Source organism: Bradyrhizobium sp. LB14.3, assembly GCF_040547985.1.
GTDB lineage: Bacteria > Pseudomonadota > Alphaproteobacteria > Rhizobiales > Xanthobacteraceae > Bradyrhizobium.
This window is the reverse complement of the sequence record NZ_JBEPQT010000023.1, coordinates 55,317-100,024: the sequence shown is the minus strand read 5'-3', so window position 1 is coordinate 100,024 and position 44,708 is coordinate 55,317. Positions and strand designations below refer to the sequence as shown.

The window sequence follows — 44,708 nt, the reverse complement described above, 5'->3', positions numbered from 1 at the left end:
AGCCGGGAAAGCTACCTGGCGCGACCCATCAGGCGACCTCGGATCGTCATCGGCCACGGCGCCGCCAGGGTAACATCTGCAAGTGAGGCAATACGCGGGGTCAAATTTGAACGCCGATTGACAATGCAGACTTTGGCCACGGGAGTGGGCGATCTCAAACGCATGATGACGAATGTGAGAGCCAGAGGCACTTGGGGAGAGGTGACGTTAGCGAGCATCCTTGAGCAGGCAATGGCTCCCGACCAGTATGAAAAGAACGTTGAAGTCAGGCCCGGAAGCAATCAAAGGGTTGAGTTTTCGATTAGACTTCCGGGCGGTGAGGGTGGTCCACTCTGGTTGCCAATCGACGCGAAGTTTCCGACTGAAGATTACGAACGACTAATTGACGCTTCAGAGCGAGGTGATTTGGAGGCGGTCGAATTGGCGGGCAAAGCCTTGGAGACACGTATTCGACAGGCTGCGAGTGAAATCGCGACCAAGTATGTCCATCCACCTTTCAGTACTGACTTTGGAATATTGTTTCTGCCGACCGAAGGCTTATACGCGGAGGTCATCAGAAGGCCCGGCCTCACAGACTACCTTCAGCGCGAGAATCGAATACTCGTAACGGGACCAACAACACTCCTTGCTCTTCTGAATAGCTTGCGCATGGGTTTCAGAACTCTCGCCATTCAGAAACGATCTAGCGAAGTTTGGCAGATTCTTGGTGCCGTAAAGACCGAATTCAGCAAGTATGGTTCAATTCTCGAAAAGGTACAGAAGAAGCTGCAAGAGGCTTCGGAGACTATCGACGGGGTATCGGTTCGGAAGCGCGCGATTGATCGTAAGCTACGCTCCGTAGAGATGTTGCCCGAAATTGAGGCGACAGCTCTCTTAGAGACACCGAATTCAGACGGGCCCGACCCCTCATCAATCGAAGAATTGCAATCGGTCGAAGCTGAGGCTCAGCTGCGATAACCGTGGGTAGCAGCGCGCAGCGACGGAGCAACGCCCGCAATCCGCCCTCTCCCTATCCCCGAAAATCGATGCTCCGCAGCACGATCCCCGGCGGGGTGCCCTCGAACTCCGTCGCCTGATACTTCCGTTCCGCGCAGGCTTCGATGCACTCGCGCAGGCGCACGAGCTGAGCTTCGCGCTCGGCGGGTCTGGCGCGCACGCCCGGCGCTAGCGCCCCGCGCGCGTTAACCGTCCATTAACCAACGCACCCTAGCCTAAACTCATCGTCCAGCCATCATTAGCCCGAAATGCCTTCCCGGCTCGCTCCAGGAGAAGCGCCGATGTGCGTTGCGTTGTTGACGTATGCCGATCTCAGTGCCCGCCTCAATATCTCGCGCGAGGCCGCTCGTTCGCTTGCCGGGCGACGCGGTTTGCCGCGCTCGCGTTCGGATGATGGGAAAGCCCTGGTGAGCGTTGATTTCTCCGAACTCCGGTACACGCCTCGCCCACGAATTGGCCGCCCGGCAGACCGCATCGATGTCTCCATGGCAAAGATCGAGGCCTTCAAGATCGAGGCCTTCAAGGCGGAGGTCGCGCGGCTCGAAGCAGTCGCAGCCGGCTACCGGTCAGATCTCGAGCGCGAGCGCGAGTGCGCCGATCGCCTCGCCGTCGAGCTGACGCAGGCGGCTGCCGAGACGATGGCCGCCAATGCGTGGGCGGCACGACTGGAAGACGAAGTGGCGGCTCTGCGGACCGGTCGCCGGGCTGGCGGCGCGACCGCGGGACCAGCCGCGCTTCGATTGGGACATCTGGCGGCGGCCATCGTGGACGCAGACCGCGCGGCTTGCGGGTAGCACTCGATATTCATCCCACCCGGCCTGCCGGAGCAACCGCGAGGACAGAATGACTGGCACTACAGATATTCGCGAGATGAAGGCGCGCATTGTCGTATTCGGGGTTGGCGGCGCTGGCGGCAATGCCGTCAACAACATGATCACGGCCGGGCTGCAGGGGGTCGACTTCGTCGTCGCCAATACCGACGCGCAGGCGCTTGCCATGTCGAAGGCGACGCGCCTCATCCAGCTGGGCACACAGGTGACTGCGGGCCTTGGCGCCGGCTCGCAACCCGAATTGGGACGCGCCGCAGCCGAGGAGGCAATTGATACGATCCGCGAACATCTGACCAGCGCGCACATGGTGTTCGTGACTGCCGGCATGGGCGGCGGTACCGGCACCGGGGCTGCACCCATCATCGCCAGGACCGCGCGCGAGCTCGGCATCCTCACGATCGGCGTGGTCACCAAGCCATTCTACTTCGAGGGCCAGCGCCGCATGCGCTTTGCCGAAGCCGGCATCGAGGAATTGCTGAAGACAGTCGACACCCTGCTGATCATCCCGAACCAGAACCTGTTCCGGGTGGCCAGCGCGAAGACCACATTCGCCGATGCCTTTGCCCTTGCCGATCAGGTGCTTTATTCGGGCGTGGCCTGCATCAGCGACCTCATCGTCAAGGAAGGCCTGATCAATCTCGATTTTGCCGACGTTCTCTCCGTGATGCGAGAGAAGGGCAAGGCGATGATGGGACGGGGCGAAGCTTCCGGCGAGAAACGCGTGCTCGCCGCCGCCGTGGCCGCAATTTCCAATCCGTTGATCGAGAACCCCTCGATCAAGCGCGCCAGTGGCCTCATCATCTCCATCACCGGCGGCAGGGATCTCATGCTGTTCGAAGTCGACGAAGCTGCCACCCGCATTCGCGACGAGGCCGACCCGGACGCCAACATCATCGTCGGCGCGTCGTTTGACGAAAGCCTCGAGGGCATCGTCCGCGTCTCGGTGGTGGCGACCGGAATCGACAATCTCGATCCGGCGCTGCAGACGCCGCCGGCGGAAACCTCACTCACGCAGCTCGCCGGCAAGCTGCGCAACGACAGCCGCCGCATCGCCGATCGCATCGAGCGCAGCGCACCGCTTCCGCAGGTGGAAAGCCCGCCGCTCCACCCCGCAGCCGGCCGACCCACGGGGCAACCGGCAAGGCCGGATCTGGAATATGCGCGCCAGGCAGCTCCTCAGCCGCTCGATCCCTACGGCCGCTCATCTCTACGCAACGCGACCGACGAAAGCATTCTCGATATCCCGGCCTTCCTGCGCCGCGCCGCCAACTGAGCTGGCCGCAAGAGCCGGAGTTACTTGCCTGGCGGACCAGCGAGCCCGACAACGGGTCGTCATCCCGGGGCGCGACCAACGGGTCCGCGCGAAGCGCGGCCCGGTGACAGACGCCGTCGCGAGCTACGATGCCGGGAATGGGCCGCTGCTAGGCGTCCAGGGCGCGATGAGATTGGGACGAATCGTCATCGCGCAATTTCATCGGCGAATTCCGAACGTCATGCATTCGAGCTTCTTGAGGTGCGCGGCGCGCCGATGATTCACGCTGCCGTGCTGCGCGGGCTCTCCGCTGTTTCCTTTTCCGGCTCCTTGTCGCGAGACAGCCACGCCGGGAAGCGAAGCAGGCGATCGTTGTTGTCTTTTGGCGGTTCCACGGGCGGTACGATGGCCCCCTCATTGGCCGAACTCGGGATGTCCGGTGCAGCGTGGCCTATTCGCACCGCATCCGCGCGCTGATCCAGTTCGCGCACCAAGGGATCGATGACGTTGTCGATTTCAGCCGCCACCGATACCAGGAAGCTATTGAGCTCGCGGGCCTCGGGCACAACTGCCGCAGCCTGCTCGATCGCCTTGCAGAGACCATCGACAACAGGTGCAAACGCGCTCCCGGCCTGTTTGATTCGGGTTTTGATCGCTTCGATTTCGCCCAGGACGCGATCACGCTCCCGCCTGTTCTTCTCCTCCGAAAGGCGGGTTTCGATTTCGGCGATCTGAGCCGTCAGGGTCGCAGCCTCGGATGCAAGAGCATCGCGTCGTCCGCGCGCGCGATCGAGATCGCGACCGAGATTGTCCACTAAGTCGTCCTTTCCGAACATGGCATTGCTCCGTAGGACAGCCGTTTTGGTCTGTATGAAGGCCTTGGCACGAACCGCGAGCCCGCCAAGCAGATGAAAGGCAGGATCGGCTGGCATCAACTTCGGTCGCGTCACATGGGCCGACATGGTGATCCCCCAATCCTCCACATTAGGCGACCGCATGGTTAACAGATGGTTAATATCAACAGCTGAGGCGGTAAAGGGGCCTGCGGATGCGATCGAAAATGCGCGAAGCCTGCACGCTCGCGGTGCGAACCGTCGCCTCCCCTACCCCCGAAAATCAATGCTCCGCAGCACGATCCCCGGCGGGGTCCCCTCAAACTCCGTCGCCTGATACTTCCGTTCGACGCAGGCTTCGATGCGCTCGCGCAGGCGGGTGAACTGCTCTTCGCGCTCAGAGGGCCGGGCGCGCGGGCCGCGCTCGAGGTCGTCCATCGCGGAGGTCGAGATCGCGCAGGCGATCTGCTTCGCGCCGTCCTGCATCGAGAACTGGACGATGCCCCGGTCCTGTTCGTGGCCGATGAAGCGGCTGCTGGTGAGCGTCATAGGGTACTCCTTGTGCCGATTGGTTCTGGTGCGCTCCCTCTCCCGCTTGCGGGGGAGGGTTGGGTGGGGGTGTCTCCACAAGCGAGAACCCCGACGAGGAGAGAGCCCTCACCCGCCGCGCGCGGGACGATGCTTCGCATCGCCCGGGGCGCGTCGACCTCTCCCGCAAGCGGGAGAGGTGCAGCGAGCCCGGGGCTTGCGGCTCGTCTCAACTGTCGCCGTTCAGTCTTGCGAAATCGTCGAACAGCGCGGCCACCAGCGCGCGGTGGCGGGTGTCCTCAGCGGGCAGGCTCGCGGCATAGAGGTTGAGCAGATGGCGCGCCTTCACGGCGGCCTCCGGCCAGGACGCGGCGGGCACCGACATCATGCGGTTTTCGAGATCGGCCTCGCGCTCGCGCAGCTCCCTGACCTGGGCCTCGACGTCGGCCAGCGCGCGGCGCAGATCGGTCGCCTTCTGGGCGGCCATGCCGCGGTGGCTGTCGAGATCGACCGGGATGTCAGTCATTGGCGGCACTCGCGTCGATGCGTTGGGCATCCGCCAGGTCGACCGAGCCGATCGACAGCATCTCCGTCGCACCGCGCACGCCTTCGGACGGCACCGTGATCATGGTGGCGACGCGGCGATAGGACGCGAACGACAGGCCCTCGATCATCTCCTCGTCGGTGACGACCTCATAGGCGCCGGCCGGCAACTCGCGCTCGACGCCGCGGATGTGGAATGGATGCTTGAAGGTGACGGTTTCTCGCCGCGAGCGGATGGTCATGCACACCTGCCTTTCACAAGAAGGGGCCCCAACCGACGCCAGCTGCCGCAAACATGCGCTCCTAGCGCGGCAATAGCCAGCATTATGTCAGCACGGGCCGGTACTTAAGGCCGCTCGCGGCGCTCGTGCGCGGCGTTTTAGTCCTCGCCATCGGCATGGCGCAGGCGTACGCTCGTAAGCGTCAGCGCAACTCACGCAATTGCCGTGAGATCGAGATTGCGCTGCATGTTCCGCGTTTCGTGTGCGCGGCACCGCGTGTCTTTTCTCGTCGCCGCGTGCCTAACGCATACGGCAGCGCCAATCTCGCAGTCGAACGAACCCAGCGAATTCGAGCCCCCACAGGAGACGGACGTCATGGCCAAGGGACAGCAACGCAGCAATCGCGAGACCAAGAAGCCGAAGAAGGACAAAGTCAAAGCAACCGCCGCGGCACCGAGCCGCAAGGACGCCGCCTGGCAGCCGGAGATCGGTCAGGGGAAGAAGAAGTAGGGGGCGATAGAGGCCGGGCGCCTCGTCCTTCGAGACGACCGCTACGCGGTCTCCTCAGGATGAGGCTTGGCTGCATCCGTCTGCGTTGAAATGCTGCCGCACACTCATCCCTCATCCTGAGGGCCCGCCGCAGGCGGGCGTCTCGAAGGATGGCCGCAGTCGAGCTTCCTGCCATATGTTTCTTCATATGCGATAGCCCTGCCCACAATGGGAGAGGGAGAAGCGACCGCTATCATCTCTTCTCCCCTACCCTTTTCCGCTATACTCGCCCGGGTAGCATCACCGGGAGGGCCGTACCGTGGAGCACGACCGCACGACCGACCATCAATCCGGGCCGAAAAACCTCGTCATCTGCTGTGACGGCACCGGCAACGAGATCTCGGAGAACATCTCCAACGTCCTGAAGCTCTATCGCTGCCTGCGCAAGACCGACAAGACGTCGCCGCGGCAGATGGTGTTCTACGATCCAGGCGTCGGCACCGTGACGGAGCCGTCGACGTGGCACCGGCTCAAGGCCAACGTCAATCTGGTGCTGGGGCTCGCCACCGGCTACGGGCTCGATGACAATGTGCTGTCGGCCTATTGCTTCCTGGTCGAGCACTACGCGCCGGGCGACAAGATCTATCTGTTCGGCTTCTCGCGCGGCGCCTATACCGTGCGGGTGCTGGCGGGGCTGATCCACAAGATCGGCCTGATCTCGCCGGAGCAGACGAACCTCGCAGGCTCCGGCCTCGTCGCCTACAAGCAATATTCCGGCACCGGGCGCGGCAACGACATCGAGGACCTCAAGGGTATCGATGTCGATGATCAGGGGCCGTTGCCGAAAGACGAATTCGACCTCGCCGCGCAATTCGCGCGCATCACCTCCACGCGCTGGCCGACCATCCATTTCATCGGCGTCTGGGACACGGTGGCGAGCGTGATCGTGCCGCGGCGCGACGTCTTCTTCCTCGTGTTCAGCCTGGAGGAGCTCGCCTTCACACTGCGCAATCCGAGCGTCAACATCTTCCGGCAGGCGATCGCGATCGACGAGCGGCGCTGCATGTTCCGCCTCAAGAAGCATGACGAGCCGCAGGAGTACTGGAGCCACCGTTACGTGCCCGACGAGAAGAAGGAGCCACAGGACATTTTGCAGGTGTGGTTCGCCGGCGTGCACTGCGATGTCGGCGGCGGTTATCCGGAGGCAGAGAGCGGCGAGTCCAAATATCCGCTGATCTGGATGATCGAAGAGGCGGCGAAGGCCGGGCTGAACTTCAATCCGCGCACCGTGAACCAGCTTGCCTGGGGCATCCAGCGCAAGAACTCACCGTTCCAGTATGTCGAGCCCGCCTACACCGGCAAGATCGGCGAGCTGCACAATTCAATGACGGCGCTCTGGCGCGTGCTGGAGTATCTGCCGAAGAGCGCGACATACAAGGAATGGCCGGAGCGGAAAGTCTTTCTCGGCTTCTACATCCCCGATTGCGAACCGCGCCCCATCCCCGACGGCGCGCATGTGCATGAGAGCGTGCTGAAGCGGATGGCGGTGGAGCCGGGATACCGGCCGGTGAACTTGCCGAAGGATTATGTGACCGTGCCGATGCCGGTGCCGCCGGGTGTGGGGGGGGCGGCGGAGACGGAGGAGATCGTGGCGGAGTGAGGTGGGGCCTCGTCATACCCCACTACCGCCGCTTTCTCCATTCGCCGACACTTTTCATTAAAATTCTCGCCCCCGCCTTAGCTGGATCGCATCAACTCCTCGCCATCATCTCCCAGACCACCCGCGCTATTCGCGGAAATTGGAGGAGAGTGCCAATGCATCCGCGCCGACATGCCCGCGTCAAACCCGCCGGCCTGGTGTCCCGCCAGGCCAAGATCATCACCGACCCGCGCGCGCCGGTCATCGTCTGCACGCTGATCGACTATTCGCCCGGCGGCGCCTGCGTCGATCTCGGCGGGCAGGTGAAGATTCCTGACAGGTTCGAGCTGCTGCACGTGAACACCAAGAAGCGCTGCCGCGTGGCGTGGAAGCGCGGGACGAAGGTGGGCGTGGTGTTCTGAGGCGAGTCGTCGCCCCACCTACTTCCGCATCCGCGCCTTCGCCCCCGCGACGATCTGCATCGCGACGCCTGCGATCCAGCCCAACAGGGCGAACCAGCTCCACGCGATGTGCGGATCGAGGCGGAGCACGATGATGGCGACCGAGGCGAATGCGGTCAGCGTGGCGCAGAGCGTGCCGGCGCCGCTCAACAGTTCCGCGGCGTCGATGTCGCCGTGGGCCTCGTCGAAGGGCAGCTGCGGCGTGTCGATGCCGAGATAGAAGCCGACGAAGCCCAGCACCATCATCAGCAGCAGGAATCCCTCCGTGGTGAGCGCGGGTATCACAGATCCCACATAGGCGCCGACGAACAGCCCGCACGCCGCCCCTGCCATCGCAAGACCCACGCGCTCGATGACGTGGGCAGCCTTCCGGACACGAAACCGCATGGCGGGCCTCCGTGACGAATTGGAGTGCGCGCGAGGTTAGGCCAGTTTTGCCCGACGTGGAAGGTGAGAGGGGTTACGGATGCGTGAGGTTAATTCCCTCTCCTGCAAGCGGCAGGGCTATCGCATAAGACGTCCTGGCGCAGGCTGAGCGAGCGCCTCGTCCTTCGAGACGACCGCTTTGCGGTCTCCTCAGGATGAGGCTGAGCGGCATCCTTGCCTGCCGAAAGTGCTACCGCGCACTCCGTCCTCATCCTGAGGGCCCGCCAAAGGCGGGCGTCTCGAAGGATGGGCGGCAGAAAGATGGGCGGCAGGTGAAGACATCACCTCGCTCCGAACGTGGTCTTGCCGAACAGCGCCTTCTGTGTCGACGGCTGCGAGCGCCAGTATTGCGGGGGTGCCTCGACTTCGCCGCCGACGTCCGCTGCGGCGTGCCAGGCCCAGCGGGGGTCGTAGAGCATACCGCGGGCGAGCGCGACCATGTCGGCCTTGCCGGATGCGACGATCTCTTCGGCCTGCTTTCCATCGGTGATCAGGCCGACGGCGATGGTGGGCAACCCGGTCTCGCGTTTGATGGCCTCTGCGAACTGCACCTGGTAACCGGGGCCGAGCGGGATCTTCTGCAGCGGCGAGACGCCGCCGGAGGAGGCATCGATCCAGTCGACGCCGCGCGCCTTCAGCGCGTTGGCGAATGCGATGGTCTGCGCCAGATCCCAGCCGCCCTCGACCCAGTCGGTCGAGGACACCCGCATGCCGACCGGCTTGTCGTGCGGAAACACCGCGCGCACCGCGTCGTAAACCTCCAGCGGGAAGCGCATGCGGTTTTGCAAGCTACCGCCGTATTCGTCGGTGCGCCTGTTCGAGATCGGCGACAGAAACTGATGCAGGAGATAGCCGTGCGCGCCATGCAGCTCGATCGCGTCGATGCCGATGCGAGCCGCGCGTCTCGCGGACTCGACGAAAGCGTCGCGGATGCGCTTGAGGCCTGCGGTGTCGAGCGCGAGCGGCGCGGCCTCGCCTTCCTTGTGCGGCAGTGCTGACGGCGCCACGGTCTGCCAGCCGCCTTCGCTCAGCGGAATCAGCTGGCCGCCGTCCCAGGGCCGCGCGCTCGAGGCTTTCCGGCCCGCATGCGCGAGCTGCATCGCGACCGCCGTGGAGGAATGTTTGCGCACCGAGCTGAGGACCTGTTTCAGCGCGGCCTCGGCTGCGTCGCTGTAGAGCCCGAGGCAGCCCGGCGTGATGCGGCCGATCGCCTCGACATGGGTCGCCTCGATGCAGAACATCGCCGCGCCCGACAGGCTGAGATTGTTGATGTGGGTGAAGTGCCAGTCATTGGCGACGCCGTCGTCGGCCGAATACTGGCACATCGGCGACACCACGATGCGATTCTTCAGCGTCAGGCCGCGCAGCTTGATCGGGGAAAACAGGGCGCTCATGCGGGGGGAGTTCCGGAGGATGGAGGGCGACAGTGGGGGGCGACAGAGGGAGTGTAGTGATGGAAACGCGGATTGCCAGCCGCGCGGGGGGAATGGCGGCCCGCAACGTCATGCATTGCGGGAGCGCGCCGGGCCGCCCTACTCCACCAGCGCGAACTGCAACAGCAGCGTGCGCTGGAGCAGCGAGAAATTGTCGTCCGACACCAACGTCAGCACGGTCTCGCCGTCGGCGGTGACGTGGGCGTCGATGCCTTCCATGTTGTCGATCTCGTGGCCGAGATCGGCCTTGAACAGCACGGGGCCGTCGACCACGGCGCCCGGCGCGATCGACTTCAGGGGGATCGCGCGGATACGGATATCGATGCCGGTGAACCAGGAGAATTTGCGCTCGAGGATCAGGAGATCGCCCGAGGGCAGCAGCACGGCGTCGCTGATGAACTGCTGGTCGGTGCGGCGAATGCTGAACTGGCCCGGCGTGGGGCCGCCGATCAAAAATCCGATCAGATTGCCGTCGGCATCGAAGCCGCCCTCCGACAGCGCGATCAAGCTGCCCGCGAGCGGCTGGCCTGTGGGGACAAACACCAGCGCCTCGAGCCCCTTGTTGTAGGGCAGTTTCCGCACCGCCGGCGGCGTCTGCAGCACCTCGCCGCGGGCGCGGATGCCGCCCTTCGAAAAATCGAAACGCATGATCTGGTTGACGCGCTCGAGCCCGACATAGACCAACGAGCCGTCACGCGCGAGCGACTCAGTATCGTACCACAGGCGCTTCTCGGTGATCGGCCGTCCCTCCGCATTGAGCACCGGCGCGGCCTCGACGTCGTCGAGACCCGTCATGCTCCGTCCGGAATAGCGGATCGCGCCGGTGAACCAGGTGCCCTGGTCGGAGATCGCGAGAAAGCGCTCACCCTTGGTATCGAGGAAGCGAAAGCCGGACAGACCGCCGAAGCCGCGATGCGCTGAGGTCAGCACAAGGCCGCTGCGATACTCAAGCGAACCGAAGCGCGCGCGTGAACCGTCGCGCGGCGCAAAATGCGGAATCGGCCGCGCGTTCACCTCGATGCGGACGGGCGCGGCGACGGCGTGTTCGATCAGCGAAGTGCGCGGCGGCGGCTCGGTCGCAGGCTGCGCCTGCGCCAGGCGAGAAAGTGCGAGAGTGGAAAATCCCGCCGCCGCGTGGCCGATAAAGCTGCGGCGGGATCGATGGTTGCTCACGAATGCAATTTGCGTCGCGGGCGGTTGGCCGGTTGCGTGGGTGCGGTGTTGGTCTCGCTGAAGAGTTCGGCGAGTTTTTCCGTGATGGCACCGCCGAGCTCTTCGGCATCCACGATTGTCACCGCGCGGCGATAATAGCGCGTGACGTCATGGCCGATGCCGATCGCGATCAGCTCGACCGGCGAGCGGGTCTCGATCTCCTCGATGATGTGGCGCAGATGCCGCTCGAGGTAGTTGCCGGGATTGACCGACAGCGTGGAATCGTCGACCGGCGCGCCGTCCGAGATCATCATCAGGATCTTGCGCTGCTCGGGCCGGCCGAGCAGGCGCTTGTGCGCCCAGTCCAGCGCCTCGCCGTCGATGTTCTCCTTCAGCAGCCCCTCGCGCATCATCAGGCCGAGATTCTTCCGCGCACGGCGCCACGGCGCGTCGGCCGATTTGTAGATGATGTGACGGAGATCGTTGAGACGGCCGGGATTGGCCGGCTTGCCGGCGGCAAGCCACGCCTCGCGCGATTGCCCGCCCTTCCAGGCGCGCGTGGTGAAGCCCAGAATCTCGACCTTGACGCCGCAACGCTCCAGCGTGCGGGCGAGGATGTCGGCGCAGGTCGCCGCGACCGTGATCGGGCGGCCGCGCATCGAGCCGGAGTTGTCGAGCAGCAGCGTCACCACGGTGTCGCGGAAGGTCGCCTCCTTCTCGTGCATGAAGGACAGCGGGTGATAGGGATCGGTCACCACGCGCGACAGGCGCGCGGGATCCAGAATGCCCTCTTCGAGATCGAACTCCCAGGCGCGGTTCTGCTGCGCCATCAGCCGGCGCTGAAGGCGGTTGGCGAGTCGGGCGACGATGCCCTGCAGATGCGCGAGCTGCTTGTCGAGATAGGCGCGCAGGCGCTCCAGCTCGTCATGGTCGCAGAGGTCTTCAGCGGCGATGATCTCGTCGAATTTCGGCGCGAAGGCGTGATATTCCGGCCCGCGCGGCTCGTTCTTGCCGTGCGAGTTCGGACGCGTCGCCTCGCCCGGCGTCTCGTCGTCGCCGAGCTCACCGTCGTCGAAGGTGTCGGAGGTCGAGGCCTGCGCGCTTTCCATCGCGCTCTCGCTCATATCTTCCGAGCTGGCCTGCGCCTGGTCGGCGCTCATCTCCTGCGCGGCGTCGGAATCGGGCGAGCCTTCGGCGCCGGACTGGTCGTTGTCGCCGTCCTGATTGTCCTCGTTGTCGTCGTTGTCTTCACTGTCGGCGTTGCGCTCGTCACCGATCTCGAGCGCGGTCAACAGATCATGCACGGCATCGCCGAACCTGGTCTGGTCCTCGACCAGGATATCGAGCCGGTCGAGCCGCTTGCCGATCTTGTCTTCGAGAATGGGACGCCAGAGGTCGACGACCTTCTTGGCAGCCGTCGGCGGCGCCATGCCGGTCAGGCGCTCGCGCACCAGCATCGCCAGCGCGTCCGCAAGCGGTGCGTCGGCGCGGTCCGTGATCTCGTCGAACTTGCCGCGATGGAAATGGTCGTCGAGCATCGCGGTGAGGTTTTTGGCAACGCCCGCCATGCGGCGCGCGCCGATCGCCTCGACGCGGGCCTGCTCAACCGCCTCGAACACGCCGCGCGCCTGCGGATTGCCCGGCATCAGCTTGCGATGCAGTTTTGGATCGTGACAGGCGAGCTTGAGCGCGATGGAATCGGCGTGGCCGCGCACGATGGCGGCATCACGCTTGGTCATTTTTCGCGCGGGCTCAGGCAGCCGCGCCTTGCCCGGCGCGAGCCCGGGACGCTCCGCGGCGAAGCTGACATCGAGCTCGGGCGCTTTCGCGATCGCCTTCAGGCAGGACGCCACCGAGCGTTTGAACGGCTCGGTCGGGGCTTCCTTGGTATTGCGGAATTTGGAGTTGGACGTCGTCATCTCACCCTATCCGTCGTCCCGGCGAAAGCCGGACCCATAACCACCGGCCGTTGTCGGGCAGGGAAAACTATCGGCGTCGCTTCAATCGAGAGACCTCGCGGTATGGGTCCCGGCTCCATGTGCGCGATTGCGCACCAGGCCGGGACGACATCTCGAGATATCAGCTGAGCGCCACGTTGACCGCCGATTCCGGCAGCTCCGCGTTGAAGCAGCGCTGGTAGAACTCGGCGACCAGCGGACGCTCGAGTTCGTCGCACTTGTTGAGAAAGGTGACCCGGAATGCAAATCCGATATCGCCAAAAATGTCGGCGTTCTCCGCCCAGGTGATCACCGTGCGCGGGCTCATCACCGTCGACAGATCGCCATTGGCGAAGGCGTTACGGGAGAGATCGGCAAGGCGCACCATCTTGTTGACGATGTCGCGGCCCTCCGGGGTGCGATAATGCTTGGCCTTCGCCAGCACGATCTCCACTTCCTCGTCATGGCTGAGATAGTTCAGCGTGGTGACGATCGACCAGCGGTCCATCTGGCCCTGGTTGATCTGCTGGGTGCCGTGATAGAGGCCCGAGGTATCGCCGAGACCGACGGTGTTAGCGGTCGAGAACATGCGGAACGCCGGATGCGGCTTGATCACCTTGTTCTGGTCGAGCAGCGTCAGGCGGCCGGAGACTTCCAGCACGCGCTGGATCACGAACATCACGTCGGGGCGTCCGGCGTCATATTCGTCGAACACCAGCGCGATGTTGTGCTGGAGCGCCCAGGGCAGGATGCCGTCGCGGAATTCGGTGACCTGCTTGCCGTCGCGGACCACGATCGAGTCCTTGCCGACGAGATCGATACGGCTGATATGGCTGTCGAGGTTGACGCGCACGCAGGGCCAGTTCAGCCGCGCAGCGACCTGCTCGATATGGGTGGATTTGCCGGTGCCGTGATAGCCGGTGACCATGACCCGGCGATTCCGGGAAAAGCCGGCGAGAATGGCGAGCGTGGTGGCGCGGTCGAACCGGTAGTCGGAATCAACTTCGGGTACGTGAGGATCGACTTCGGAATAGGCCGGCACTTCGAGATCGGTGTCGATCCCAAAGACCTGGCGCACCGACACCTTCATGTCGGGCAGACCGGAAACTTCCTCAACTTTGGACAGGGCGGCGGTCGTCATCAATCCTCCGAGGCCCCGGGCGGTCCCGAGACCAGTTATTTGCACGTTGGCTGCGGCTGGGTGCGGTGGCGAACCTATCAGAGACAACGTGCGGGCAGAAGCCCGCCCCCCAATCAAAGTTCCGTTGTCTTTTCATTTAGATAGGCAAGAAACGCAGATTTTGGAGGGCTGCCTTGCGAATCATGCTCGAATTTCGTGCTGGATGCGCGGCCCTGCGTACGTGGGTGGCACTTTTGCCGCCGCTTGTTACTTATGTAGGGTCTGAACCCCGCAGCCCAATCCCACCACAGAGACGATGTGACGTCCTTTCTCGATCCCCTCATTTCATTCGTCTCGGCCCATGCGTGGCTGGCCTATCTGACCCTGTTCCTGGCGGCCCTGCTTGAGGCGGTTCCGGTGGTCGGCTCGGTGATTCCCGGCTCGACCATCATCCTGGCGCTGAGTGCGCTGGTTCCGGGCGGCGAGTTGAAGCTGCAATGGGTGTTGCTGGCGGCGGCAATTGGCGCTGTGCTCGGCGACGGGTCGGCCTACTGGATCGGGCACCGGCAGCAGCGCGAGATTCTCAACACCTGGCCGCTGACCAACTATCCAAGCGTGGTCGAGCAGAGCGAAAACTTCTTCCGCCGCTTCGGCGCCTGGGCCGTGTTCTTGGCCCGCTTCGTGCCGCCGATCCGGGCCTTTGTGCCGGTCACCGCCGGCGCGCTGGGCATGCCCCCGGCCCGCTTCTACGCCATCAACATCCCGGCGATCCTGGTCTGGGCGCCCGCGCATGTGCTGCCGGGTGTTTTGGCGGTGTCGGCTCTGCACGAATATGCCGGGCTGCCGCATCATGATCATCTCGGCAAACACATCTGGATTCTCAGTGTGGTCGGCGGAGCGATCATTCTGGGACTGACGATCTGGTTTTACCGTCGCCGCCACGGAGCCGTCGTCGCGGAAGCAAAGCCGCGGGCTTAGACCTCAGCGTGCCAGTTGGGGAAACGCCTACAACGGCGACCATCGTCGCTGTTTGCCGAACATCACTCGACCCGTTATGTCAGCGTCATCGCCCGGCCTCGAGCGGAGATCGAACGAACATCACCGTTGGATAGAGCCCGAAAATCAATCTCATAAGCACCCCGCGACTGCTCGCGTTGCCGCAAATGCTGACCTGACCCTTTCGAGATCGGCGCTAGCGTAAGAGGATTGCTTCGGGCGGCACCGCGACCGAGCCAAGCGGCACATCCAATGAATAGATGAACCCACCGGGTTCGTAGGCAAGTTGCACCCGACCGGTCAGCTGTTGGCCGAGAGACTCCATCATTCGGGTGCCGAAGCTTCGCCGGGTTGGAGGCTCCACGGCCGGACCGCCTCTTTCCATCCAGACCAGGCGGAGTCTCTGCTTCAGCTCGTCTATCGTCCACGTAATTTCGACGCGGCCCGCAGGAACCGACAACGCCCCGAACTTGGTGGTGTTGGTGCACAGCTCGTTGACGGTCATCGCGAGCGCGATGACCGCTGCGGATGTAATCCTGATGTCCGGTCCGTTGAAATGAAAGCGTCGATCGCCCTGGCCATCATAGGGCTCCGTCGCGCTGCTCAGCGTGTGAGTAAGGCTGGCATCCGCCCAACTGACCTGCATCAGCAGATCGTGCGCTCGTCCCAATGCCGTCAGCCTTCCCTCCATTGCCTTCTGTCCGTGCTCTATGCTGGGGGCTGCGCGGAAGCTCTGGGACGCGATAGCGCTGACCATCGCCAGCGTATTCTTGACCCGATGATGAAGCTCCCCGAGGATCAGCTTCTGCAATTTGTCAGCGGCTTGCCGCTGCTCGGCGTCGATCCCGGCCTGGATAAGGAGGGCCTGCGCGTCAATCCCGGCCTGTTCAAGCAGCAGGCGAAGGCTGTCGTTCTCCGCGGAAAGGACGGCATCCTGCGCGTGGTGGGGCGCGGAATCAGCCGCCGCCGGGGCGCGAAGCGCCTGATCCGCCGGCCAGTCGGTTGGTCCCGGAACAATCCTGAGCGCCCCCGCACCCACCATTTTCTGCAACTCGACAATCATCTGCTCAACGCCAAGCGGTTTGCCGAAGAAGCGGCTATTCTCCGGCCTTTCCGCGTCAGATGGCTTCACTTGACCTGAAACCAGTATGATCTTGATCGAGGGCCAGCGCTCGTGCACCGCATGCGCGAGTTTCAAGCCGTCGATGCTTCCGGGCATCTGGATGTCCGTAAATAGCAGCGAGATGTCCGAGCGGGACTCGAGAATCGATATCGCCTCGTCGGCGTTGACGGCCTCGACAGGATGAAAGCCGGCATCCTCCACGATGTCGACGGCGCGCATGCGCAGGACCATTTCGTCCTCGACGACAAGCACATTCGGCACCGAACCTGGATCTGCTGACATGGATGGCCTCACACTTTCGAAGGAGCGGATGGATCGGTCCGGAGAATGTTTCGCGAATAGCGGAAGGGGCTTGCCCGGCCTCTCGGCGGCTCGACGCGGTCGTGATGACTGGGTCTTTCGCACGAGACGACAAGCATTCGCGGCTTCCGTCAGTGCGTCATCTTCGATGAACGGATGAACGGAGTCCGGCCTATCGGCGGGCGGTCACAAGACGAGCTTCCACGATTTTTCCGCCCGCGCCCCTGTCTTGCAAACAAGAGGCGGAGAAATCGGGCCAGATCTGTGTGGAGCAATTCGAAGCCGCGGCCCGGACTTCAAGCCGGTCACTCTTGGCCATCGCGATGACCTCACTCGATTGCACCTGGGGGGTGAAACCCGGTAGGGCAATAACCAAAGCTCCGAGGAGCGAGAACATCGCCGTCGCCGAAAGTAATCTAAACATTTTGGGCTGCTGACTTTTTGGATCTTCGGTCCCGCCACTTTCGGGGACACATTGGCAACAACCATAACGGAAGATGGTTCCACGAGAACAACTTGTATTTGTTCCGGCTCCCGGCCCCTCGTGTTAGCAACTCCCGACGCGAGTAAGTCTTCAGGCTATGACCGCGCCTAACGCGTCCGGTTGTTGGCAGAAATAGAGAGATCCTGAGCGCCCCAAGTGCTGGCGTGTTTCCGAGTGGCGCGAACCACGCTGAAAGAGGCGGTGGCCTATCCATTTCGTCACCGCGAAACGAATTAGATGGACTTCAGAACTCAACAGGCGCCCAGTTCCGCCATCGCCGCGCTGCCTTATGGCTCATATCGGCGACTGAGAGTCCGGTAATGCTCCCGCCCAACGCTTAAAGGAGCGGCTATGACCTGGCTTGTCAACAAATCGCCAACACTGCGTGAACGTCTTGCTGATGAACACAAGCGCATCGAAGCGGCGATGTCTCTTCTCGCACCCGGATTGAAACGCAACAAGCTTTTGGAGAAGCTTCGTCAGCTTGATATCGCCGCGCAAACCAACGAATGGCTTTCATCTCCCAACCTGCGCGCACCACTCTAAACATGAGCAAGGCCGTTGCAGTTGGCAGCCGGTTTTAGGGCCCTCACCTGAGCCCTCGTCATCCTCATCCGCGTCGTCGATAGGACATTCCAGGTTGCGCAGGCGTCTTGGCGCTGACTTGAGAAGTTGAGCCGGGCTCTCCACGATTTTATCCACAAGCGGCAACCCGCCTGATTTGCCTCAGCGAGTGAACCTTCACACTGCTCGCCCGACCTATTTACATCCGGGATTTTGTTAGTTCCTTCCGGGGAAGAGATTCAGCGCCGCCGGCGATCGTTTCAACGCCCGGCGGCACTGCATTTACCAGCACCTCCAGCTTGATCTTCAAGGCCTCTTTGCCCTCCATGCGCGCGCGGCGTTCGTCATCTTTCATGGCGTTCCTCGCATCGCTTATGACTGGCACGGCACTCCTTAGCTCTTGAACGCGGTAGCAGTCCCTCTCCGCCCCGGTGCCGGGCCCACATAGCGGGCCCGCGGGCGGATCAGCTTGCCGTGCTGCAATTGCTCGCTCGCATGCGCGATCCATCCGACGCTGCGGGCCATTGCGAACAGCGCGAGCTCGCTGCCTACAGGCAGGCGCAGTGCGTGCACGAGCACCGCGAGCGCGTAGTCGATGTTGACGAGCTCGCCGGTCGCCTCCGCGATGCGCTCCGGCACCTCCTTGGTGAATTTGCGCGGTGCGCCGGCGCGGGCCAGGGCATTCAGGAGCGACTGCGCGCGCCGATCGCCCCGCTTGTAGACGCCGTGACCGAAGCCGGCAAAGCGTTCGCCGAGCGCGACGCGTTCGCGGACCATTGGCTCGACGTCACGATCCACCAGCGCCTTGACGAGCTGCGAGGCGAGCACGCCGGCGCCGCCGTGCTTCGGCCCCTTCAGCGCGGCGAGGCCGGCGATGACGGAGTCATAAAGATTGAGGCCGGTCGAGGCCGCGCAGCGCGCGGTGAAGGTGGACGCGTTCAATTCATGCTCGGCGAGCAGAACCAGCGCGCGGCGGATGAGATCGGCCGCGTGCTTGCTGTCGGGCGCCCAGGCCCTGGCGATCTGCTGGTGCAACGGCTCGGCCGACGGCTCCGTATTGAGCATGGTCGCGACCAGGAGCCGGACAATGCGCGCACCGACCATCGCACGTCCGTCATGTGCACGGGTGAAGGCGCGGGGATCGGCGCTCGATGCGAGCGCCAACACCGCGATGGCGCGATCAATCGGCGCGGCGCGGCGCGCGGCCTGCGCGATCAGGCGCATCTCATCGGATACTGCTGGAAAGTTGTCAGGTGCAAAGGGATCGACGCCGGAGACGTCCCACAGGAGCGTCGCGGTGTGCTCCAGCGTGTCGTTCTCGGCGAGATCGACGCAATTGACGCCGCGATAGATCGCGCCGTCCTCGGTGATGGTGGATATCTCCGTATCCATGACCGGCAAATCGGCGTCGAAGCTGCGCAGGCCGCGCGGCTCCGGCGATGGCACCCGGCGCTCCTTCAGCGCCCGGACGTCCTCGGCGCGATAGCGGTTCTTGCGCGAGTCCGGCGTCGGCTCGGAGCGGACCAGGCCGCGGCTGACATAGGCGTAGAGCGTGGCCGGCGAGATCGCGAGTTCGGCGGCGGCCTCCCGGGCCGAGAGATAGAGCTCCTCAGAATTTTTCATATTGATTTATGTAATCAAGATTGATCAATCTGTCGAGAGGCCCGACCTTTCGCTGCATAGCAAAACGGAGATTGGGCCATGAACATCCACCTCACCAAGAGTCAGATCGGGCTGGACGGCGTTCCCGCGGCTGAGACCGTGCTGAGCCATGTCGACGGCGAGCGCGGCGAGCTGATCATCGCCGGCGAGCATGTCGGCCGACTGGCGAGCCAGTCGAGCTTTGAGGGCGTTACCGCCCGGCTTTGGAACGGCGCCAGCAAGACCACGCTGAGCGAAGCCAATGTGCGGGCGAACCTGGGTGCCGCACGCGAACGCGCTTTCGCGCGTTTGGCCGACCTGCTGCCGGCGACAAGCGGCATGGGCATCCTCGACGGGTTTCGCGCGGCGGTCGCGGGACTTCGCGCGGAGCACGGACTGGAGCACGAGGCGACCATCGTCGGCGCATTTCCGGTGATCGCAGGTGCGCTGGTCCGGCGCGCCAAAGGTCTCGATCCGGTCGCGCCCGATCCGAGCGTGAGCCACGCCGCCGATACGCTCCGCATGCTGCACGGGTGCGCACCGGCGACGCGCGAGGTCACGGCGTTAGACGCCTATCTCGTCACGGTCTGCGATCACGGCATGAACGCCTCGACCTTCACCGCGCGCGTGGTGGCCTCGACGCAAGCCGATCTGTTCGCCGCCGTCACCGCCGGCTATTGCGCGCTCACCGGCCCGCTGCATGGCGGCGCGCCGGAGCCGGTGCTGGAAATGCTCGACGCGATCGGTTCGCGCGAGCGCATCCAGACCTGGGTCGATGCGGCGCTGGCACGCGGCGAGCGGATGATGGGTTTTGGTCACCGCGTCTATCGCGTGCGCGATCCCCGCGCCGACGTGCTCAAGACCGCGATCGAGGCGCTCGCCTCGGACGGCGCCGGCCTGCCGTTTGCCGGCGAGGTCGAGGCCTATATCCGCAGCGCGCTGCGCAAGAAGAATCCGGACCGGCCGCTGGAAACCAATGTCGAGTTCTTCACCGCGATCCTGCTCGATGCGCTGGCGGTTCCAAGACAGGCTTTTACGCCGATCTTCGCGGTGGCCCGCGCAGCCGGCTGGACCGCCCATGCGCGTGAGCAGCAGCGGACGGGGCGGCTGATCCGGCCGAGTTCGTCGTATGTGGGGGCGATGCCGAACGAGTAGGGGATGCGTGGCCCGGAGCAGCGAGACGGGTAAGGGGTTGTCTCGACACCCTCATCTCTTGCAGTTGAATTCGCCGGGAGAAACCCCTCATCGGGCGCTTCGCGCCACCTTCTCCCGCGAGGGGAGAAGGGAAGAAAGCGAGCGCGAGGCCTACGCCTCGCGCACCACGGTCTTCAGATAATTATACGCCTTGATGATCTCGATCAGGCGATCCTCTGTGGAGCGGTCGCCGCCGTTGGCATCGGGGTGGTGCTGCTTCACCAGCGACTTGTACTTGGACTTGACGTCGGCGAGCGAAGAGTCGGGGCCGAGGCCCATCACCTGGAGCGCCTTGCGCTCGGCGTTCATGATCTTGCGCGTCTCGGCCTTGGGCGCGGCCTGCGGGCCGGCGCGCCAGCCGGAGCGGCCGTTGAGCTCCTGGAACATGCTGAACGGATCGAAGGCGCCGTCGATCTCGGCCTCCGCGCCTTTCTTGACGCCGCCATTGGCGCCCATCTTCCAGGTCGGACGGTGGCCGGTCAGCGCATCTTTCTGATAACGCGCGACCGCATCGGCATTCATGCCGGAGAAGAAATTGTAGTTCTGATTGTACTCGCGCACGTGGTTCAGGCAGAAGTGCCAGTATTCACGCTGGTTGTCGCGACCCTTGGGCGCACGATGGGCGCCCTTGTTCTGACACCCGGTCCATTCGCAGTTGGCCACGGCGTCGCGCGGCTTCACTTCCGGCTGCTTGCCTTTCGGCTTGACCCGGATGGAGTCGAAGAACTTTGATGAATCGATCGGCATGACTGACTTTGACTACGCAATGCAAAAACCTTCAAGTCTTGACATTGCAATTAGCTGAAAACACATAGCCAAAGCTCGGCTTCGGCGTTCTCAAGAACGGTCGCCAGAGGCGGCCTGCGCAAATAACGGAGAGCGATCTCGCACCTTAATGGCACATCCATGGCTATGACAGATACTATCAGCAACAAGTTGCAGGAAGCTTTCACGCCGGAAAGCCTGCAGGTCGTCGACGAGTCACATTTGCATGAGGGCCACGCCGGCCATCGGCCGAGCGGCGAGACGCACTTCCGCGTTTATATCGTGTCTCAAGCCTTCAAAGGGAAGGGCCGCGTCGATCGTCACCGCATGATAAATGCGGCGCTGGCCGCGGAACTCTCCGGCAGCGTGCACGCGCTGGCCATCCACGCGCAGGCGCCGGGGGAAGGCGGGACTTAGCTCGCCAATTCGAGCAGCAGACGGCGCCATTTCTCCTCATCCTGAGGAGCGCGCATTTGCGCGCGTCTCGAAGGATGCAGGCCCCCGCTGCGGCATCCTGGCCTGCATGGTTGGAGACGCGCCTTGCGGCGCTCCTCGCCATGAGGGGCAACAGGGTCACGCGAATCCTAAAACGACGTCCCGGCCCTTCTCGGCTTCGCCTCGTCCACCTCCGACTCGCGCGGCACCGGTGAAATACGGAGCGCGGTGATGCGGTTGCGTTCGCGGCGGAGGACGCGGAAGCGGAAGCCGTGGAAGGTGAAACTCTGGCCGCGGTCGGGGATCGAGCGCGCCTCGTGAATGACGAGGCCGGCAACCGTGGTTGCCTCTTCGTCGGGCAGATGCCAGTCCAGGGCGCGGTTGAGGTCGCGGATCGGCACCGAGCCGTCGACGACGACCGAGCCGTCCGGCTGGGCGCGCACGCCCGCAACCACGACGTCATGCTCGTCGGAGATGTCGCCGACGATCTCTTCCAGAATGTCTTCCAGCGTCACAAGACCTTCAACTTCGCCGTACTCGTCAACGACCAGCGCGAAATGGGTCTTGCGGCGGCGGAACGCCTTGAGCTGCTCGGACACCGGCCGCATCTCCGGCACGAACCAGGGCGGCAGCGCGATGGTGGAGACGTCGATGCGCGAGGTGTCGCCGTCCGAGGCGCGGATCGCGCGCAACAGATCCTTGGCGTGGAGCACGCCGATGATGTTTTCCGGCTTCTCGCGCCACAGCGGGATGCGGGTGTATTCGGTCGCCAGCACCTCGCGCACCAGCTCTTCCGGCGGCAGGTCGGCGTTGATCATCGTCATCTCGGTACGATGGATCATGACGTCGGAAACCTGAAGCTCGCGCAGATCGAGCAGGCCGCCGAGCATGTCGCGATCCTGCTTCTCGACCTTGCCCTCGTGATGCAACAGGTCGACCGCGCCGCGCAGGCGTTCGGTCGGCGACAGGATCGCCTGGTGCTCGCCGGCGAGGCCAAACATGCGCATCAACAGGCGCACGATGACTTCCACGATTCTGAGCAGCGGCCCCAGCACGTACATCGTCATCCGCATCGGGCGCGCCACCGCAAGCGCCATGCGGTCGGGCGCGTTGATGGCGATGGTCTTCGGCAGCACCTCGGCGAAGATCACCACCAGCACGGTCATCACGCCGGTCGCATAGAGCACGCCGACATCGCCGAACCAGGACGTGAAGATGCTGGTGGCAAGGGCGGATGCACTGATATTGGCGATGTTGTTGCCGAGCAGCAGCGCGCCGATCAGGCGCTCGCGCATGGCGAGCAGTCGCGAGACCACGTCGGCGTCGCGGTTGCCCTGCTTGGAGAGCCGCAACATGCTGGCGCGCGAGGCGCCGATCAGCGCGGTCTCGCTCGCGGCAAAGAAGCCCGAGACGAGCAGGCAGAGGACGACGATGGTGAATCCGAGCCAGTCCATGAACCACTCTGGTTTCTTGTTTTGACGCGTTTTCCTGACGCGAACCGGTACCCACTTCGCTCGAAAACGCTCTCACGCCGTTCAGCCGCGTATCACGCCTTGAGGGCGAGCTTGTCCTTGAGGAAATCGCGCACCGGAGCCGGCTCGACGTCCTTCGCGATGACGGCGCGCCCCACGGCCTCCAGCAGGATGAAAGTGAGCTTGCCGCGCTCGACCTTCTTGTCCTGTGACATCAGCGCCATCAGCGCATCGGCATCGGCAAGCCCTTCCTGCGCGAAGCCCGCGATGTCCTGCAAGCGCGTCGGCAGGCCGGCCTCAATCAGATGCCGCTCGACGCGCGCCGCATCGGCTTCGCCGATCATGCCGAGCCTGGCCGAGAGCTGCGTTGCCAGCGTCATGCCGATCGCAACGCCCTCGCCGTGGAACAGACGATCGGAGAACCCAGTCGCCGCTTCCAGCGCGTGACCAAACGTGTGGCCGAGATTGAGCAGCGCGCGCTCGCCGGTCTCACGCTCGTCGCGCGAGACGACGCCGGCCTTGGCGCGGCAGGACGTCGCGATCGCATGCTCGCGCGCCGCGCCGCCCCTGGAGATGTCGGAATGGTTGTTCTCAAGCCAGGTGAAGAAGGCCTCATCACCGAGCACGCCGTATTTGGCGACCTCGGCATAGCCGGCGCGGAATTGCCGCGGCGACAGCGTGTCGAGCACGGCGGTGTCGGCGACGACAAGCACCGGCTGGTGAAAGGCGCCGAGCAGATTCTTGCCCTGCGGCGAGTTGATGCCGGTCTTGCCGCCGACGGAGGAATCGACCTGTGCCAAAAGCGAAGTCGGGACCTGCACGAAATCGACGCCGCGGCGCAGGATCGCTGCCGCAAAGCCGGCGAGATCGCCGACAACGCCACCGCCGAGCGCGATGACGAGATCGTTGCGCTCGATCTTTGCGGCGATCAGGGCCTCGCTGACCTTTTCCAGGCCAGCATAGGTTTTCGAGATCTCGCCTTCCTCGACGACGATGCGCGATGTCGGAATGCCGGCCGCTGCGAGCGAAGCCTCGGCGGGTTCGAGCCAGTATTTTGCAACGGTGCGATCGGTCACGACCGCGGTGCGCACGCCGGGACGTAAACGCGCGACCCGTTCGCCCAGCGAGGCCAGCACGCCGCGGCCGATGACGATGTCATAGGCGCGATCGCCGAGCGCGACCTCGACGTTGACGGGATCGGAATGTTTCAAAGGCGCGGTCATCGTGCGGCACTCGCGACGTCGGCTGGTGGATGGGACGCCTGTTCGCCGCAGAGATGGGCGCGCAGCGTCTCGATGGTCTCCTCGACGATCTTGTCGTGCGGCACGTCGCGCGAGGCGATGGTGAGGTCGGCATGGCCGTAGACCGGCTCGCGTTCGATGAGCAGGCGCGTCACGGTTCCTTCGGGGTCGGCGGTCTGGAGCAGCGGACGGTCGGCGCGCCGGCGCACGCGGCGCATGATGACGTCGGCATCGGCCTTGAGCCAGATCGAGATCGCCTTCGCCGCGATGCGGCCCCGCGTCTCCTCGCGCATGAAGGCGCCGCCGCCGGTTGCCAGCACGATGGGGCCGCCGTCGAGCAGACGCGCGATCACGCGGGCCTCGCCATCGCGGAAATGCGGCTCGCCGTGGCGCTCGAAGATTTCCGGTATGGTCATGCCGGCCGCCGCCTCGATCTCGGTGTCGGCATCGACGAAGGGCAGCTTGAGCCGGATCGCCATGCGGCGGCCGATGGTGGATTTGCCTACCCCCATCATGCCGACGAGCACGATCGAGCGCGCGCCCAGCGCCGACAGGATGTCGGCCTCGGGCGAAGCTTGGATCGGCAACGCGGCGTCGGACATTTGTCTCGCTCGAATGGGTCTCGCTCGAACCGCCGCCAAAGGCGGCATGCTTTGGCCACCTATACGACCCCAAAGGGGGCCTCGCCAGAGGACTCTTGCCACGAAACGGCGAACATGTTGGATGATTTCATTGGTTAATTCGGCCGCCCGAGACCCTCTCCGAGACCTTGCCCGATGCCCAGCCTGTTCCGCTTCCTGACGGTCGTCGCCGTGATCGCCGGCATTGTCTATGGCGTGGTCTTCGCGCTGGCGAACTTCGTCAATCCCAAGCCGCGGGAAATGACGGTGACGATCCCGGCGGACAAATTTCTCAAGAAATAGGAGCTAGGCTGCCGGGCATGCGTGCCAGATCTTCCGCTAACAAGCCCTCAGATGCCAAGCTCACCGGCCTGTTCCTCGACATGCTCGCCGCGGAACAGGGCGCCGGCCCCAATACGCTCGATGCCTACCGCCGCGACCTCACCGATTTCTCGGAATTTCTCGGCCGCGTCGGCCATACATTTGCGGACGCCGAGACGCAGACGCTGCGCGACTATCTCGGCGACCTCGACACGCGCGGCTTCAAGTCCACCAGCGTCGCGCGGCGGCTGTCGGCGATGCGGCATCTCTACCGTTTTCTCCTCAACGAGCGCATCCGGACAGAGGATCCCGCGGCGATCCTGTCCGGCCCCAAGCGCGGCCGCGGGCTGCCAAAGGTGCTGTCGATCGCGGATGTCGACCGCATGCTCCGCCGCGCCACGGAATTGAGTACGGCGGAAGATGCCTCGCCCTCGAAACGGCTGCGCGCTTTGCGGCTCTATTGCCTGCTCGAGGTGCTCTACGCCACCGGCCTGCGCGTCTCCGAGCTGGTGGCGCTGCCGCGCACCGCCGCGAAGCGCGACGCCCGCATGATCGTGGTACGCGGCAAGGGCAACAAGGAACGGCTGGTGCCGCTCAACGAGGCCTCGCGGCAGGCGATGGCCGATTATCTCGCCGCGACGGAAGCCGCCAAGCAAAACAACAAGACGGACAAGAAGAACAGCGTGGCGGCCTCAAAATGGTTGTTCCCCTCGTTCGGCGAGAGCGGACATCTGACGCGGCAGCATTTTGCCCGCGACCTGAAGGAGCTCGCGGTCGCTTCCGGCCTGCAGGCCCGGCTGGTCTCCCCACACGTGCTGCGCCATGCGTTTGCCAGCCACTTGCTTCACAACGGTGCCGATTTGCGGATCGTCCAGACGCTGCTCGGCCACACCGACATCTCGACGACCCAGATCTACACCCACGTGGTCGAGGAGCGGCTGAAGAGCCTCGTTCGCGACCTGCATCCGCTGGCGGAGAAGTAAGGTCTCGGGAGGCGCGCTCCCTCTCCCGCTCGCGGGAGAGGGTTGGGGAGAGGGTTTCTCCGCAACGGGACACTCCCCAAGAGGAGAAAGCCCTCACCCGGCGCTTCGCGCCGACCTCTCCCGCAAGCGGGAGAGGTGAACTAAACCGCCTTGACTTCGGCCACATCTCCGCAGAAAGAGCCGGGGCCTCACGATTGATTTGGCGGGCGGCCTAAGAGTGCACAAGCCAACTCATTGAAGAAGCTACACTTCTTTCCGAGGGCTCGAATCCGCTTCGCCGCCTCGCCCCGTCCTCCCTATATTGAGTTGATGCCAGACCAGATGCGCAGCTATCTCGATTTCGAAAAGCCCGTCGCCGAGTTCGATTCCAAGCTCGACGAATTGCGGACGCTTGCGGCCTCCGGCAGCGACATCACTGATGAGATCGGGCGAATCGAGGACAAGGCGGCGCAGGCGCTGGCCGACCTCTATCTGAACCTGACGCCGTGGCAGAAGACGCTGGTCGCGCGGCATCCGCAGCGGCCGCATTTCAACGACTTCATCAAGGGCCTGATCACCGAGTTCACGCCGCTCGCCGGCGACCGCAAGTTCGGCGAGGACGAGGCGCTGGTCGCCGGCTTCGGCCGCTTCCGCGGCGAGGCCATCTGCGTGATGGGCCAGGAAAAGGGCGATTCCACCGAGAGCCGCATCAAGCATAATTTCGGCATGGCGCGGCCCGAGGGCTATCGCAAATGCGTGCGGCTGATGGAGACGGCCGAGCGCTTCGGCCTGCCGGTGCTGTCGCTCGCCGATTCCGCCGGTGCCTATCCCGGCATCGGCGCGGAAGAGCGCGGCCAGGCCGAGGCGATCGCGCGCTCGACCGATGCCTGTCTGGCGCTGACCGTGCCGAACGTCGCCATCATCACCGGCGAGGGCATGTCGGGCGGCGCCATCGCCATTACCACCGCCAACAAGGTCCTGATGCTGGAGCACGCGATCTACAGCGTGATCTCGCCCGAGGCAGCCTCCTCGATCCTCTGGCGCGACGGCTCCAAGGCGCAGGAAGCCGCCAACAACATGAAGATCACCGCCCAGGACATGCTCCGGTTCGGCGTGATCGACAGCATTCTGAAGGAGCCGGTCGGCGGCGCCCATCGCGACCCCGCCGCCATGATCGCCACCACGGGCGATGCCATCGCCAAGGCTTTTGACGAGCTCCGCGGCCTCGACGGCGACGCCGTCCGCAAGCACCGACGGCAGAAATTCCTCGATATCGGCCGGAAACTGGGCTGATTGGGGCGATTTTTCGTGTCCCGGACGCGGTGCCGCTCCGCAGAGCCGGGACCCAGAAAGTTCCGGAGATCGCCTCAAGCATGGGCCCCGGCTCTGCAACGCACCGCTGAAGGAGCGCTGCGCTGCGTCCGGGGCACGAGAGACCTGTCCCGAGCCCCCGGTAACTCCGCGTTAACCCTTTTTTTGCCCAAATCAGCGATCTCAGTACCGGTTTGGCCGCAAGGCCCAAGTTACGGCCCAGTTTAAGTCTTCGTTGACCACACCTTTGGGCCAACGGGCTCGTGATCCCCACTCGGGTTGCGACCACATGCCCCAGAGGTTAGAATTTTAATCAATGGCTTCAGGGCATAAGCGCTGGAGCGTGATTGCGAAAAAGCCCGTCGCGACGGGCCCGGATGGCCGGTCGGATCATGCTTCAAGATTGGGGTTTGCGCGATGCCCGGCACGGTGTGGGGTCCGTCTTGATTTCTCGTTCGCTTGCTCGCGCGGTTTTGGCTTCGGTTGCGCTTGCCGCCAGCATTGTGCTGGCGGGCTGCGATACCGATCAGGTCTCGCTCGCGACCAACGCCAAGGCCAACCAGCCGGTCCCGCCAAAACTTCTCGCCGCGATGGTCGAAAAGGACATGGACCTGCAATCGCCGATCCTGGTGCGCCTGTTCAAGCAGGAGGCCGAGCTCGAGATCTGGAAGCAGGCCCGCAACGGCCAGTTCGCCCTGCTCAAGACCTATCCGATCTGCCGCTGGTCGGGCGATTTGGGGCCGAAGGTCCGCGAAGGCGACCGCCAGGCGCCAGAGGGATTCTATTCGATCAATCCCGGCCAGATGAATCCGCAATCGGCCTATTACCTCTCGTTCAACACCGGCTTTCCCAACGCGTTTGATCGCGCGCTCGGCCGCACCGGCTCGCAATTGATGGTGCATGGCGATTGTTCTTCGCGCGGTTGCTACGCGATGACCGACGAGCAGATCGCCGAGATCTATTCGCTCGGGCGCGAGTCCTTCTTCGGCGGCCAGAAAGCGTTCCAGTTCCAGGCCTATCCGTTCAAGATGACGCCGGTGAACATGGCCAAGCACCGGAACAATCCGAACATGCCGTTCTGGAAGATGATCAAGGAAGGCTATGATCATTTCGAAGTGACGCGGCAGGAGCCGAAGGTCGATTTCTGCGAGAAGAAATACGTCTTCGACGCAACCAAGGCGCCCGACGCCAAGCGTGATCCCGTGTTCGACGCCTCGGCAAAATGTCCGGCCTATGTGATCCCCGAGGACATCGCCCGCGCCGTGCGCGAGAAGGATGCGCGCGACCAGGCCGAGTACAACAAGCTGGTTTCGCGCGGCACACCGGTGGCGCGCATGAACACCGGCATCGACGGCGGCATGAACAAGATCTTTGCCGCGAAGATTCCGGAAGGCTCGACCGGTCTGTCCGAGGGCGCCGAAGGCACGACCTTGCAGATGCTGGCGATGGCGAAGGCGCCGGGCACGATCCCCGGCCACGTCAATCCGCCGAAGCCGAATCTCGACGCAGCCGCGCCCTCGCCGCAGGCAGAGCCGGTCGTCGCCGTCAGCGCGCCCGCCAACGCCCGTGTCGCCAACGCCGCGCCGGCTGAGAAAGCCGGCTTCTTCTCCAACCTCGGCCGCAAGATGGGCATGGGCACCGCCGATACCACGGCGACCACGCCACCGCCGCAGGCCACCGCGTCCGTCGCCCCGGCCGCGCCGTCGACAACGCCGCCCACCGCAGCGTCGAGACTGAAAGCCGCAGTGACCCGGTTCGTGCCGGGACACGACAAATCCAAAGATACGGCCAAGGAGGCGCCGAAGCCGATCGTGGCCGCCAAACCCGCCGAGCCGGCGAAGCCCGACACCCGCCTCGCCGCGACGCGCCCGGCGCTGAAGCCGTCGGTATCGGATGGTGCAGGTGAAGCGACACAGATCATGGGAGCTGCGCCGGTGGTGTCATCGAACTCGTTCGACAGCCGCTTTGGGGCGGTGAAGTAGGACGAATCTAATCGCTTACAACGGTTTCCTGCATTTTAGGTGCCGCCGTTGCGCCAGCAGCGTGCCTGATACTATTCAAGTCCAAGAAGCTGAGACTTGGACCGGGAGCAAACCGAGGAGATCGCTGGCACACTTTGGACGGAGAGCGAGATCTCCGCAGTGGTCGATAGCTATTTTCAGATGTTGACCTCCGAGAGGGCGGGCGTTGCCTACAGCAAGGCGCAGAATTGGCGCCAGCTCATGACGACCGTGCATCGGTCTGAAGGCTTGATCGAACGCAAGCTTCAAAACATCTCCGCCGTTCTCGATATGCTCGGAACGCAGTGGATCAACGGCTACAAGCCGTTAACGCACGATCAGGATGCTTTGGTGGCTGCCGTCGAGCGTAACGTCGGACGAGCGCTGGATTTTCTTTGCCCTGCGAGCATCGACATTCAACCGCTGACGCTCAACGATGATGCCGTCTTCGTTGCTCCGCCATCTGTTGCAGACTTCGAGAAGACAATGACACCCGCCGGCTGGTCGGAAAGTTGGTCCCAGCCGAGCGCGATGCCAGGAATCGTCAATTGGGGAAAGCCGGGGAGAAATTCGTCGTGGAATTCGAGCGCGACCGGTTACGGAGCACTGGGCGCAACGACTTGGCGGATGACGTTCGCTGGGTTTCCGACCAGCGTTTTGGCTCATGTCCGGACTACTTGCACTTGATGCTATCCTGCTTAAGATATACAAATATATTGTATATCGTGGAGCAAGCAATGTTGGTTTCCAAATGGGGCAACAGCCTTGCGGTTCGCTTGCCCAAGAGACTCGTTGAAGCCTTGAACCTCGCCCCCGGCGACGAACTCGACGTCGTGAAGGCCTCGAAAGGCGAGATCGCGGTGGAGAAGATCGACAAGCGGGCAGAATTTCTCAAGCAGGCGGAACAGTTCCAATTTCCCCTGCCCGAAGGCTACGAATTCGACCGCGACGAGGCGAACGAGCGGTGAGCGCTTTCTTCGACAGCAACGTCCTGATCTATGCCTTTTCGACCGACGTCCGGCGGCAGCGCGCATTGACCACGATTGCCGGCGGCGGTGTCATCAGCACACAGGTGCTGAACGAGTTCACCAACGTGTTGCGCAAGAAGCAGAAACAGGATTGGCCTGTGATCGAAGCTGCGGTGCAATCGATCCGGTTTCGCTTTCCGGATACTGCACCGCTCGCCGCCGACACGCATGCCGCGGCGCTTGCGCTTGCCCGCGACCACACGCTTGCTTTTTACGACGCGCTGATCATTGCCGCTGCGATCGAAGCCGGATGCGACACGCTCTACAGCGAGGACATGCAGCACGGCCGCAGCATCGGCGGACTCACCATCCTCAATCCGTTTCTCGGAAGCACGCCGTGAACGCCCCACACCAAGCGATCTGACAGTCCGCAAGTTATCTACGGCGCCAGATACCGCAGCAGCTCCGGATTGCCCTTCACCTCGCCCGCCTTGCCCTGCAGCGCGACGCGGCCGCGGTCGAGCACATAGGCGTAATCGGCAACGCGCAGCGCGAGATCGAGGTGCTGCTCGACGATGATGACGGCGATGTTTTTCGCGAGCTCGATCAGGCGTTCGGTGATCTCCTCGATCACGCCGATCCAGACGCCTTCGGTCGGCTCGTCCAGCAGCAGCAGTTTTGGATCGCCCAGCATGGCGCGGCCGATGGCGAGCATCTTGCGCTCGCCGCCGGAAAGCGTGCCGGCGGGCTGGTCGAGGCGCTGGCCGAGCTTCGGGAAGATGGTCAGCACGTGGTCGACCGCGTCGGCCTTCCTGCTCGCAAGCGAGCCGACCGCGAGATTGTCGCGCACCGACAGGCGCGCGAACACCGAGTGCTCCTGCGGCACGTAGCCGATGCCGGCGCGCACGCGCTCCTGGGTGGCGCGGCGGCTGATGTCGCGGCCGTCGAAGGCGAGGTCGCCCTTCCACGCCGGCAGCTCGCCGACGATGGTCTTCATCAACGTGGTCTTGCCAGCGCCGTTGCGGCCGAGCACGGCGACGCCGCCGCGCCAGGGAATGCCCAGGTTGACGTCGAACAGGACCTGGCTGCGGCCATAGCCGGCGTCGAGATGCTTGATGTCCAAAAATTCAGGCACGGCGCAGATAGATCTCCTGGACGGATTTGTTGGCCTGGATCTCCGACACCGTGCCTGACGCCAGCACCTTGCCCTGATCAAGCACGGTGAGACGGTCGCAGATATCGCGGATGAAATCGAGGTCGTGCTCGACGATGACGAGCGAGCAATGCTTTTTGATCGGCTGCAACAATTCGCCGGTGACGCGGCGCTCCTCCAGGCTCATGCCGCCGGTCGGCTCGTCGAGCAGCAGGAGTTTCGGCTTGCCGGCAAGCGCCATCGCGATCTCCAACCATTGCTGCTGGCCGTGCGACAGCGCCGCCGCTGCATCGAAAGCGCGGTCGGCAAGGCGAAATTGCGTCAGCATGGTCATGACCTGGTCGTGCAGCGCGCCCCGGGTGCGCGAGAAAACGAGGTCGAACAGCGAGGACTGCGCCTGGAGCGCGAGCAAGATGTTGTCGTAGAGCGTCAACGACGGCAGCACGCTGGTGATCTGGAATTTCAGGCTCATGCCGGCGCGGGCACGCTCGGTCGGCGTGAACGCAGTGATGTCGGTATTGACAAAGGAGACCTTGCCCTGCGTCGGCACCTCGGCGCCGGCAATGCACTTCATCAGCGTGCTCTTGCCGGAGCCGTTCGGGCCGATCAGGCCGTGAAACTCGTTCTCGCCGACGGTGAGCGCGGCGCCATCGAGCGCAGTGAGCTTGCCAAAGATTTTTTTGACGCCGGCGGCTTCAAGGAGCGGCATTGCGCTTCTCCTTTTCGGTCTCCCTGGGCCTGGCACCAAAACTGCCGACCCGCTCGCGCTCGCCGAGCACAAAGCTGATCAGGCCGAGCGGCCGGAACAGAATCACGAGCAACAGCAGCACGCCAAGGATAATCGGCCAGACCTCGCGGTAATTGTCCGACAGCCAGAAGCTGACACCCTCGACGATGACAGCGCCGATGACGGCCCCGATCAGCGTGCCGGAACCGCCGAACAGCACGTAGAGCACGACTTGCGTCGAGACCACGACGCCGACCATGTTGGGCCAGACAAACCCTTCGTGGAAGGCATAGAGGCTGCCGGCGAGGCCCGCGACGGCGCCGCCGAGCGCGAAGATGATCGCCTTCAGATGCTGCGCCTTGTAGCCGAAGAAGGCGATCCGCTGCTCGTTTTCGCGCAGGCCCGCCAGCGCAAGGCCAAACTGCGAGCGCACCAGGAAGCGGCAGAGGAGATAGACCACAATGAGGATGCCGAGCACGAGATAATAGAAGGACGGCCCTTCCGAGAATTCGTAACTGCCGAGCGTCATCGACGAAATCGAGGGGATGCCGTTCTGCCCGCCGAGATAGTACCAGCCGCGCGCGAGCCGATCAGCGGCGTAGGAGCCGGTGAGTGTGCCCAGGGAGACGAAGATCACGCTGGAGGGATGCCGTCCCAGCAGCAGGAAGCCCCCGAGCAGCAGCGCGAAGGTCAGGCCGATCAGCGTTCCCGCGGGCAGCACCAGGAAGATGTTGGTGATGTCGAGGTCGCGCGCGAGCAGCGCCACACCGTACCCGGCTGAGCCGAAGAACAGCGCCTGGCCGAAACTCATGATGCCGGCATAGCCCCACACCAGATCGAACGACAGCGCGAACAGCGCGAGGATAATCACGCGCGTAGCGAATACCGTGAGATAGTCCTGCAGCACCAGCGGTGCGAGCAGCGCCGCGACGAGCACGACGCCCTCCACGATCGGCAGGACCTTTCGTCCCGAAGCGGCCTGCCCTGCCGTCCCGCTGCTACCCATTGCGACGTCCGCCTCCCCGCCGATCTCAGCGGGGATCGCCTGTTTTACTGCGCCCATCGATTTCGGCATTCGACCTTAGCATTCCTTGGGATCGACGAGCCCGTCGCTGCGTCCGACGATCTCGTAGTTTCCAGCCTTGGCGACCGCGGTGTACATCTTCATCTTGCAGTGCCGCTTGCCCGGCACCATCTCGGCCGGTCCGCCCGGTCCTTCAGCGATCTTGGCGTGGTCGAGGGCTGCGGCCACCGAGTCGCGGTCGACCTTGCCGGCCTCCTTGACGGCCGCTTCCCACAGCTTCAGGCCGCGATAGGTGCCGGTCGCGGCACTGCCGGCCGCGAACAGGAAGTTACCCGGAAAATCCTTCTCATAGGCTGCCTGGATCTTTGCGTCGAACGGGTTATCCTTGGTCAGCACCTTGAAATAATCGAGACAGCTTGCGAGCCCCTCGATCTCGGCGGCCTGGTTGATGTTGAGCGTGTTCTCGTCATAGTAGACGCAGGCGAGACGCCCACCGTTCTTGAGGAAGCCCGCTTCATAGAGCTGCTTGAAGAACGGGCCGACACCGGGCGGAATGACGGTGTTGAAGACGACGTCGACCTTATTGGAGATGATGCGGTTGACGGTCGAAGAGAAATCGACCTGGTCAAGCGGGTAGTATTCCTCGAACACGACCTCGCCGCCGTTGGCCTCGATCACCTTGCGGGCGTAGACGTTGAGCGTGTGCGGCCAGACATAGTTGGCGCTCGGCAGCGCGAATTTCTTGCCGCCGTTCTTGATCAGCCAGGGAATGAATTCGTCGCACTGCTGCGCCGGCGTCGGCCCGGTGCAGAACAGATAGGGCGTGCACTCCTTGCCTTCATAGAGCTGCGGATAGATGTAGAGCGTCTTGCCGCGCGCGACGATCGGATCCTTGATCGCGTTGCGCATCGACGAGGTGATGCCGCCGAGCACCATATCGACCTTGTCGCGCTGGATCAGCTTTCGGACGTTGCCCACCGCGACCGATTCGTTCGACGCGGTGTCCTCGATGTAGAGCTCGAGCGGACGGCCGAGCAGGCCGCCGGCATCGTTCATCTGCTTGACCAGCATCTTGGCGACGTTAGCGTCCGCCGTGCCGGCGTACGCAATCGGGCCGGTGAGGTCCGTCGCGATGCCGACCTTGATCGGACCTCCCGCTGCATTGGCCCAGGGCGCCGGAATCACCCAGCTGCCGACACCGGTCGCGACTGCGCCGGTTGCGAACGCGAAATTGGAGAGGAAACGACGTCGGGTGAGATTGGTGCGTTCTGCAAACATATTTAAACCCCTCTTCCAGCGATGAGGCCCTGTGGCCGGAATTTGATGAAAACAATGGCGAGCACGAAGACGAGAACGTCGGCGACGACGGGCGCCATCACCCAGGGCAACGCGGCGCTGAGCGTACCGATGACGCCGGCGCCCGCGACCGGCCCGATGAAGGAGCCGACGCCGCCGACCATGACGGCGACAAATCCCTGGATCAGGAAGCGCAGGCCGAGATCGGCGTAGAGACTGAACACGGGGACGATCAGTGCACCGGCAAGGCCGGCAAGCGCGGAGCCGAACGCGAAGGTGGCGCCATACATCAGCGGCGTTGAAATGCCCGAGGCGCGCGCCAGCGATGGGTTTTCCAGCGTGGCGCGCATGCGCAAGCCGAAGTTCGTGCGCGACAGCAGGAGATAGCAGCCCGCCATCACCAGCAGGGTGATGACGATGATGGTGAAACGCCAGGCCGAGATGTGCATGGCGCCGATGTCGATCGAGCCGCCGATCGGCTCCGGCACGGTGAGATAGAAGCCGCCGATCAGTCCGCGCACGGTCTCACGGATGATCAGGCCGAGCGCATAGGTGCCGAGCATGGCCACGATCGGCGCGGCGTAGAACCGGCGAATGATCAGCGCCTCCAGCACGAAGCCGAGCGCGCCGACCACGAAGGGCGCCGCGACCATGCCGGCCCAGATCGGCAGGCCCTTGGCGTAGGCCAGATAGGTGATGTAGGCGCCGAGCAGGACGAACTCGCCCTGTGCGAAGTTGAAGATGCCCATCATGCTGGCGATGATCCCGAGCCCCAGCACGATCAGGACGATGATCGCACCAAAGCTCAGAATCTCGAACGCCGCGACGAACGCGTTAGCCATGCGCTACAATCCCGCTCGTCTGCATCCATGCCTCGCTCACATCTTCTTCCAGTCGCCGATCTGCTCGAAGGCGTGGGCGGCGCGGTAGATGGTGGTTTCCTCGAACATGCGGCCGACCAGCATCAGGCCGACGGGCAGGCCGTCGACCATCCCGCAGGGCAGCGACATCGCGGGATGGTGGGTGATGTCGAACGGCGCGGTATTGGAGATCATCTCCAGCGCGCGCGCGACGTAGTCTTCGCGGCTGGCCGTGGGCTCCGGCAGCTTGGTCGCCTTCATCGGTGTGGTCGGCAGCAGCAGCAAATCGTAGTCCTTGAAGGCCTTGTCGTAGGCCGCGGTCAGGCGTCGGGAGATGTTGAGCGCCTTGCCGTAATAGCGGGGACCAAAAGTGTTGTTGATGTAGGTGCCGAGCAGCAGGAACAGTTTTGTGGTCTCGGACAGTGAATCCGCCTGCCGCCGCCAGCCACGATGGAAATCCATCAGCGTGGTCGAATAGAGGTCGGACCGGCTCAGGCCGTAGCCGTCGCCATACATCATGGTCTGGGTCATGCCCTCGGTCCCGATCGGCGTCCAGATCGCGGGGCCGACGAGATGCATCGGGATCGAGACGGTCTCGACCGTAGCGCCGAGGTCCCTAAAGCGTTTTGCGGCTTCGCGAACGCTTTCGTTGACGGCGGCTTCCGCGGTCGCCTGCTCAAAGCCTTCCTTGAGGATGCCGATCTTCATGCCTTTCACGCCCTGGCCGAGCGCCTTGGTGTAGTCCTCGACCTTGGGCGCCTTGATGCGCGGATCGTAGCCGTCGTCGCCGGCGAGCACTTCGAGCAGCAGCGCGTTGTCGGCGACCGTTGCCGTCATCGGGCCGGTGTGATCGACGAAAACCTCGATCGGCATGATGCCGGTGTAGGGCACGAGGCCCCAGGTCGGCTTCATGCCGTAGGTGCCGCAGAACGAGGACGGCATGCGGATCGAGCCGCCCTGGTCGCCACCGATCGCCATGTCGACCTCGCCGAGCGCGACGACGACGCCTGAGCCCGAGGACGAGCCGCCGGCCGAATAGCCCATCTTGTGCGGATTGTGCACCGCGCCGACCGCGTTGGTGTGGCTGCCGCCGGACATGCAGAAGGATTCGCAATGCACTTTTCCGGCGATCTCGGCGCCGGCATCGAGCATACGTGTGACGATGGTGGCGTCGAAATCGGGAACGTAGCCTTCGAGTGTCGCCGAGCCGTTCATCATGGGAACGCCGGCGAGCATGATGTTGTCCTTCAACGCGACGGTCTTGCCCTTGAGCTTGCCGCTGGCAGCGCCCTTCACTGTCGACTTGCGATACCAGGCGTTGCGCGGGTTCTCTTCCGGTGAGGGCCGATAGCCCGGCGTGCGCGGATATTTGACCTCCGGCACCTCGTCCGGCATGGCTCCGACGAGATTGTAGGCTTCGATCGAGCCCTGCATCAGGCCGCGGAACGAGGCGACATCGTCGTCGGTCAGCGAAAGGCCGCACTGGTCGGCGACACTGCGAAGTTGGGCTGGCGTGGGAAGGACAACTGTCACGGCGCTCTCCTCAAAGGCTTCTTGATCCCTGGCGTTGGATCCTCATGGGCGCGCGTGCACGGCGCGAGCCAGTCGGCTCCACTTCGATATTACAGACGGAAATATTTTCCTTTTCAAGTATTATTTCACGAATGTGCCGGACCGGAGGGACGACCTGAGGTCAGAGCGTCTTGATGAGCCTGAAGTCGAGGCCGTCCGCTTCGGCGAGGTACATCGGCATCTCGGCGCGGCCATCGCGGATGGTGACGGGACCGCGGCCTGCCGAATAGACGGTGTTGCGCGCCGCCTTCAGCAGCGGACGCAAGGCCAATGAGCCGGCACGGTTGGCGACGGACTCCAGGAACCGCAGCCCCTCATAGTTCGACTGGCCGACCGAGCCGACCGGCGGCGCGTGCGGGCCGAACATGGCCTGATAAGCGCAGAGGAATTCATCATTGGCGCGCGAGGCCATGCAGTTGAAATAGCCGGAGGCGCAGAGCAAGTTCTCGGTGTTGTCGGCGCCGATGCCGAGCAGTACGGTCTCGTCCATCGCGCCCGCGAGCCGCAACGTCGAGGTCGCGAGGCCCGCTTCCGCGAAGGCGCGGTTGAAGGTGATGCTGTCGGTGCCGATCAGCGAGATCAGCACCACGTCCGGCTTGGCAGCGCGGATGCGCGCCAGATGCGCCTCGTGATGGTCTTCGCCGACGGGGACGAACTCCTCGCCGACGACCTGGCCGCCGGCTTCCTTGATGTAGCGCTTCACCGCGCGATGCGACTGCCAGGGCCAGACATAGTCGCTGCCGATCAGATACCAGCGCGCCGCCTTCTTGACGTCCGCGAGCCAGTGGATCGACGGCCGGCTCTGCCAGCGCGGCGTCTCGCCGATCGCCATCACGCCCGGCGTACGCTCGCCGCCCTCATAGACCGGCGTGTAGATATAGGGGATCCGATTGCCGGTGACCTTGCGCAAGGCAACGCGCACGGCGCTGATATGCGAACCCATGATGAGGTCGACCTCGTCGAAGGCGATCGCCTGCTCGGCGCGCCGCACCACCTCGTCAATCGGGCCGCCGGAATCGTAGATCGACAGCTCGAGCTCGCGACCCAGAATGCCGCCGCGCCTGTTGATCTCGGCAACCGCCAGCATTGCGCTGTTGGTCGAGGTCGGGCCCCAGATTCCGGGCGAGCCGGTGAAGGTGAGAAAATTGCCGATGCGGAGCTTGTTGCGCGCGCCGCGGCGCTTCATGAAATGCGCGTCGATCGGAGACAGGTCGAAGTCGGTCGCGACGGGCGACAGATTCCGCAACAGCATGGACGGCGGCAACGCCGGACCGCCGTGAGCCGGGAAGTTTACCGTCGCGTGCACGCCAACTCCTGTCTGGCACCAGACCTGAAAGCACATTGAGCAGGCGGCCGCGGCATCCGCCCTTTTGTTGGGCAATATCCTATTTTGAAAATATTGAATATTCAAGAATTGAAGTGCATATAGAAGCAGCATCGATTGCAAGACATTCACTCATTTGGGTCAAGACGAAGTCTTAGCCGTGGCAAAACCAAACTCCCCGATCACCGAACACCTCGCTTATTTGCTGGCGCAAGCTAACCGGGAGATCAACCGGCAGCTCGAACTGCGGTTGAGCAAGGAAGGCGTGCCCGTCGAGCAATGGCGCATCCTGAAAGTGCTGTCGGATGGCAACGGCCATTCGATGGGCGAGCTTGCGGATGCCGTGCTGCTCAACCATCCGACGCTGACCAAGATGATCGATCGCATGGTCTCGGACACGCTGGTCTACCGCGTGCAGGACCCGAACGATCGCCGCAAGGTTCTGATGTTCATCTCCGATCGCGGCAAGGTGCTGAGCAGGAAGCTCAACTCGCTCGCGGTCGACCAGGAGGAGCACATCCTGGAAAGCTACGGCGACAAATCGACCAGCGAGTTGAAGCGGCTGCTGGAGAGCTTGATCGACAGCTCGAATTAGAGCAATGGCGTAGCACACGCTCGGCACGTCGTCCCGGACAAGCGAAGCGCACAGCGCGCACCACATACTCGCTGACATCGCCCGCCTTGTGCGCAATTGCTCACTGGGGCGGGCGATCCAGTATTCCAGAGACTGATATGACTGAACCGAGAGGCTGCGGCGTACTGGACGCCCGGTCAAGCCGGGCGACGACAGCGGAATTTATCGGCTAAGCGTACCGCCCGTGGCAGTGCTTGTACTTCTTGCCGCTGCCGCACGGGCAATCCTCGTTGCGGCCGATCTTGCCCCAGCTTGCCGGGTTTTTGGGATCACGCAGCGCCGCATCGGTGGCCTGCGCTCCGAGCGAGACGTGGGCGAGCGCCATTTCGTCCTCGCCGGTGTTCGGATCGAACTTGTGCGCTTCCATCTGCGGCAGCACCGGGGCTTCCTGCTCCGGCGGCACGATCTCGACCCGCATCAGCTGCGCGGTGACGGCCTCGCGCAGATGCGCGCTCATCTCCTGGAAGAGATTGAAGGCCTCGGTCTTGTACTCCTGCAACGGATCGCGCTGGCCGTAGCCGCGCAGGCCGATGACCTGGCGCAGATGGTCGAGCATGATCAAATGCTCGCGCCAGAGATGGTCGAGCGTCTGGAGCAAAATGGTCTTCTCGACGTAACGCATCACGTCGGGGCCCCATTGCCCGACCTTGGCGGCCATGTGCTCGTCGGCGCGGGTCTCGATGCGCGTGAGCAGCTCCTCGTCGGCGATGCCCTCTTCCTTGGCCCAGTCTTCGACCGGCAGGTCGAGATCGAGCACGCGCTTGAGCTCTTCCTTCAAGCCCGCGACGTTCCACTGCTCGGCATAGGCATGCTCGGGCACATGCTTGGCCACGAGGTCGTCGATGAAGGCGTGACGCATGTCAGTGACGGTCTCGGCGACGCTGTCGTCCTTCATCAGGTCGACGCGCTGGTCGAAGATCACCTTGCGCTGGTCGTTCTGGACGTTGTCGAACTTGAGCAAATTCTTGCGGATGTCGAAGTTGCGGGCTTCGACCTTCTGCTGCGCCTTCTCCAGCGCCTTGTTGATCCAGGGATGGATGATGGCCTCGCCCTCTTGCAGGCCGAGACGCTGCAGCATGCTGTCGAGGCGATCCGAGCCGAAAATGCGCATCAGATCGTCTTCCAGCGACAGGAAGAACTTCGAGCGGCCGGGGTCGCCCTGACGGCCGGAACGGCCGCGGAGCTGGTTGTCGATGCGGCGGGATTCGTGGCGCTCGGAACCCATGATGTAGAGGCCGCCGGGCTTCTTCACGGTCTTGGCGGGCTTCGAACCCTTCGCCGGCTCGATCTCGACCTCTTCCTCGGCCTTCAGCACGATGTCGCGGAAGTGCTCGATGTCGGCCTTGATCTGCTCGATCTTCTTGGCCTTCTCGGCCTCGTCCTCGATGCCCCCGGTCTCCTGAAGGATCCGCATATCGAGCGAGCCGCCGAGCTTGATGTCGGTGCCGCGGCCGGCCATGTTGGTCGCGATCGTGATCGCGCCGGGCACGCCGGCTTCCGCGACGATATAGGCTTCCTGCTCGTGGAAGCGCGCGTTCAGCACCGCGAACAGCTTGGCCGGCTTGCCGGCGCGGGCGGCGGCGTACAGCTTCTGCATCGAATTTTCGTTGCCGAAATCGATCTGCCGGTAGCCGTGCTTCTTCAGATATTCGGCGATCACTTCCGATTTTTCGATCGAGGCGGTGCCGACCAGCACCGGCTGCAATCGCGCATTGGCGCGCTCGATCTCCGCCAGGATCGCGGCGTATTTCTCGTTCTGGGTGCGATAGACCTCGTCGTCCTCGTCCAGACGAGCGACCGACAGATTGGTCGGGATTTCCACGACCTCGAGCTTGTAGATGTCGAACAATTCGTCGGCTTCGGTCAGCGCCGTACCGGTCATGCCGGCGAGCTTTTCGTACATCCGGAAATAGTTCTGGAAGGTGATCGAGGCCAGCGTCTGGTTCTCTGGCTGGACCTGGACGTGCTCCTTGGCTTCCAGCGCCTGGTGCAGGCCTTCGGAATAGCGCCGGCCCTGCATCATGCGGCCGGTGAACTCGTCGATGATCACGACCTCGTCGTCGCGGACGATGTAGTCCTTGTCGCGGGTGAACAGCGTGTGGGCGCGCAGCGCCTGGTTGATGTGGTGCACGACGGAGACGTTCTCGACGTCGTAGAGCGACTCGCCCTTGAGCTGGCCGGCATCGCGCAGCAGCGTCTCGATCTTCTCCATGCCGCCTTCGGTGAGCGTCACGGTGCGCTGCTTCTCGTCGACCTCGTAGTCGGTCTTGTCGAGCTTGGGCAGAAAGCCGTCGATGGTGTTGTAGAAGTCGGAGCGGTCGTCGAGCGGGCCGGAGATGATCAGCGGCGTGCGCGCTTCGTCGATCAGGATGGAGTCGACTTCGTCGACGATCGCGTAGAAGTGCGGCCGCTGGACCATGTCCTCGAGCCGGTACTTCATGTTGTCGCGCAGATAGTCGAAGCCGTATTCGTTGTTTGTGCCGTAGGTGATGTCGCAGGCATAAGCCGTCTTGCGCTCGGAATCGTCCAGGCCGTGGACGATCACGCCGGTGGTCATGCCGAGGAAGCCGTAGATCTGGCCCATCCAGGCGGAGTCGCGGCTGGCGAGGTAGTCGTTGACGGTGACGACGTGGACGCCCTTGCCGGCGAGCGCGTTGAGATAGACCGCGAGCGTCGCGACCAGCGTCTTGCCTTCGCCGGTCTTCATCTCGGCGATGTCGCCCTCGTGCAGCACCATGCCGCCGATCAGCTGGACGTCGAAATGGCGCTGGCCGAGCGTGCGCTTGGCGGCTTCACGGACCGTGGCGAAAGCGGGGACCAGGAGGTCGTCCAGCGTCTTGCCCTCGGCGATCTCTTTCCTGAAGTCGGCGGTGCGGGCCTTGAGCGCCTCGTCGGAGAGTTTCGAGACCTCGGGCTCCAGCGCGTTGATCGCGCTGACGCGGGACTGATATCCCTTTACCCGCCGGTCGTTGGCGGAGCCGAAAAATTTGCGGGCGAGCGCGCCGATCATACCTGGTTCCTGTGTTCGCGATTCAACCGCGTTGCAGCCGAGAGGTTGTCACCCGTCTGCCCATCAACTCACCGTGACGCCTGGTGGCGCCGGAGCCCGGACTGCGGGGTCCATCCGCCATATGGGTGGGAGTTGGGCAAGTCTGGGTTCAACGGCCAAAAACGCAGCAAAATAAACGCCATCGCCATGGACGCGACCGGGCAGAGATATGGCCCGGTCAGGGCCTTGTCAACGGCGGGCGCATTGCGGCTAATTCATCATTTTGACAGACTTTTCGCGTTGCCAAGGCCCCCTGAATTGGGCGAGTGTCCGCCCCGCTCGAGCAGCCCCCTGCTTCAACAAAAGGATTTTCCATGACCACCTCGTTCCCGGTAACAACCGGCCAGCGTTTCCGCCACGCGTCCGCCCTGGCTGGCTGCCTCGCTTTGGCGCTGTCCCTGGCGTTCGCGGGCCCGCTCCGGGCCGCCGACGATCCGGTACTGGCGAAGGTCAATGGCGCGGAAATCAAGAAGAGCGACGTCGCCATGGCCGAGGAGGAACTCGGGCCGAGCCTCGCCCAGATGGACCCGGCGACCAAGGACGAGAACGTCCTGTCCTTCCTGATCGACATGAAGATCGTCGGCAAGGCCGCCGAGGACAAGAAGGTCGCCGACGGCGAGGAGTTCAAGAAGCGCCTCGCATTCGCCCGCAACCGCCTGCTGATGGACAGCCTGCTCGCCGGCGAGGGCAAGGCCGCGATCACCCCGGACGCCATGAAGAAGGTCTATGACGAGGCCTCCAAGCAGATCACCGGCGAGCAGGAAGTTCGCGCGCGCCACATCCTGGTCGAGACCGAGGACGAGGCCAAGGCGGTGAAGGCCGAGCTCGACAAGGGCGCCGATTTCGCCGAGCTCGCCAAGAAGAAATCCAAGGATCCGGGCTCGGCCGACGGCGGCGACCTGGGCTTCTTCACCAAGGAGCAGATGGTGCCGGAATTCTCGGCGGTCGCCTTCGCGCTCGAGCCGGGCAAGATCTCCGATCCCGTGAAGTCGCAGTTCGGCTGGCACGTCATCAAGGTCGAGGAAAAGCGCAGCCGCAAGGCGCCGGACTTCGAGCAGGTCAAGGCCCAGATCGAGCAGTATGTCACCCGCAAGGCCCAGGCCGACTACGTCGCCAAGCTGCGCGCGGAAGCCAAGGTCGAGCGGCTGGACCAGCCGGCCGATGCGGCAAAGGACGCCAAGCCGGCTGATGCGGCCAAACCTTCCGATGCCAAGCCTTCCGATGCCAAGCCTTCCGATGCGAAGCCCTCCGACAGCAAGATGGCGCCCCCGGCGAAGAAGTAAGAATTCGCTGTCACTTCACGGACGCCAATAGTATCTAACGTCGCAATGGCCGGGCCAAAAGTGCGAAGCACGTCTTCGCACTGGATGTCCCGGCCATCTGCATGTCCAGACCTCACCAAGGCGCCCCGATGTCCTCCTCCGTTTCTCCCCTCGCCCCGAAAAACGTTCCCGACATGCCCGTGATCGCGGGCGTCCGCCTTGCGACGGCCGAGGCCGGCATCCGCTACAAGAACCGCACCGACGTTCTGCTCGCGGTGATGGACAAGGGTACCGCGGTCGCAGGTGTCTTCACCCAATCGAAATGCCCGTCCGCGCCGGTGGAATGGTGCCGCGCCAAGCTGAAGGGCGGCAAGGCGCGGGCGCTGGTGGTCAATTCCGGCAATGCCAATGCCTTTACCGGCAAGACCGGCCGCAGCTCCACCGCGCTGACCGCGAAGATCGCGGCCAAGGCCGTCGGATGCCCCGAGGGCGAAATCTTCCTGGCCTCGACCGGCGTGATCGGCGAGCCGCTGGATGCGACCAAGTTCGACGGCGTGCTCGGGCGTCTCGCGGAAACCACCGAGGCCGGCGATTATCTGGCGGCCGCCAAGGCGATCATGACCACCGACACCTTCCCGAAGGTTGCGACCGCGACCGTGAAGCTCGGCAAGGCCAAGGTCACGATCAACGGCATGGCCAAAGGCGCCGGCATGATCGCGCCCGACATGGCGACGATGCTGTCGTTCGTCTTCACCGACGCACCGATCGCGCCCGCCGCGCTGCAGGCGCTGCTCAAGAGCGGCGTTGAGGACACGTTCAACGCAGTGACGATCGACGGCGACACCTCGACCTCGGATACGCTGCTGGCCTTTGCCACCGGTGCTGCCGCCGAACACGGCGCGCCAAGGATCAGCCGCGCCAGCGACCCGCGCCTGAAGGCCTTCGTCAAGGCGTTCAACCAGGTGCTCGCCAATCTTTCCGAGCAGGTGGCCCGCGACGGCGAAGGCGCGCGCAAGCTGGTCGAGATCACGGTCGAGGGTGCCAAGACCAAGGCGTCGGCGCGCAAGATCGCGATGTCGATCGCCAACTCGCCGCTGGTGAAGACCGCGATCGCCGGCGAAGACGCCAATTGGGGCCGCGTGGTGATGGCGGTCGGCAAGGCCGGCGAACCGGCCGACCGCGACAAGCTCTCGATCTCCTTCAACGGCATCCGCGTCGCCAAGAGCGGCGCGCGCGATCCGTCCTATGACGAGGCCCAGGTGTCGGAGGCGATGAAGGCGCCGGAGATCTCGATCAAGGTCTCGCTCGGCCTCGGCAAGGGCCGCGACCGCGTGCTGACCTGCGACCTCACCAAGGAGTATGTCGCGATCAACGGGGATTACAGGTCGTAGCCCATCTCCTCGCCCCGTTCTTGCGGGGTGAGGGGCCGCCGCCGCATCGACGCTGACAACCGGACTCGCGGAGAGTCCCTCTCACCCCGAGATCCGTGCGTCCGCGAGCGCCTTCCGGAACAGAGCGTTCATCGCGTCCGAAATGCCCTGGGTGGGGCT

General features: G+C 63.9%; 45 protein-coding genes and 1 pseudogene (1 of these 46 only partly in view). 20 read left to right on the top strand and 26 right to left on the bottom strand.

Annotation, left to right across the window (positions count from 1 at the left end; all coding sequences use genetic code 11):
• Positions 1 to 957 (top strand): DNA recombination protein RmuC (locus tag ABIB00_RS30435; RefSeq protein ID WP_354106900.1); only part of this gene is annotated, 957 nt, incomplete at its 5' end.
• Between the two features lie 52 nt (positions 958 to 1,009).
• On the opposite strand, the pseudogene ABIB00_RS30430 reads toward ABIB00_RS30435, so the two are convergent.
• Positions 1,010 to 1,162: pseudogene (locus ABIB00_RS30430) on the bottom strand (DUF1488 family protein); the annotation flags it as partial.
• 319 nt (positions 1,163 to 1,481) lie between these two features.
• Here ABIB00_RS30430 and ABIB00_RS30425 point away from each other — a divergent pair.
• Both ABIB00_RS30425 and ftsZ read left to right on the top strand, forming a co-directional pair.
• Positions 1,482 to 1,790: a hypothetical protein gene (locus tag ABIB00_RS30425; RefSeq protein WP_247340063.1), complete on the top strand. Its 309-nt coding sequence runs from the start codon at positions 1,482 to 1,484 to the stop codon at positions 1,788 to 1,790.
• A gap of 49 nt (positions 1,791 to 1,839) precedes the next feature.
• Complete coding sequence (gene ftsZ / locus ABIB00_RS30420; RefSeq protein WP_354106899.1) at positions 1,840 to 3,099, top strand: cell division protein FtsZ; 1,260 nt, start codon at positions 1,840 to 1,842, stop codon at positions 3,097 to 3,099.
• Between the two features lie 260 nt (positions 3,100 to 3,359).
• Here ftsZ and ABIB00_RS30415 read toward each other — a convergent pair whose 3' ends face one another.
• The 4 genes from ABIB00_RS30415 to ABIB00_RS30400 all read right to left on the bottom strand — a co-directional run bounded on the left by ABIB00_RS30415 (position 3,360) and on the right by ABIB00_RS30400 (position 5,224).
• Positions 3,360 to 4,040 carry a hypothetical protein gene (locus ABIB00_RS30415; protein ID WP_247340067.1) on the bottom strand — a complete coding sequence of 227 codons (681 nt, stop codon included), beginning with the start codon at positions 4,038 to 4,040 and terminating at the stop codon, positions 3,360 to 3,362.
• A 141-nt stretch (positions 4,041 to 4,181) separates the two neighbouring features.
• Positions 4,182 to 4,460: a DUF1488 family protein gene (locus ABIB00_RS30410; protein WP_247448225.1), complete on the bottom strand. Its 279-nt coding sequence runs from the start codon at positions 4,458 to 4,460 to the stop codon at positions 4,182 to 4,184.
• A gap of 208 nt (positions 4,461 to 4,668) precedes the next feature.
• Positions 4,669 to 4,965 carry a hypothetical protein gene (locus tag ABIB00_RS30405; RefSeq protein WP_354106898.1) on the bottom strand — a complete coding sequence of 99 codons (297 nt, stop codon included), beginning with the start codon at positions 4,963 to 4,965 and terminating at the stop codon, positions 4,669 to 4,671.
• The gene (locus ABIB00_RS30400) at positions 4,958 to 5,224 is read right to left on the bottom strand and encodes a hypothetical protein (RefSeq protein ID WP_247448224.1); all 267 of its coding nucleotides are present in this window, start codon (positions 5,222 to 5,224) and stop codon (positions 4,958 to 4,960) included. The genes ABIB00_RS30405 and ABIB00_RS30400 overlap by 8 nt, the downstream gene beginning before the upstream one ends.
• A gap of 354 nt (positions 5,225 to 5,578) precedes the next feature.
• Between ABIB00_RS30400 and ABIB00_RS30395 the strand changes: the two genes are divergently transcribed.
• From ABIB00_RS30395 to ABIB00_RS30385, 3 genes are all read left to right on the top strand, one after another.
• Positions 5,579 to 5,713 carry a hypothetical protein gene (locus ABIB00_RS30395; RefSeq protein WP_256467629.1) on the top strand — a complete coding sequence of 45 codons (135 nt, stop codon included), beginning with the start codon at positions 5,579 to 5,581 and terminating at the stop codon, positions 5,711 to 5,713.
• 298 nt (positions 5,714 to 6,011) lie between these two features.
• A complete protein-coding gene (locus tag ABIB00_RS30390; RefSeq protein WP_354106897.1) occupies positions 6,012 to 7,352 on the top strand; it encodes a T6SS phospholipase effector Tle1-like catalytic domain-containing protein in 1,341 nt (446 codons plus the stop codon).
• A 155-nt stretch (positions 7,353 to 7,507) separates the two neighbouring features.
• A complete protein-coding gene (locus ABIB00_RS30385) occupies positions 7,508 to 7,753 on the top strand; it encodes a PilZ domain-containing protein (protein ID WP_027535908.1) in 246 nt (81 codons plus the stop codon).
• An 18-nt stretch (positions 7,754 to 7,771) separates the two neighbouring features.
• On the opposite strand, the gene ABIB00_RS30380 is transcribed toward ABIB00_RS30385, so the two are convergent.
• From ABIB00_RS30380 to cobS, 5 genes are all read right to left on the bottom strand, one after another.
• On the bottom strand, positions 7,772 to 8,179 hold the full coding sequence (locus ABIB00_RS30380) for a hypothetical protein (RefSeq protein ID WP_247340078.1): 408 nt from the start codon (positions 8,177 to 8,179) through the stop codon (positions 7,772 to 7,774).
• A 320-nt stretch (positions 8,180 to 8,499) separates the two neighbouring features.
• On the bottom strand, positions 8,500 to 9,612 hold the full coding sequence (locus ABIB00_RS30375) for an NADH:flavin oxidoreductase/NADH oxidase (RefSeq protein ID WP_354106896.1): 1,113 nt from the start codon (positions 9,610 to 9,612) through the stop codon (positions 8,500 to 8,502).
• 138 nt (positions 9,613 to 9,750) lie between these two features.
• Positions 9,751 to 10,824 (bottom strand): esterase-like activity of phytase family protein, encoded by a 1,074-nt coding sequence (locus ABIB00_RS30370; protein WP_354106895.1) that lies wholly within the window; start codon positions 10,822 to 10,824, stop codon positions 9,751 to 9,753.
• Positions 10,821 to 12,722 (bottom strand): cobaltochelatase subunit CobT, encoded by a 1,902-nt coding sequence (gene cobT, locus ABIB00_RS30365; protein WP_247448218.1) that lies wholly within the window; start codon positions 12,720 to 12,722, stop codon positions 10,821 to 10,823. The genes ABIB00_RS30370 and cobT overlap by 4 nt, the downstream gene beginning before the upstream one ends.
• A 160-nt stretch (positions 12,723 to 12,882) precedes the next feature.
• Positions 12,883 to 13,881 (bottom strand): cobaltochelatase subunit CobS, encoded by a 999-nt coding sequence (gene cobS, locus ABIB00_RS30360; RefSeq protein ID WP_247340084.1) that lies wholly within the window; start codon positions 13,879 to 13,881, stop codon positions 12,883 to 12,885.
• Between the two features lie 297 nt (positions 13,882 to 14,178).
• Between cobS and ABIB00_RS30355 the strand changes: the two genes are divergently transcribed.
• Positions 14,179 to 14,838 carry a DedA family protein gene (locus ABIB00_RS30355; protein WP_354106894.1) on the top strand — a complete coding sequence of 220 codons (660 nt, stop codon included), beginning with the start codon at positions 14,179 to 14,181 and terminating at the stop codon, positions 14,836 to 14,838.
• A 214-nt stretch (positions 14,839 to 15,052) separates the two neighbouring features.
• On the opposite strand, the gene ABIB00_RS30350 is transcribed toward ABIB00_RS30355, so the two are convergent.
• On the bottom strand, positions 15,053 to 16,261 hold the full coding sequence (locus ABIB00_RS30350; protein WP_354106893.1) for a sensor histidine kinase: 1,209 nt from the start codon (positions 16,259 to 16,261) through the stop codon (positions 15,053 to 15,055).
• Between the two features lie 853 nt (positions 16,262 to 17,114).
• Between ABIB00_RS30350 and ABIB00_RS30345 the strand changes: the two genes are divergently transcribed.
• Positions 17,115 to 17,309, top strand: a complete 195-nt coding sequence (locus ABIB00_RS30345; RefSeq protein WP_354050205.1) for a hypothetical protein — start codon at positions 17,115 to 17,117, stop codon at positions 17,307 to 17,309.
• A 217-nt stretch (positions 17,310 to 17,526) separates the two neighbouring features.
• Here the strand turns inward: ABIB00_RS30345 and ABIB00_RS30340 are convergent, their stop codons facing one another.
• Together ABIB00_RS30340 and ABIB00_RS30335 are read right to left on the bottom strand one after the other, a co-directional pair.
• Positions 17,527 to 17,682, bottom strand: a complete 156-nt coding sequence (locus ABIB00_RS30340) for a hypothetical protein (protein ID WP_354106892.1) — start codon at positions 17,680 to 17,682, stop codon at positions 17,527 to 17,529.
• Positions 17,683 to 17,720: 38 nt separating this feature from the next.
• On the bottom strand, positions 17,721 to 18,950 hold the full coding sequence (locus tag ABIB00_RS30335) for a citrate/2-methylcitrate synthase (RefSeq protein ID WP_354106891.1): 1,230 nt from the start codon (positions 18,948 to 18,950) through the stop codon (positions 17,721 to 17,723).
• A gap of 78 nt (positions 18,951 to 19,028) precedes the next feature.
• On the opposite strand from ABIB00_RS30335, the gene ABIB00_RS30330 reads away from it, so the two are divergent.
• Positions 19,029 to 20,123 carry a citrate synthase/methylcitrate synthase gene (locus tag ABIB00_RS30330; RefSeq protein WP_354050201.1) on the top strand — a complete coding sequence of 365 codons (1,095 nt, stop codon included), beginning with the start codon at positions 19,029 to 19,031 and terminating at the stop codon, positions 20,121 to 20,123.
• 150 nt (positions 20,124 to 20,273) lie between these two features.
• On the opposite strand, the gene ABIB00_RS30325 is transcribed toward ABIB00_RS30330, so the two are convergent.
• Complete coding sequence (locus ABIB00_RS30325) at positions 20,274 to 20,909, bottom strand: J domain-containing protein (protein ID WP_247340098.1); 636 nt, start codon at positions 20,907 to 20,909, stop codon at positions 20,274 to 20,276.
• A 159-nt stretch (positions 20,910 to 21,068) separates the two neighbouring features.
• On the opposite strand from ABIB00_RS30325, the gene ABIB00_RS30320 reads away from it, so the two are divergent.
• Positions 21,069 to 21,344 carry a BolA family protein gene (locus ABIB00_RS30320; protein ID WP_247340101.1) on the top strand — a complete coding sequence of 92 codons (276 nt, stop codon included), beginning with the start codon at positions 21,069 to 21,071 and terminating at the stop codon, positions 21,342 to 21,344.
• Positions 21,345 to 21,511: 167 nt separating this feature from the next.
• On the opposite strand, the gene ABIB00_RS30315 is transcribed toward ABIB00_RS30320, so the two are convergent.
• The 3 genes from ABIB00_RS30315 to ABIB00_RS30305 all read right to left on the bottom strand — a co-directional run bounded on the left by ABIB00_RS30315 (position 21,512) and on the right by ABIB00_RS30305 (position 24,677).
• On the bottom strand, positions 21,512 to 22,816 hold the full coding sequence (locus tag ABIB00_RS30315) for an HlyC/CorC family transporter (protein ID WP_354050198.1): 1,305 nt from the start codon (positions 22,814 to 22,816) through the stop codon (positions 21,512 to 21,514).
• 92 nt (positions 22,817 to 22,908) lie between these two features.
• A complete protein-coding gene (aroB, locus tag ABIB00_RS30310; protein WP_354106890.1) occupies positions 22,909 to 24,057 on the bottom strand; it encodes a 3-dehydroquinate synthase in 1,149 nt (382 codons plus the stop codon).
• Complete coding sequence (locus ABIB00_RS30305) at positions 24,054 to 24,677, bottom strand: shikimate kinase (RefSeq protein ID WP_354106889.1); 624 nt, start codon at positions 24,675 to 24,677, stop codon at positions 24,054 to 24,056. The genes aroB and ABIB00_RS30305 overlap by 4 nt, the downstream gene beginning before the upstream one ends.
• Positions 24,678 to 24,851: 174 nt before the next feature.
• Between ABIB00_RS30305 and ABIB00_RS30300 the strand changes: the two genes are divergently transcribed.
• The 7 genes from ABIB00_RS30300 (at position 24,852) to ABIB00_RS30270 (ending at position 30,658) form a co-directional block, all read left to right on the top strand.
• On the top strand, positions 24,852 to 24,998 hold the full coding sequence (locus tag ABIB00_RS30300; protein WP_247340106.1) for a histidine kinase: 147 nt from the start codon (positions 24,852 to 24,854) through the stop codon (positions 24,996 to 24,998).
• A gap of 17 nt (positions 24,999 to 25,015) precedes the next feature.
• Complete coding sequence (gene xerD / locus ABIB00_RS30295; protein WP_354106888.1) at positions 25,016 to 25,999, top strand: site-specific tyrosine recombinase XerD; 984 nt, start codon at positions 25,016 to 25,018, stop codon at positions 25,997 to 25,999.
• 309 nt (positions 26,000 to 26,308) lie between these two features.
• Positions 26,309 to 27,271, top strand: coding sequence for an acetyl-CoA carboxylase carboxyltransferase subunit alpha (locus tag ABIB00_RS30290; protein ID WP_354106887.1), 963 nt, complete (start codon positions 26,309 to 26,311; stop codon positions 27,269 to 27,271).
• A gap of 461 nt (positions 27,272 to 27,732) precedes the next feature.
• Positions 27,733 to 29,271, top strand: coding sequence for a L,D-transpeptidase family protein (locus ABIB00_RS30285; RefSeq protein WP_354050193.1), 1,539 nt, complete (start codon positions 27,733 to 27,735; stop codon positions 29,269 to 29,271).
• A 96-nt stretch (positions 29,272 to 29,367) separates the two neighbouring features.
• Positions 29,368 to 29,976 (top strand): hypothetical protein, encoded by a 609-nt coding sequence (locus tag ABIB00_RS30280; protein ID WP_354106886.1) that lies wholly within the window; start codon positions 29,368 to 29,370, stop codon positions 29,974 to 29,976.
• A gap of 50 nt (positions 29,977 to 30,026) precedes the next feature.
• Positions 30,027 to 30,257, top strand: a complete 231-nt coding sequence (locus ABIB00_RS30275) for an AbrB/MazE/SpoVT family DNA-binding domain-containing protein (protein ID WP_354106885.1) — start codon at positions 30,027 to 30,029, stop codon at positions 30,255 to 30,257.
• A complete protein-coding gene (locus ABIB00_RS30270; RefSeq protein WP_354106884.1) occupies positions 30,254 to 30,658 on the top strand; it encodes a PIN domain-containing protein in 405 nt (134 codons plus the stop codon). Before ABIB00_RS30275 ends, ABIB00_RS30270 begins: the two co-directional genes overlap by 4 nt.
• Positions 30,659 to 30,696: 38 nt before the next feature.
• Here the strand turns inward: ABIB00_RS30270 and ABIB00_RS30265 are convergent, their stop codons facing one another.
• The 7 genes from ABIB00_RS30265 to ABIB00_RS30235 all read right to left on the bottom strand — a co-directional run bounded on the left by ABIB00_RS30265 (position 30,697) and on the right by ABIB00_RS30235 (position 38,195).
• Complete coding sequence (locus tag ABIB00_RS30265; protein WP_354106883.1) at positions 30,697 to 31,392, bottom strand: branched-chain amino acid ABC transporter ATP-binding protein; 696 nt, start codon at positions 31,390 to 31,392, stop codon at positions 30,697 to 30,699.
• On the bottom strand, positions 31,385 to 32,119 hold the full coding sequence (locus ABIB00_RS30260; RefSeq protein WP_247444666.1) for an ABC transporter ATP-binding protein: 735 nt from the start codon (positions 32,117 to 32,119) through the stop codon (positions 31,385 to 31,387). Before ABIB00_RS30260 ends, ABIB00_RS30265 begins: the two co-directional genes overlap by 8 nt.
• Entirely contained in the window at positions 32,106 to 33,212 is a 1,107-nt protein-coding gene (locus ABIB00_RS30255; RefSeq protein WP_354106882.1) for a branched-chain amino acid ABC transporter permease, read from the bottom strand. Before ABIB00_RS30255 ends, ABIB00_RS30260 begins: the two co-directional genes overlap by 14 nt.
• Positions 33,213 to 33,218: 6 nt before the next feature.
• Positions 33,219 to 34,439, bottom strand: coding sequence for a substrate-binding protein (locus tag ABIB00_RS30250; RefSeq protein WP_247444664.1), 1,221 nt, complete (start codon positions 34,437 to 34,439; stop codon positions 33,219 to 33,221).
• Between the two features lie 2 nt (positions 34,440 to 34,441).
• Positions 34,442 to 35,299, bottom strand: a complete 858-nt coding sequence (locus tag ABIB00_RS30245) for a branched-chain amino acid ABC transporter permease (RefSeq protein WP_247444663.1) — start codon at positions 35,297 to 35,299, stop codon at positions 34,442 to 34,444.
• 36 nt (positions 35,300 to 35,335) lie between these two features.
• Positions 35,336 to 36,850, bottom strand: coding sequence for an amidase (locus tag ABIB00_RS30240; RefSeq protein ID WP_247340135.1), 1,515 nt, complete (start codon positions 36,848 to 36,850; stop codon positions 35,336 to 35,338).
• 160 nt (positions 36,851 to 37,010) lie between these two features.
• Positions 37,011 to 38,195, bottom strand: coding sequence for a substrate-binding domain-containing protein (locus ABIB00_RS30235; RefSeq protein WP_354106881.1), 1,185 nt, complete (start codon positions 38,193 to 38,195; stop codon positions 37,011 to 37,013).
• A gap of 178 nt (positions 38,196 to 38,373) precedes the next feature.
• Here ABIB00_RS30235 and ABIB00_RS30230 point away from each other — a divergent pair, with 178 nt between their 5' ends.
• A complete protein-coding gene (locus ABIB00_RS30230; RefSeq protein WP_247340138.1) occupies positions 38,374 to 38,808 on the top strand; it encodes a MarR family winged helix-turn-helix transcriptional regulator in 435 nt (144 codons plus the stop codon).
• A gap of 208 nt (positions 38,809 to 39,016) precedes the next feature.
• Here the strand turns inward: ABIB00_RS30230 and secA are convergent, their stop codons facing one another.
• A complete protein-coding gene (secA, locus tag ABIB00_RS30225) occupies positions 39,017 to 41,857 on the bottom strand; it encodes a preprotein translocase subunit SecA (protein WP_247340140.1) in 2,841 nt (946 codons plus the stop codon).
• A 353-nt stretch (positions 41,858 to 42,210) separates the two neighbouring features.
• Between secA and ABIB00_RS30220 the strand changes: the two genes are divergently transcribed.
• Both ABIB00_RS30220 and argJ read left to right on the top strand, forming a co-directional pair.
• A complete protein-coding gene (locus ABIB00_RS30220; protein WP_354106880.1) occupies positions 42,211 to 43,179 on the top strand; it encodes a peptidylprolyl isomerase in 969 nt (322 codons plus the stop codon).
• Positions 43,180 to 43,307: 128 nt separating this feature from the next.
• Positions 43,308 to 44,549: a bifunctional glutamate N-acetyltransferase/amino-acid acetyltransferase ArgJ gene (gene argJ, locus ABIB00_RS30215; protein WP_354106879.1), complete on the top strand. Its 1,242-nt coding sequence runs from the start codon at positions 43,308 to 43,310 to the stop codon at positions 44,547 to 44,549.
• 81 nt (positions 44,550 to 44,630) lie between these two features.
• On the opposite strand, the gene ABIB00_RS30210 is transcribed toward argJ, so the two are convergent.
• Positions 44,631 to 44,708, bottom strand: the 3' end of a protein-coding gene (locus ABIB00_RS30210; protein ID WP_354106878.1) for a TadE/TadG family type IV pilus assembly protein. It continues 1,272 nt past the right edge of the window; only the last 78 of its 1,350 coding nucleotides appear in the window; its start codon lies beyond the right edge, outside the window — the gene reads right to left on this strand; the stop codon is at positions 44,631 to 44,633.

What these genes read in the sequence shown, in the direction of transcription:
- ABIB00_RS30425 (WP_247340063.1), top strand. Translation starts at nt 1,482, where the DNA reads ATGGCAAAGATCGAGGCCTTCAAGATCGAGGCCTTCAAGGCGGAGGTC.
- ftsZ (WP_354106899.1), top strand. Translation starts at nt 1,840, where the DNA reads ATGACTGGCACTACAGATATTCGCGAGATGAAGGCGCGCATTGTCGTA.
- ABIB00_RS30415 (WP_247340067.1), bottom strand. Translation starts at nt 4,040, where the DNA reads ATGTCGGCCCATGTGACGCGACCGAAGTTGATGCCAGCCGATCCTGCC.
- ABIB00_RS30410 (WP_247448225.1), bottom strand. Translation starts at nt 4,460, where the DNA reads ATGACGCTCACCAGCAGCCGCTTCATCGGCCACGAACAGGACCGGGGC.
- ABIB00_RS30405 (WP_354106898.1), bottom strand. Translation starts at nt 4,965, where the DNA reads ATGACTGACATCCCGGTCGATCTCGACAGCCACCGCGGCATGGCCGCC.
- ABIB00_RS30400 (WP_247448224.1), bottom strand. Translation starts at nt 5,224, where the DNA reads ATGACCATCCGCTCGCGGCGAGAAACCGTCACCTTCAAGCATCCATTC.
- ABIB00_RS30395 (WP_256467629.1), top strand. Translation starts at nt 5,579, where the DNA reads ATGGCCAAGGGACAGCAACGCAGCAATCGCGAGACCAAGAAGCCGAAG.
- ABIB00_RS30385 (WP_027535908.1), top strand. Translation starts at nt 7,508, where the DNA reads ATGCATCCGCGCCGACATGCCCGCGTCAAACCCGCCGGCCTGGTGTCC.
- ABIB00_RS30380 (WP_247340078.1), bottom strand. Translation starts at nt 8,179, where the DNA reads ATGCGGTTTCGTGTCCGGAAGGCTGCCCACGTCATCGAGCGCGTGGGT.
- ABIB00_RS30375 (WP_354106896.1), bottom strand. Translation starts at nt 9,612, where the DNA reads ATGAGCGCCCTGTTTTCCCCGATCAAGCTGCGCGGCCTGACGCTGAAG.
- cobT (WP_247448218.1), bottom strand. Translation starts at nt 12,722, where the DNA reads ATGACGACGTCCAACTCCAAATTCCGCAATACCAAGGAAGCCCCGACC.
- cobS (WP_247340084.1), bottom strand. Translation starts at nt 13,881, where the DNA reads ATGACGACCGCCGCCCTGTCCAAAGTTGAGGAAGTTTCCGGTCTGCCC.
- ABIB00_RS30350 (WP_354106893.1), bottom strand. Translation starts at nt 16,261, where the DNA reads ATGTCAGCAGATCCAGGTTCGGTGCCGAATGTGCTTGTCGTCGAGGAC.
- ABIB00_RS30345 (WP_354050205.1), top strand. Translation starts at nt 17,115, where the DNA reads ATGACCTGGCTTGTCAACAAATCGCCAACACTGCGTGAACGTCTTGCT.
- ABIB00_RS30340 (WP_354106892.1), bottom strand. Translation starts at nt 17,682, where the DNA reads ATGAAAGATGACGAACGCCGCGCGCGCATGGAGGGCAAAGAGGCCTTG.
- ABIB00_RS30335 (WP_354106891.1), bottom strand. Translation starts at nt 18,950, where the DNA reads ATGAAAAATTCTGAGGAGCTCTATCTCTCGGCCCGGGAGGCCGCCGCC.
- ABIB00_RS30330 (WP_354050201.1), top strand. Translation starts at nt 19,029, where the DNA reads ATGAACATCCACCTCACCAAGAGTCAGATCGGGCTGGACGGCGTTCCC.
- ABIB00_RS30325 (WP_247340098.1), bottom strand. Translation starts at nt 20,909, where the DNA reads ATGCCGATCGATTCATCAAAGTTCTTCGACTCCATCCGGGTCAAGCCG.
- ABIB00_RS30320 (WP_247340101.1), top strand. Translation starts at nt 21,069, where the DNA reads ATGGCTATGACAGATACTATCAGCAACAAGTTGCAGGAAGCTTTCACG.
- ABIB00_RS30315 (WP_354050198.1), bottom strand. Translation starts at nt 22,816, where the DNA reads ATGGACTGGCTCGGATTCACCATCGTCGTCCTCTGCCTGCTCGTCTCG.
- aroB (WP_354106890.1), bottom strand. Translation starts at nt 24,057, where the DNA reads ATGACCGCGCCTTTGAAACATTCCGATCCCGTCAACGTCGAGGTCGCG.
- ABIB00_RS30305 (WP_354106889.1), bottom strand. Translation starts at nt 24,677, where the DNA reads ATGTCCGACGCCGCGTTGCCGATCCAAGCTTCGCCCGAGGCCGACATC.
- ABIB00_RS30300 (WP_247340106.1), top strand. Translation starts at nt 24,852, where the DNA reads ATGCCCAGCCTGTTCCGCTTCCTGACGGTCGTCGCCGTGATCGCCGGC.
- xerD (WP_354106888.1), top strand. Translation starts at nt 25,016, where the DNA reads ATGCGTGCCAGATCTTCCGCTAACAAGCCCTCAGATGCCAAGCTCACC.
- ABIB00_RS30290 (WP_354106887.1), top strand. Translation starts at nt 26,309, where the DNA reads ATGCCAGACCAGATGCGCAGCTATCTCGATTTCGAAAAGCCCGTCGCC.
- ABIB00_RS30275 (WP_354106885.1), top strand. Translation starts at nt 30,027, where the DNA reads ATGTTGGTTTCCAAATGGGGCAACAGCCTTGCGGTTCGCTTGCCCAAG.
- ABIB00_RS30260 (WP_247444666.1), bottom strand. Translation starts at nt 32,119, where the DNA reads ATGCCGCTCCTTGAAGCCGCCGGCGTCAAAAAAATCTTTGGCAAGCTC.
- ABIB00_RS30255 (WP_354106882.1), bottom strand. Translation starts at nt 33,212, where the DNA reads ATGCCGAAATCGATGGGCGCAGTAAAACAGGCGATCCCCGCTGAGATC.
- ABIB00_RS30250 (WP_247444664.1), bottom strand. Translation starts at nt 34,439, where the DNA reads ATGTTTGCAGAACGCACCAATCTCACCCGACGTCGTTTCCTCTCCAAT.
- ABIB00_RS30245 (WP_247444663.1), bottom strand. Translation starts at nt 35,299, where the DNA reads ATGGCTAACGCGTTCGTCGCGGCGTTCGAGATTCTGAGCTTTGGTGCG.
- secA (WP_247340140.1), bottom strand. Translation starts at nt 41,857, where the DNA reads ATGATCGGCGCGCTCGCCCGCAAATTTTTCGGCTCCGCCAACGACCGG.
- ABIB00_RS30220 (WP_354106880.1), top strand. Translation starts at nt 42,211, where the DNA reads ATGACCACCTCGTTCCCGGTAACAACCGGCCAGCGTTTCCGCCACGCG.
- argJ (WP_354106879.1), top strand. Translation starts at nt 43,308, where the DNA reads ATGTCCTCCTCCGTTTCTCCCCTCGCCCCGAAAAACGTTCCCGACATG.